This window comes from Streptomyces sp. NBRC 109706, assembly GCF_000974485.1.
Lineage (GTDB): Bacteria > Actinomycetota > Actinomycetes > Streptomycetales > Streptomycetaceae > Streptomyces.
On record NZ_BBOM01000004.1, the window covers coordinates 967,937 to 1,025,607 of the forward strand.

48 protein-coding genes and 1 riboswitch (2 of these 49 running past the window's edge) are annotated in these 57,671 nt (G+C 71.4%); of the genes, 34 read left to right on the forward strand and 14 right to left on the reverse strand.

Annotated features, from left to right (window positions below):
• From fxsT to alaS, 7 genes are all read left to right on the forward strand, one after another.
• On the forward strand, positions 1-4,181 hold the 3' portion of the coding sequence (gene fxsT / locus AOM46_RS04010; RefSeq protein WP_062205604.1) for an FxSxx-COOH system tetratricopeptide repeat protein. 1,663 nt of this gene lie to the left of the window's left edge; only the last 4,181 of its 5,844 coding nucleotides appear in the window; the start codon falls outside the window, past its left edge; its stop codon occupies positions 4,179-4,181.
• A 4-nt stretch (positions 4,182-4,185) separates the two neighbouring features.
• Positions 4,186-5,472 (forward strand): hypothetical protein, encoded by a 1,287-nt coding sequence (locus tag AOM46_RS04015; protein ID WP_062205608.1) that lies wholly within the window; start codon positions 4,186-4,188, stop codon positions 5,470-5,472.
• On the forward strand, positions 5,469-6,485 hold the full coding sequence (locus AOM46_RS04020; protein ID WP_062205611.1) for a hypothetical protein: 1,017 nt from the start codon (positions 5,469-5,471) through the stop codon (positions 6,483-6,485). Before AOM46_RS04015 ends, AOM46_RS04020 begins: the two co-directional genes overlap by 4 nt.
• A 403-nt stretch (positions 6,486-6,888) precedes the next feature.
• The gene (locus AOM46_RS04025; protein WP_078856438.1) at positions 6,889-8,739 is read left to right on the forward strand and encodes an ABC transporter ATP-binding protein; all 1,851 of its coding nucleotides are present in this window, start codon (positions 6,889-6,891) and stop codon (positions 8,737-8,739) included.
• Positions 8,736-10,553: an ABC transporter ATP-binding protein gene (locus AOM46_RS04030; protein ID WP_067225873.1), complete on the forward strand. Its 1,818-nt coding sequence runs from the start codon at positions 8,736-8,738 to the stop codon at positions 10,551-10,553. The genes AOM46_RS04025 and AOM46_RS04030 overlap by 4 nt, the downstream gene beginning before the upstream one ends.
• Positions 10,550-12,238, forward strand: a complete 1,689-nt coding sequence (locus AOM46_RS04035) for a condensation domain-containing protein (RefSeq protein WP_062205620.1) — start codon at positions 10,550-10,552, stop codon at positions 12,236-12,238. The genes AOM46_RS04030 and AOM46_RS04035 overlap by 4 nt, the downstream gene beginning before the upstream one ends.
• Before the next feature lie 198 nt (positions 12,239-12,436).
• Positions 12,437-15,106 (forward strand): alanine--tRNA ligase, encoded by a 2,670-nt coding sequence (gene alaS / locus AOM46_RS04040; RefSeq protein ID WP_062206414.1) that lies wholly within the window; start codon positions 12,437-12,439, stop codon positions 15,104-15,106.
• Between the two features lie 83 nt (positions 15,107-15,189).
• Here the strand turns inward: alaS and AOM46_RS04045 are convergent, their stop codons facing one another.
• From AOM46_RS04045 to AOM46_RS04080, 8 genes are all read right to left on the reverse strand, one after another.
• Positions 15,190-16,494 carry an amidohydrolase family protein gene (locus AOM46_RS04045; protein WP_062205623.1) on the reverse strand — a complete coding sequence of 435 codons (1,305 nt, stop codon included), beginning with the start codon at positions 16,492-16,494 and terminating at the stop codon, positions 15,190-15,192.
• Between the two features lie 245 nt (positions 16,495-16,739).
• A complete protein-coding gene (locus tag AOM46_RS04050; protein ID WP_067225875.1) occupies positions 16,740-17,744 on the reverse strand; it encodes a ParB/RepB/Spo0J family partition protein in 1,005 nt (334 codons plus the stop codon).
• Between the two features lie 173 nt (positions 17,745-17,917).
• Complete coding sequence (locus AOM46_RS04055; protein WP_062205626.1) at positions 17,918-18,484, reverse strand: hypothetical protein; 567 nt, start codon at positions 18,482-18,484, stop codon at positions 17,918-17,920.
• Positions 18,481-19,470 carry a hypothetical protein gene (locus tag AOM46_RS33830; protein ID WP_062205629.1) on the reverse strand — a complete coding sequence of 330 codons (990 nt, stop codon included), beginning with the start codon at positions 19,468-19,470 and terminating at the stop codon, positions 18,481-18,483. Before AOM46_RS33830 ends, AOM46_RS04055 begins: the two co-directional genes overlap by 4 nt.
• A gap of 34 nt (positions 19,471-19,504) precedes the next feature.
• A complete protein-coding gene (locus AOM46_RS04065; protein ID WP_158920233.1) occupies positions 19,505-21,229 on the reverse strand; it encodes an AMP-binding protein in 1,725 nt (574 codons plus the stop codon).
• Positions 21,230-21,319: 90 nt separating this feature from the next.
• Positions 21,320-21,547: an acyl carrier protein gene (locus tag AOM46_RS04070; protein ID WP_078856440.1), complete on the reverse strand. Its 228-nt coding sequence runs from the start codon at positions 21,545-21,547 to the stop codon at positions 21,320-21,322.
• A gap of 369 nt (positions 21,548-21,916) precedes the next feature.
• Positions 21,917-22,744, reverse strand: coding sequence for an isochorismatase family protein (locus AOM46_RS04075; protein ID WP_078856441.1), 828 nt, complete (start codon positions 22,742-22,744; stop codon positions 21,917-21,919).
• On the reverse strand, positions 22,741-24,375 hold the full coding sequence (locus AOM46_RS04080) for a dihydroorotase family protein (protein WP_062205638.1): 1,635 nt from the start codon (positions 24,373-24,375) through the stop codon (positions 22,741-22,743). Before AOM46_RS04080 ends, AOM46_RS04075 begins: the two co-directional genes overlap by 4 nt.
• Positions 24,376-24,907: 532 nt before the next feature.
• Here AOM46_RS04080 and AOM46_RS04085 point away from each other — a divergent pair.
• The 9 genes from AOM46_RS04085 to AOM46_RS04125 all read left to right on the forward strand — a co-directional run bounded on the left by AOM46_RS04085 (position 24,908) and on the right by AOM46_RS04125 (position 33,269).
• Positions 24,908-25,507, forward strand: a complete 600-nt coding sequence (locus tag AOM46_RS04085; protein ID WP_234313618.1) for a 6-carboxytetrahydropterin synthase — start codon at positions 24,908-24,910, stop codon at positions 25,505-25,507.
• Complete coding sequence (locus AOM46_RS04090) at positions 25,504-26,253, forward strand: 7-carboxy-7-deazaguanine synthase QueE (protein ID WP_234313619.1); 750 nt, start codon at positions 25,504-25,506, stop codon at positions 26,251-26,253. Before AOM46_RS04085 ends, AOM46_RS04090 begins: the two co-directional genes overlap by 4 nt.
• Positions 26,254-26,826, forward strand: a complete 573-nt coding sequence (folE, locus tag AOM46_RS04095; protein WP_062205641.1) for a GTP cyclohydrolase I — start codon at positions 26,254-26,256, stop codon at positions 26,824-26,826. It abuts the gene before it with no gap.
• 284 nt (positions 26,827-27,110) lie between these two features.
• Positions 27,111-27,953: a RimK family alpha-L-glutamate ligase gene (locus tag AOM46_RS04100; protein WP_158920235.1), complete on the forward strand. Its 843-nt coding sequence runs from the start codon at positions 27,111-27,113 to the stop codon at positions 27,951-27,953.
• On the forward strand, positions 27,950-29,008 hold the full coding sequence (locus AOM46_RS04105; RefSeq protein ID WP_158920237.1) for a 3-oxoacyl-ACP synthase III family protein: 1,059 nt from the start codon (positions 27,950-27,952) through the stop codon (positions 29,006-29,008). The genes AOM46_RS04100 and AOM46_RS04105 overlap by 4 nt, the downstream gene beginning before the upstream one ends.
• The gene (locus AOM46_RS04110) at positions 29,005-30,198 is read left to right on the forward strand and encodes an acyl-CoA dehydrogenase family protein (RefSeq protein WP_062205650.1); all 1,194 of its coding nucleotides are present in this window, start codon (positions 29,005-29,007) and stop codon (positions 30,196-30,198) included. The genes AOM46_RS04105 and AOM46_RS04110 overlap by 4 nt, the downstream gene beginning before the upstream one ends.
• The gene (locus AOM46_RS04115; protein WP_062205655.1) at positions 30,198-31,463 is read left to right on the forward strand and encodes an aspartate aminotransferase family protein; all 1,266 of its coding nucleotides are present in this window, start codon (positions 30,198-30,200) and stop codon (positions 31,461-31,463) included. Before AOM46_RS04110 ends, AOM46_RS04115 begins: the two co-directional genes overlap by 1 nt.
• 2 nt (positions 31,464-31,465) lie before the next feature.
• Positions 31,466-32,794 (forward strand): peptide ligase PGM1-related protein, encoded by a 1,329-nt coding sequence (locus tag AOM46_RS04120; RefSeq protein WP_062205657.1) that lies wholly within the window; start codon positions 31,466-31,468, stop codon positions 32,792-32,794.
• 91 nt (positions 32,795-32,885) lie between these two features.
• Complete coding sequence (locus AOM46_RS04125) at positions 32,886-33,269, forward strand: thioesterase family protein (protein ID WP_067225878.1); 384 nt, start codon at positions 32,886-32,888, stop codon at positions 33,267-33,269.
• 96 nt (positions 33,270-33,365) lie between these two features.
• Here the strand turns inward: AOM46_RS04125 and AOM46_RS04130 are convergent, their stop codons facing one another.
• Complete coding sequence (locus AOM46_RS04130) at positions 33,366-34,376, reverse strand: phosphotransferase enzyme family protein (protein ID WP_078856445.1); 1,011 nt, start codon at positions 34,374-34,376, stop codon at positions 33,366-33,368.
• A gap of 113 nt (positions 34,377-34,489) precedes the next feature.
• Between AOM46_RS04130 and AOM46_RS04135 the strand changes: the two genes are divergently transcribed.
• The 3 genes from AOM46_RS04135 (at position 34,490) to AOM46_RS04145 (ending at position 36,814) form a co-directional block, all read left to right on the forward strand.
• Positions 34,490-35,317 (forward strand): hypothetical protein, encoded by an 828-nt coding sequence (locus tag AOM46_RS04135; protein WP_158920239.1) that lies wholly within the window; start codon positions 34,490-34,492, stop codon positions 35,315-35,317.
• A gap of 91 nt (positions 35,318-35,408) precedes the next feature.
• Positions 35,409-36,149, forward strand: coding sequence for an AAA family ATPase (locus AOM46_RS04140; protein ID WP_078856446.1), 741 nt, complete (start codon positions 35,409-35,411; stop codon positions 36,147-36,149).
• Entirely contained in the window at positions 36,146-36,814 is a 669-nt protein-coding gene (locus tag AOM46_RS04145) for a hypothetical protein (protein WP_062205670.1), read from the forward strand. Before AOM46_RS04140 ends, AOM46_RS04145 begins: the two co-directional genes overlap by 4 nt.
• Before the next feature lie 54 nt (positions 36,815-36,868).
• On the opposite strand, the gene AOM46_RS04150 is transcribed toward AOM46_RS04145, so the two are convergent.
• From AOM46_RS04150 to gcvT, 3 genes are all read right to left on the reverse strand, one after another.
• Positions 36,869-38,251 (reverse strand): L-serine ammonia-lyase, encoded by a 1,383-nt coding sequence (locus AOM46_RS04150; protein WP_062205673.1) that lies wholly within the window; start codon positions 38,249-38,251, stop codon positions 36,869-36,871.
• A gap of 7 nt (positions 38,252-38,258) precedes the next feature.
• On the reverse strand, positions 38,259-38,639 hold the full coding sequence (gene gcvH, locus AOM46_RS04155; RefSeq protein ID WP_062205675.1) for a glycine cleavage system protein GcvH: 381 nt from the start codon (positions 38,637-38,639) through the stop codon (positions 38,259-38,261).
• Positions 38,640-38,713: 74 nt separating this feature from the next.
• A complete protein-coding gene (gcvT, locus tag AOM46_RS04160) occupies positions 38,714-39,832 on the reverse strand; it encodes a glycine cleavage system aminomethyltransferase GcvT (RefSeq protein ID WP_062205678.1) in 1,119 nt (372 codons plus the stop codon).
• Positions 39,833-39,996: 164 nt separating this feature from the next.
• Positions 39,997-40,092, reverse strand: a riboswitch (glycine riboswitch).
• A 214-nt stretch (positions 40,093-40,306) separates the two neighbouring features.
• On the opposite strand from gcvT, the gene AOM46_RS04165 reads away from it, so the two are divergent.
• From AOM46_RS04165 to AOM46_RS34525, 5 genes are all read left to right on the forward strand, one after another.
• Positions 40,307-41,074, forward strand: a complete 768-nt coding sequence (locus AOM46_RS04165; RefSeq protein ID WP_062205691.1) for an enhanced serine sensitivity protein SseB — start codon at positions 40,307-40,309, stop codon at positions 41,072-41,074.
• Positions 41,075-41,196: 122 nt separating this feature from the next.
• Positions 41,197-41,970 (forward strand): enhanced serine sensitivity protein SseB C-terminal domain-containing protein, encoded by a 774-nt coding sequence (locus AOM46_RS04170; protein ID WP_067225880.1) that lies wholly within the window; start codon positions 41,197-41,199, stop codon positions 41,968-41,970.
• 91 nt (positions 41,971-42,061) lie between these two features.
• Positions 42,062-42,535 (forward strand): Dps family protein, encoded by a 474-nt coding sequence (locus tag AOM46_RS04175; protein WP_062205695.1) that lies wholly within the window; start codon positions 42,062-42,064, stop codon positions 42,533-42,535.
• A 196-nt stretch (positions 42,536-42,731) separates the two neighbouring features.
• Complete coding sequence (locus AOM46_RS31585) at positions 42,732-43,823, forward strand: peptidoglycan recognition family protein (protein ID WP_078856447.1); 1,092 nt, start codon at positions 42,732-42,734, stop codon at positions 43,821-43,823.
• 62 nt (positions 43,824-43,885) lie between these two features.
• The gene (locus tag AOM46_RS34525) at positions 43,886-44,062 is read left to right on the forward strand and encodes a hypothetical protein (protein WP_199823913.1); all 177 of its coding nucleotides are present in this window, start codon (positions 43,886-43,888) and stop codon (positions 44,060-44,062) included.
• A gap of 46 nt (positions 44,063-44,108) precedes the next feature.
• On the opposite strand, the gene AOM46_RS04190 is transcribed toward AOM46_RS34525, so the two are convergent.
• Complete coding sequence (locus AOM46_RS04190; RefSeq protein WP_062205700.1) at positions 44,109-44,813, reverse strand: N-acetylmuramoyl-L-alanine amidase; 705 nt, start codon at positions 44,811-44,813, stop codon at positions 44,109-44,111.
• Positions 44,814-44,901: 88 nt separating this feature from the next.
• Between AOM46_RS04190 and AOM46_RS04195 the strand changes: the two genes are divergently transcribed.
• Together AOM46_RS04195 and mnmA are read left to right on the forward strand one after the other, a co-directional pair.
• The gene (locus tag AOM46_RS04195) at positions 44,902-46,071 is read left to right on the forward strand and encodes a cysteine desulfurase family protein (protein WP_062205703.1); all 1,170 of its coding nucleotides are present in this window, start codon (positions 44,902-44,904) and stop codon (positions 46,069-46,071) included.
• Between the two features lie 24 nt (positions 46,072-46,095).
• Complete coding sequence (gene mnmA / locus AOM46_RS04200) at positions 46,096-47,259, forward strand: tRNA 2-thiouridine(34) synthase MnmA (RefSeq protein WP_062205706.1); 1,164 nt, start codon at positions 46,096-46,098, stop codon at positions 47,257-47,259.
• A 21-nt stretch (positions 47,260-47,280) separates the two neighbouring features.
• Here mnmA and AOM46_RS04205 read toward each other — a convergent pair whose 3' ends face one another.
• A complete protein-coding gene (locus AOM46_RS04205; protein ID WP_062205709.1) occupies positions 47,281-48,081 on the reverse strand; it encodes a carbon-nitrogen hydrolase family protein in 801 nt (266 codons plus the stop codon).
• A 45-nt stretch (positions 48,082-48,126) separates the two neighbouring features.
• On the opposite strand from AOM46_RS04205, the gene AOM46_RS04210 reads away from it, so the two are divergent.
• The 8 genes from AOM46_RS04210 to gatB all read left to right on the forward strand — a co-directional run.
• Complete coding sequence (locus AOM46_RS04210) at positions 48,127-48,816, forward strand: SDR family oxidoreductase (RefSeq protein WP_062205712.1); 690 nt, start codon at positions 48,127-48,129, stop codon at positions 48,814-48,816.
• Between the two features lie 27 nt (positions 48,817-48,843).
• Complete coding sequence (locus AOM46_RS04215) at positions 48,844-49,866, forward strand: methionine synthase (protein ID WP_370592631.1); 1,023 nt, start codon at positions 48,844-48,846, stop codon at positions 49,864-49,866.
• Between the two features lie 14 nt (positions 49,867-49,880).
• Positions 49,881-52,106 (forward strand): NAD-dependent DNA ligase LigA, encoded by a 2,226-nt coding sequence (gene ligA, locus AOM46_RS04220; RefSeq protein WP_062205715.1) that lies wholly within the window; start codon positions 49,881-49,883, stop codon positions 52,104-52,106.
• 257 nt (positions 52,107-52,363) lie between these two features.
• Positions 52,364-54,475 carry a bifunctional diguanylate cyclase/phosphodiesterase gene (locus AOM46_RS04225; protein WP_062205718.1) on the forward strand — a complete coding sequence of 704 codons (2,112 nt, stop codon included), beginning with the start codon at positions 52,364-52,366 and terminating at the stop codon, positions 54,473-54,475.
• A gap of 120 nt (positions 54,476-54,595) precedes the next feature.
• A complete protein-coding gene (gene gatC / locus AOM46_RS04230; RefSeq protein ID WP_062205721.1) occupies positions 54,596-54,892 on the forward strand; it encodes an Asp-tRNA(Asn)/Glu-tRNA(Gln) amidotransferase subunit GatC in 297 nt (98 codons plus the stop codon).
• 5 nt (positions 54,893-54,897) lie between these two features.
• Positions 54,898-56,391, forward strand: a complete 1,494-nt coding sequence (gene gatA / locus AOM46_RS04235) for an Asp-tRNA(Asn)/Glu-tRNA(Gln) amidotransferase subunit GatA (protein ID WP_062205724.1) — start codon at positions 54,898-54,900, stop codon at positions 56,389-56,391.
• 20 nt (positions 56,392-56,411) lie between these two features.
• Positions 56,412-56,615: a hypothetical protein gene (locus AOM46_RS04240; protein ID WP_062206432.1), complete on the forward strand. Its 204-nt coding sequence runs from the start codon at positions 56,412-56,414 to the stop codon at positions 56,613-56,615.
• 34 nt (positions 56,616-56,649) lie between these two features.
• Positions 56,650-57,671 carry the 5' portion of an Asp-tRNA(Asn)/Glu-tRNA(Gln) amidotransferase subunit GatB gene (gene gatB / locus AOM46_RS04245; protein ID WP_062205727.1) on the forward strand. 487 nt of this gene lie beyond the right edge of the window, so 1,022 of the gene's 1,509 nt are visible here — the first part of the coding sequence; the start codon lies at positions 56,650-56,652; the stop codon falls past the right edge of the window.

Genomic DNA, 57,671 nt, shown 5'->3' on the forward strand with positions numbered 1-57,671 from the left:
ACGACCGCACCCGCGTCCTCGGCGCCGACCACCGCGACACCCTGGACAGCCGCGACGGCCTTGCCTACGCCCGGCAGCTGGCCGGCGAACACCGGCAGGCGGTGGCGGACTTCGAGGCGGTGGTCGCCGAGCGCACCGCACTGTTCGGCGCGGACGACGAGGCGACCCTCGCCAGCCGCAACAGCCTGGCCTACGCCTGCCGTTACGCCGGGGACTACGCCCGCTCCATCGCCCTGTACCGGGAGGCCGTCGCCGACCGCGCCCGGGTGCTGGGCCCCGACCACCCGGACACCCTGACCAGCCGTGGCTGGCTGGCCCACGCCCAACGCGTCGCCGGCGACCACCGCGCGGCCGTCACCGCCTTCGCCGCCATCGTCGGCTACCGGACCCGGGTCCAGGGCGCCGACCATCCCGAGACGCTGAGCAGCAGAACGGATCTGGCCTACGCCCGTCAGGGCGCCGGCGAACCCCGGCGCGCCATCCGGGAGATGGAGCAGCTGGTCGCCGACCGCGTCCGGGTGCAGGGCGCCGACCACCCCGCCACGCTCGACGAGCGGGAGAACCTGGCGAGCGCCTACCGCGCCGCCGGCCACCACACCCGCGCGGTCGAACTCTTCGAGCGGGCCGTGGCCGACCGGGCCCGCGTCCAGGGCCGCGACCATCCGGCCACCCTGGACGCCAGGGACGATCTGGCGCAGGCCCTGCTGGACGCCGGCGACCACCCCCGGGCCATCCGGCTCTTCCAGGCGCTGCTCTCCCAACGCACCCGCGTCCAGGGCACCGACCACTGGGCCACCCTGGACACCAGGGACAGCATCGCCAACGCCTACCGTTCCGCCGGCCACCACGCCCTGGCCATCAGCTGGTACCGGCGGGTGGTGGCCGACTCCGCCCGCGTCCTGGGCCCCGACCACCCCCATACGCTCGGCAGCCGCCGGTCCCTGGCCGCCACCCGACGGCTGGCGTTCCAGGACACGGCGGCCATCGCCGAGTACACGGCGCTGCTGGCCGACCGCGAACGGGCGCGCGGCCCGGAACACCCCGACACCCTGACCGCGCGCCACGATCTGGCCCGCGCCCGCCACGCCGCCCGCGACCACGCCGACGCGGTACGGCAGTTCGAGGAGCTGCTGGCCGACCGGATCCGGCTCCAGGGCCGGGACCACGACGAGACGCTCAACGAACGCTGGTGGCTGGCCCTGGCCTGTGACGGCGCGGGGCAGCACCGGCGGGCCATCACGCTGTACGAGGAGCTGCTGGCCGACCGCCTCCGGGTGCAGGGCCCGGAGCACGCCGAGACGTTGAACACCCGCTCCACCCGGGCCTTCGCCTACCGGCAGGCGGGGGAGCACCGGCGGGCCATCACGCTGTACGAGGAGCTGCTGGCCGACCGCCTCCGGCTCCAGGGCCGTGACCATCCCGAGGTGCTGCGCGCCCAGGAGATCCTGGCCAACGCCTGGTACGCGGCGGGCGACTTCCCGCACGCCGCCGAGCTGTTCGCCGCCGTGGTGACGCGGCGCGTCGAGGTCCAGGGCCCGGACCACGCCGATGTGCTGGACGCCCGGCTCTCCGTCGCCAACAGCTTCCGCAGCGCCGGCCGGTACCGGCCGGCGATCGAGGGGTACGAGGCGCTGCTGGCCGATCTCATGCGGGTCTACGGCGCGGACCACGGGGACACCCTGCTGTGCCGTAACGCCCTCGCCTACGCCCGGCAGTTGGCCGGTGAGCACGCGGCGGCCGTCGCCGAGATGGAGCAGCTGGTCGCCGACCGCACCCGGCTGCTGGGCGCCGACCATGTGCTGACCCTGGTCAGCCGGGCCAATCTGGCCAACGCCCACAACAGCGCGGACGACCACCCACGGGCGGTGGCCGGCTACGAACGGCTGGTCGCCGACGCCGAACGCGCCCTCGGCCCCGACCACCCCCGCACCCTCGGCTACCGCGACGGCCTGGCGGTGGCCTGCCGCGACGCCCGTCAACTCAACCGCGCCATCCGGCTCTACCAGGCGCTGCTGGAGGATCGCCGCCGGGTGCAGGGGCCCGAACACCACGAGACCCTGGACTGCCGGGACCTGCTCGCCGGGGTGCTGCTGCGCGCCGACCGACACCGCGAGGCCGTCGCGGCGTTCGACGCGTTGGTGGCCGACCGGGTCAGGATCCAGGGCCCGCACCACGCCGCGACGCTGATCAGCCGCGCCAACGTGGCCTACGCGTACCAGGAGTGGGGCGACCACCCGCGCGCCGTCGCCAGCTACGAGGCGCTGCTCGCCGACCACCTCGTCGTCCAGGGCCCCGACCACCCCCGGGTGCTGGTCATCCGCCGGTTCCTGGCCAACAGCACCCGGGAGGCGGGCGACTACCGGCGGGCGATCGAGGGGTACGAGGAGCTGCTGGCCGATCTGACGCGGGTCTACGGCGCGGACCACGACGACACCCTGCTGTGCCGTAACGCCCTCGCCTACACCCGGCAGTTGGCCGGCCAGTACGCGGTGGCGGTGGCCGAGATGGAGCGGCTGGTCGCCGACCGCGAACGCCTCCAGGGCCCCGGGCACACGGCGACCCTGGTGAGCCGCGCGAACCTGGCGCTGGCCTGCCGGGAGGCCGGCGACCATCCGCGGGCCCTGGCGCTCTACGAGCGGCTGGTCGCCGACCTGACCCTGACCCTCGGCCCCGACCACCCCACCACGCTGGACTACCGGCGCAGCCTCGCCTACGCCCACGGGGACGCCCGCGACCACCACCGGGCCCTCGCCCTGCGCGAGGAGCTGGCCGAGGACACCGAGCGGCTGCTCGGCCCGGAGCACCCCGACACGTTCGGCGCCCGCAACTGGGTGGCCTTCGAAACGCGCGAGACCGGCGACCTCGCCGGCGCCCTGGCCCTCTTCGAGGCGCTGCTGGCCGATACCACCCGGGTGCAGGGCGCCGACCATGTCGACACCCTCGCCTGCCGCAACCTGCTCGCCTTCACCCGGCAGGTGAACGGTGAGCACGCGGTGGCGGTGGCCGAGATGGAGCGGCTGGTCGCCGACCGCGAACGCGTCCAGGGCCGGGACCATCCGGCCACCCTGGTCGGCCGGGACAACCTGGCGCAGGCCTGCCGCGCCGCCGGCGACCACGCGCGGGCCGTGGCGCTCTACGAGGAGTTGGCCACCGACCGCGAACGCGTCCAGGGCCCCGACCACGAGGACACCCTGGACACCCGCAGCGCCGGAGCGCTGGCCGTCATCGCGCTGGGCCGCGCCCGGGAGGCGGTGGACCGCTGCGCGACGCTGGTCGCCGACCACGAACGGGCGTTGGGCGCCGACCACCCCGAGACCCTGGCCAGCCGCGAACGCCTGGCCTACGCCTGGCTGCGCGCCGGCGAGCCACGACGGGCGATCGCGCTCTTCGAGGCCGTCGTCGCCGACCGCGCCCGCATCGTCGGCCTCGGCCTCCCCGACACCGCCGACGAGGTCGCCGCCGTCCACCGCGGGGGCCGGGCCGCGCTGCCGACCATCGACTGCTATCTGCGGCCCTTCCAGGACCGCACCCACCCCACCGCGATCGACGCGCTGGCCGAGGCCCATGGCGCGGCCGGCGACCCGGAGCGCGCCGAGACGCTGCTCGCCGCCGTCGCCGACGGGCGCGGCCAACTGCTGGGCGCCCACAGCCTGCGCACCCTGGAGAGCCGCACCGGCGCCGTGCTGGCCCGCGCCGCCCGCGAGCCGCGCAGCGCCGCCCGGGCCGCGGCGCGGCTGCTCGCCGACTGGGAGCGGGCGTTCGGCCCCGGCCATCCCCGGGTGCGGGACGCCCGCCGGCGGCTGCTGGCGTCGCGCCCGTCCTGGACACCCCGGCTGACGCTGCTCGCCGACGAGGTGTGCCCGGGGGAGTCCGTCACCATCGAGCTGGGCCTGGAACGCGCCGGCCCGCCGGCGGACGGCGAGGCGCCGCTCCCACTGCTGCTGGTGGTGGCCGCTTCCCGCTCGGCGGCCTCCGTCGAACCACAGGTCGCCGAGTACACGGCCGGCGAGAAGCCGGCGGTCTTCACCTTCACCGCCCGGGAACCAGGGACCCACCGGCTGCGGTTCACCGTGTACGACCGGGAGTTCGGCGTCGTCCTCCAGGACCTGGAGACCAGCATCGACGTAGCGGCCGACGCCGCGTCCCCGGCCGCCGACCGGCCGGGCGCGGGGAGGAACTGATTAGGTGTCAAGAGAGCTGACCGTGGACATCGTCCACAATCCGTCGTCCGACTTCTCGCTGCTTCCGCCGCGCGCGAGTGACCCGGAGGGGCGCCTGCGGATGCGGGAGCCGCTGGACCTGGTGGTGATGCTCCGCCAACACAGCCCCGACCGGCTGCATATCGCGGCCTTCGCACACGGGCAGCGCACCCCGAGGAACGGCACCCCCAACGCGTATCTCACCGTGACGGCCGGCGAGATCCTGCGGTCGGCGGCGCGGCTGCGCTCCATCTGGCGCGACCAACTGGTCCGCCACCAGCCGCTGGACGCCGACGGCATGCCCCTGGGCGGCTATCCGTTCAGCGAGGCCGTCGACCTCTCCGCCCACGTCGACAGCGCCTGCCGGCTCACCGGGAACCTGGTCGAGGAGGGCCACTACTTCCTGGAGGAGAAGCTGCTCGCCGGCACCGACCGGCAGATCAGCGGGTTCCGCGCGTTCCTGCTCGACCTGCTGGCCGGCGAGGAACGGATGCGCGTCTCCTTCGACTCGGACCTCCATCTGCCGTGGCCGATGCTGGCCGTGCGGCTGCCCGACGGGCAGGATCCCCGGCACGGCTTCCTCGGCTACCGGCACCAGATCGAGCAGACCGGCGCCTCCGCCTACGCGCCGGCCCAGGTGGACGCCAACATCCGCGCGGTCCCCGTCACCAGCCTCAACACGGACTCCACGCTGGACGGGGTCGGCCGGGCCCGCGACGTCTACAAGCTGCTCAACAAACGGACCCGACTCACCGTGCGCACCCGCTCCGAGCCCCTGCTGGAGGCCCTGTCCGAGCCCGTCCTCGACGAGGACGTCATGTACTTCTGGTGCCACGGCGCCTTCGTCGACAACGGCTCCCCCCATCCGCACCTGGCCGTCCGGCTCTCCGACGGCCTGCCCATCGACGCCGATCTGGTGGAGCGCAAACGCAGCCTTCACCATGGCTCGACCGACGCGCACTTCCGCCCCTTCGTGTTGCTCAACGCCTGCCACACCGGCCAGACCTCGCCCGAGCCAGGGCTGAAACACCTCGGCGGCGCGCTGGTCAAACTCGGCGCCGACGGGGTCCTCGGGCCGCAGATCGAGATACCCCAACTCTTCGCCTCCGAGTACGCGTTGGCCTTTCTGGAGCACTATCTGTGCGGCTCGGACACCGCCGGCGAGATCGCCATGAGGCTGGTCCGCCGGTTTGTCGACGACCACCACAACCCGCTGGCCCTGACGTACTCCGTCTACTGCGGTATCGACAGCAGGCTGGAGACCACCGGTTGACGCCCACCGTGGTCCATCTCGACGAGCGGGGGCGGCTGCGCCCGGCCGGCGCCTCGGCGCCCGTGCCGCGGGACCGGATCGCCGAACATCTCGACCGCACGCTCCGGGTGCCGGAGCGCGCCACCGACCTCTATGTCTATGTCCACGGCTGGCAGACCCCGCCCCGCGCCGCCCTGCGCAGCGCCGGCCGACTGCTCGACTCCGCACGGGAGTTGGCCGCCGCCGCGCCCGGCGACTATCCGGGGCTCGCGGGCGGCTACCGCCCCTGGTGCGTCGTCGTCTGCTGGCCGTCGTCCAGCGCGCCGACGCCCGCCGGCTACCGCCGGGTCCGCGACCGGGCCCATGCGATGAGCGCGCCCGGGGTCGGCCAGGCCGCGCATGTGCTCGGCTATCTGCTGGGGTATCTGGACGCCCACCGGGTGAGCCCCGACGATCCGGCGGTGCTCACCAACCGTGCCGGGCAGTATCTCCATCTCGTCGGCCACTCCTTCGGCGGCCGGTTCCTGTGCGAGGCGGCCCAGTGGGCGGCCGATCCGGGGCGGGCGCCACGGGTGCTCGGCTGGAGCAACCCGGTCGACCCCCGGCGCCCGTTCACCGTGGACAGCTCGCTGATCTTCCAGATGGCCGCCCCCAGAAACAGCTTCACCACCCGCTTCCCCGCGCTCTTCGCCGGCGACGGGCGGTTGACGGCCCCGCTGCGCGGCCCGCTGGTCCTCACCTACTCCCGCTGGGACCGGGCCACCGGCTTCTGGCATCTGCGGGCCGAGGGCGCCGCCGGCATCGGGCACTCCGGCGTCGGTGCGGCCCCCGTCCCGCAGTTCACCACCCGGCTCAGGCCCCCGGGGGACCCGTACCCGCGCCGGCTGCTCGACCACCGGATCGTCAATGTCGACGCCAGCGGACGTTTCCGGGGCGGCCGGGTGAGCCGGCTGCTGCCCGCCGGGGCGCACTCCGACTTCCATCACCCGGACTCCGCCCATCTGCTGCTGAGCCTCGCCGCGCTCTCCCGTTGAGCCCGGTCCCGTGGTCGGTCGCCGTGCCGGCCCGACGCCGCCACGGGGTGGCCCGGTTCGGTCGCGGACGCGAATAACTCCGGCTGGTCGGCCTCGTCCGAGCCGTTCCGGTACCCGATCGGACCGCGCCCGGCGGTGAGCGCCCCCACCATGCCGCCGCTCCCTCCTCGCACTCCGCCGGGCCCGGACGCAAGCATTCCCCATTGTGAACACCGCCAACGGTCTTGTCCGACCAGTCCGTTCCCGGGCCCGCCGGGTCCAACCGCCGGCGGCGGCAGCCGGTGGACGCGCGCGCCGGTTGTCCCGTGTCGACATTGATTGACGTCCCGAGAGGCGAGGCGGCAGGGTCTGGGGATTCCGGCGAAGCGCTCTCTCCCGGATACCGACTGAGAGGTCCCACGTGATGCTCACAGGGATGGGCAACTGGCGGTTGCTCCGTCCGTTGGCGCAGGTCTCCCGACCGCGGTTGTTCCTGCTCACGGCGGTGATGCTCGTTCGCTCGACCGCACCGGTCGGCGCGAGCCTGGCCACCATGCTGGTCGTCTCGGACATCTCCGCCGCCGAGGACCGGAGCGGATGGGCGCTGCTGGTGCCGGTCGGCGCGCTGGCGGGCTGCCTGCTGATCGCGCAACTGTCACAACTCCTCATCGAGCCCGCTCAGTTCGCGGTGCGAAGGGAGATCGACGGTCGCCATCGCCGGGAGGTCGGCCGGGTCGCGCTGGCCGCCGGACTGTCCCGGCTGGAGGACCCGGCGGTCCGCGACGATCTCCAGCTGGCCGCCGCCGAACCCGCCAACTGGACCGAGCGCACCCCGGGCGCGGCGGCGTGCGCGCAACTGCTCTGGGTGACCAAGTGGGTGGGCGCGCTGTGCGCCGCCGGGGTGGTCGGTCGCCACAGCCTGCCGATCGCCGTGTGCCTGCTCGCCGTCCTGGCCGCGCAGAACACGCTGATGTCCCGTCAGTGGTACCGGATGGTCCAGGTCTGGGCCGGGGGCGCGCGCCATCTGCGCCGGGCCGCCTACCTCACCGGTGTGACGACCGACGCCCCCAGCGCCAAGGAGGTCCGGCTCCACGGGTTCGCGCCGTGGATGATCGGCCGGTACCGCGAGTCGGTCGGAGAGCATCTGGGCCCCTACCGGAAGGCGAAGTTCTCGCTGCTGCGCAAGCAGTGGTTCCCGTTCGCCGCGGTCTCGCTCACGATGGTTTGGACGCTCGACTCCCTGGCCGGCGAGGCGCAGTCGGGGCAGATGGACGCGGCGGCGCTGAGCGCGGCCGTGGTCGCCGCCTGGCTGCTGTTCAACATCGGTGCGAGTGGCCCCGAGATCCTCGACATCGAGGGCGGAAAGGTTCCCGCCGCCGCCCTCGCCCGGGTGCGCGCCTCGGTGCGGCCCGCCGTGACCTCCCCGAAGGCGGCGCCCGGCACGGCCGGGGCGCGGGCCGAGCCGCCGGAGATCCGGTTCGGGGACGTGCGGTTCACCTACCCGGGCCACACCCGGGAGGTGCTGCGGGGACTCGACCTGCGCCTGGCACCCGGCGAGACTGTGGCGATCGTCGGCCTCAACGGAGCGGGGAAGAGCACCCTGATCAAACTCCTGGCCGGGCTCTACGAGCCCACCTCGGGGACCATCCGCGTCGACGGCGCCCGGCGGGGCCAGGGGCCGGACGACGACTGGTACCGCGATGTGGCCGTGGTGTTCCAGGACTTCATCCACTACGGCATGTCGTTGAAGGACAACATCGCGATCGGAGCCTCCCGGCAGGGCGTGACCGGCGCCGCGCTGGACGCGGTCTGGCGCCGGGCGGCGGCCGACATGGGCCTGGACGATATCGCCGCCCGGCTGCCGGACGGCTGGGACACCCGGGTCTCGGCCTCGTTGCCCGGTGGCGTCGACCTCTCCGGAGGCCAGTGGCAGCGGGTCGCGCTCGCCCGCGCCCTGTGCGCGATGCACGCGGGCGCCCGGGTGCTGGTCCTCGACGAGCCGACCGCCCATCTCGACGTCCGCACGGAGTGGGACCTGTTCCACAGTCTGCTCAAGGTCACCGAGGGCATGTCGGTCGTGATCGTCTCGCACCGGCTGTCCACGGTCCGCAGCGCCGACCGCATCGTCCTGCTGGAGGGCGGGCGGATCGTGGAGAACGGCAGCCACACCGAACTCATGGCCCGGCGGGGCCGGTACCACGAACTGTTCCAGTTGCAGGCCGAGCGGTTCACCGACGGTGGCGAGCCCGCTCTCCGGAAAGGCGGCCGCCCATGACACCGCGACAACGCCGGCGCGGCGGAACCCCCCGGGTGTGGCTCGCGCTCCTGCTCCGCTCCTGGCGCCTCGACCGGTGGACGACCGCCGGCGTCCTGTTGCTGATGGTCGCCGACGCCGCCGCCCTGACGGTGAGCGGGCTGAGCCTGCGTGAGCTGGTCGACCGGGCACTGGGCGATGCCGAGCAGAACGTCACACCCCCCGCCGTCGCGGCCGGCGTCTCCTTCGCGGCGATCCTGGTGATCAGCCGGGTCCAGCAGGAACTGCGGCTCGACCTCGCCGACCGGGTCGGCATGCTGGAGGTCGACAGCGAGGTACAGCGGTTCGTCAGCGGCCTGGAGACCATCGAACACCTGGAACGCCCCGCATACCTGGACCGGATCAACCGGCTGCGGGGCCGGGGGCAGTTGATGGCGGAGAGCAGCTGGGGCGTGCTCGACGCGCTGTCCAGCACCGCCAGGGTCCTTGTCACCCTGGGACTGCTGGCCACCGTCCAGCCCGCGCTGCTCCTGCTCGTCCTGCTCGCGGTCCCGGCGCTGCTGCTCAACCGGGCCGGCCAGCGCACCGTACGGCAGGCCGCGGGCACCGCCTCCGGCGACGACCGGGTGGAGCGGGAGCTGTTCGACCTGACCGTCGGCTCCGGCCCCGGCAAGGAACTGCGGGTCTTCGGGTCGGGCGACTGGATCGCCGGTCTCGCCGACCGGGCATGGCAGCGCTCGTCCCGGATCGGCGCCGGGGCGCGCTGGAAGGCCGCCCTGCTGGGCGGCATCGGCTGGACCGTCTTCACCCTCGGCTTCGCCGGCGCCCTCGGCGTCGTGACCTGGCAGGTGTCCCGGGGCAGGGGCTCGGTGGGCGACGTGGTGCTGCTGGTCACCCTCGCCGGCACGCTGCGGGTGCAGTTCGAACGGCTCGCCTACAGCATGAGCAGGATCATGGCGGGGCTGGTCGCCGTGGAGGCGTACCTGTGGCTGCGCGACTACGCGCGGACGCGCGGCCGGGGGCCGGCCGATCCGGTCCCGGTGCCGCCGCGGCTGGACCGGGGCCTACGCCTGGACCGGGTCGGCTTCGCCTATCCGGGCACCACCCGCGACGTCCTGCGCGACATCACCGTGGACCTGCCGGCGGGGGCGATGGTGGCCCTGGTCGGTGAACACGGCTCCGGCAAGACCACCCTGGTCAAGCTCCTGTGCGGGCTCTACCCACCGGACTCGGGGGAGATCACCGTCGACGGCGTGCCGATGTCGGCGATGAGCGCGACCGAGTGGCGGGCGGCCTGCTCCGGCGCCTTCCAGGACTTCGGGCGCTACGAGCTGACGCTGGGTGAGGCCGTCGGAATCGGCGACCCCGACCGGATGGGCGACCGCGACCTGATCACGGCGTCCCTGGACGAGGCCGAGGGCGGCTCGCTGGTGCGGACCCTGCCCCTGGGCCTGGACTCCCCGCTCGGGCCGGGCGCGACCGAACTGTCCGAGGGCCAGTGGCAGCGGGTGGCGCTCGCCCGCGCGGCGATGCGCCACCACCCCCTGCTGCTCCTGCTCGACGAGCCCACCGCCTCGCTCGACCCGCCCACGGAGCACGCCGTCTTCACCCGCCACGCCCGGATCGCCCGCGACCTGGGTGCCGCGACCGGGGCGGTGACCCTGGTCGTCACCCATCGCTTCACCACGGTGCGGATGGCCGACCTGATCCTGGTGCTGCGCGACGGGGAGATCGTCGAGTCGGGCGACCACACCTCGCTGGTCGGCGCCGACGGCCTGTACGCGGAGCTGTACCGCCTCCAGGAGTCCGCCTACGCTACGGAAGGTCCCTCATGACGTATCCCACCGACTATCCGACCGTGACCGTCGCGGTGTCCGACCTCCGTAGCGGCACGGGGCCGCTGACCTGGGGGCAGCACGCCATCATGAGCCTCCTCGACCTGCTGGGGGAGGACGCCCACACCAGCAACGTCAGCGCCTGGGAACCCTGCGAACCGGGCACCGGGACGGCCGCCGCGCTGGCGGTCATCAAGGGGCTGCTGACCCGGTACGAAACGTTGCGCACGCGGTTCCCGCAGCTCGGGGAGGAGCGCGTGCAACTCCTCGACGGCGACGGATCCGTCGAGGTCGAGATCGTGCCCGCCGAGGGCGAGGAAGCGGCCGTCATCGCACGCCGCGAACGGTCCCGGCTCCGGGAGACCCGCTTCGACCTGGTCGAGGGCTGGCCGGTGCGGTTCGCCGTCGTCACCGAGGGCGACACGGCGCTGGCCGTGGTCTTCGCCTGCTCGCACGCGGTGGCCGACCTGTGGGGAGCCAGGGCCCTGCGGCCGGTGCTCGCCCGCCCGGACGCCGGAGCCGAGTCGACCCAACAGCCCCTGGACCGGGCGGCCTTCGAGAACTCCCCCGCCGGTGACCTCGTCAACCAGCGCTCCCTGGCCCACTGGCGGCAGCAGCTGACCAGGATGCCCCGCACGCTCTTCCCGAACGCCCCGCTGCCCCCGCACGAGGGCAAGCGCTTCTGGTACGGCTCGTTCGAGTCCCCGGCGATGGACGCCGCGCTGTCCGCGCTCGCCGCGCGCTACCGGGTCAGCAGCTCCACCGTCCTGTTCGCCGCCACCTCGGCGGTGCTGGCCAGGAACGCCGGGGTGGAGTCGTGCCCGCTCGGCGTGGTGTCCGCCAACCGGGCCGGGGCGCGGAACTCGGTCAGCACGCTCTCGCAACTGAGCCTGATCACCCTGCCGGTCGGCGAGCGGCCGCTGCCCGACCTGGTCAGGGCGGCGATGGCGGCCAACCTTGAGGCGTACCGACACGGCGCGTACGACCCGCGCAGCCGTGACGCCCTGTTGGCCGAGGTCTCCCACACCCGTGGCCTGCCCATCGACATGGCGCTGTGGCTCAACGACCTGCGCACCCCCGGTCCCGGCCAGGCCGGCAACGGACCGGGGCAGCTGGAGCTCGGCAGCATGCGCTGGAAGGACGCCAACGACGAGGGGGACTCCACGTTCTATGTGTTCGTCGAGGACTGGAGCGGCTGCCTGTCGCTCTACGTCATGCACGACACCTTCTATCTGCCGCCCAGGACCGGTGAGTTGCTCCTCGGCGACCTGGAGCGACTGCTCGTGGACGAGGCGGGGAACGAGCTGCCGTCCGGTCGACCCGTCCAGGTGCCGACCACCGCGTCCTGGCGGCCGCGCGGGACGGACTGGCAGCTGGTGGACTCCTCCTGGATACGGCTGCGGGACGTCCGGGCGCTGCTGCAGGGCATCGGGGACTGGTCCGCCGTCGGCGTCTTCCTGGAGACCTCGCAGGATGGCACCGACTCCCTTGTCGCCCGCCTGACGCCGAAGACGGAAGCCGTTTCGCCGGCCGACCTCCACACGGCCTGCATGGCGGCGCTGCCGGAGTACCGGTCGGCCATCGCGCCCCACCGCTATGTCGTCCATGCCACCGCCCCGGCGGACGAGGCGGACGAGGCGGACTGGCAACGCCAGCCGGTCCTCCACGAAGGGGACGGCCGCTAGTACTTCAGCCGCGGTTCGCCGTCTCCGTCGCACCGCCTCGCGCCGACCGGAGGGCCGACCCCGTTCGCAAGACCCCGCACGAGGCTCCGCGGCTAGACTGCACAACGGCACATGAGGACGTGTCACACACGACGGAAAGCCACGAGGAAGCCGGGCGAACTCCAGGGATCGTTCGGCGACATGGAAGGACGAATGCTGATGAGGTCGGCGGAGATCCGCAAACGCTGGCTCGGGTTTTTCGAGGAGCGCGGGCATACGGTCGTGCCTTCGGCATCGCTGATCGCGGACGATCCGACCCTGCTGCTGGTGCCCGCGGGCATGGTGCCTTTCAAGCCGTACTTCCTCGGCCAGGAACAGCCGTCCTTCCGGCGGGCCACCAGCATCCAGAAATGCGTGCGCACCCCGGATATCGACGAGGTCGGAAAGACCACGCGCCATGCCACGTTCTTCCAGATGTGCGGCAATTTCTCGTTCGGGGACTACTTCAAGAAGGAAGCGATCACCAGCGCCTGGGAGTTGCTGACCGCCCCGCAGGACGCGGGCGGCTACGGCATGGATCCCGAGCGGTTGTGGGTGACCGTCTTCCACGAGGACTCCGAGGCCGAGGCGATCTGGCGCGATGTCGTCGGGGTCCGGCCGGAGCGCATCCAACGCCTCGGCATGGGACCGAACTTCTGGTCCATGGACGTGCCGGGACCGTGTGGGCCCGCCTCCGAGATCTGCTACGACCGCGGCCCCGAGTACGGCCCCGAAGGCGGCCCGGCCGTCAACGAGGAGCGCTACATCGAACTGTGGAACCTCGTGTTCATGCAGTACGAACGAGGCGAGGGGACCGGAAAGGAGGACTTCGAGATCCTCGGGGAGTTGCCCGCGAAGAACATCGACACCGGTCTCGGCCTTGAGCGGCTGGCGATGATCCTGCAGGGCGTCAACAACATCTTCGAGATCGACACCTCGCGTGCCGTCATCGACAGGGCGACCGAGCTGACCGGAGTCGCCTACGGCACCGATCCGAAATCGGATGTCTCGCTCCGTATCGTTTCGGACCATATGCGGGCGTCCGTCATGCTCGTCGGCGACGGAGTCACGCCCGGCAACGAGGGCCGCGGCTATGTGCTGCGCCGCATTCTGCGCCGCGCCATCCGCAATATGCGACTGCTCGGCTCCACCGGGCCGGTGGCCAAATCGCTGATCGACACCGTCCTCGACGTCATGGGTGAGCAGTACCCCGAACTCCTCGAAGACCGCGCGCGTATCGAAATCGTGATTCTGGCGGAAGAGGAAGCTTTTCTGCGGACCCTGAGAACCGGCACCGCGATGCTGGACGAGGCGGTTGCCGAGACCCGTCGCGGCGGTTCCTCCGTCCTGGGCGGCAGCCAGGCCTTCATGCTGCACGACACCTACGGCTTCCCCATCGACCTGACCCTGGAAATGGCGGCCGAGCAGGGCCTGCGGGTCGACGAGGCGGGTTTCCGGCAGCTCATGAAGCAGCAGCGGGACCGGGCCAAGGCCGACGCCCGGGCCAAGAAGTCCGGCCACGCCGACCTCTCCGCCTACCGGGAGGTCGCGGACCGCGCCGGCGCCGTCGAGTTCACCGGATACGAGTTGATGGAGGACGAGGCATCCGTCGTCGGCCTGCTGGTCGGCGGCGTTCCCTCGCCCGCGGCGTCCGAGGGCGACGACGTCGAGATCGTCCTGAGCCGGACGCCCTTCTACGCCGAGGGCGGCGGCCAGTTGGCCGACCACGGCCGCATCCGGACCCAGGCGGGCGCGACCGTCACCGTTCACGACGTGCAACAGCCGGTTCCCGGCGTCCTGGTGCACTCGGGGACGGTGCTGGTCGGCGAGGTCACTCTCGGCTCGACGGCGCTCGCCACGGTCGACGTCGAACGCCGCCGTGCCGTGTCCCGCGCGCATTCGGCGACCCATCTGACGCACCAGGCCCTGCGCGTCGCGCTCGGCCCGTCGGCCGCGCAGGCCGGCTCGGAGAACTCCCCCGGGCGGTTCCGCTTCGACTTCGCCTCACCGTCCGCGGTGCCCCACTCCGTGCTGGCGGACGTCGAGCAGGAGATCAACGAGGTGCTGTCCCGCGAGCTGGAGGTGACCGCCGCGGTGATGACCATGGACGAGGCCCGCAAGCAGGGCGCCGTCGCGATGTTCGGCGAGAAGTACGGCGACCAGGTGCGCGTCGTCACCATCGGCGACTACTCCAAGGAGCTGTGCGGCGGCACGCACGTCCGCAACACCGCACAGCTCGGCCTGGTGAAGCTGATGAGCGAATCGTCCATCGGCGCCGGCGTGCGGCGGGTCGAGGCACTGGTCGGCGTGGACGCGTACCGCTTCCTGGCCCGCGAGCACACGCTGGTGAGGCAGTTGACCGACCTGGTCAAGGGCAAGCCGGAGGAACTGCCGGAGAAGATCGCCGGCATGATCACCCGGATCCGGGACGCGGAAAAGGAGATCGACCGCTTCCGGCTGGACAACCTCATGCAGTCGAGCCCGTCGCTGGCGGGCTCCGCCGAGCAGGTGGGCGGCGTCGCACTGGTCGCCGCGAAGGTGGGCGACGGCATCGCGATGGACGATCTGCGACGGCTGGCACGGGATGTGTGCGGGCGGCTCCCGTCCCCGGAGGCCGTGGTCGCCCTGTTCTCCGTCAAGGACGACCGCCCGCTGTGTGTGGTCGCGGTGAACGAGAAGGCTCAGGCCGGCGGGTTGAAGGCCGGCGAGCTGATCCGTACCGGGATGGCGGTCCTCGGGGGGCGCGGAGGCGGCAAGGACAGCGTGGCGCAGGGAGCGGGCACCGACGCGGCCGCCGTGGACCGGGCCATCGCCGCGGTGCGCGGGGCCGTTGCCGCGCACGGTTCGTAGCGGGGGCTGGAGAACGCACCTCCCGGAGTCGACATGCGGGCCGCGGACCCCAGGGTCACGGCCCGCACGTCGACCCCGGCTTCTCAGTCCGGTGCCGCGAGCAACGACAGTTCCCCCAGGCCGGCTTCCCGAGCCAGGCAGCGGGCCAGCTCGCGCGATTCGCCGACCAGGGCGGGCACGTCGACGCCCAGCAGCTCCCCGTCGCCGACCCGCCGCCGTCCACCCACCCAGACGTCCTTCACCTCGCGGGGGCCCGCGCAGTAGACGATCGCCTGGAACGGGTCGTGGACATTGGCGAGGGCCGGCGAGTCGCCGTCGAAGACGACCAGGTCGGCGGCCTTTCCGGGTTCGAGCGAGCCGACCAGGGGGTCGAGACGCAGCGCGGCGGCGCCCTCGACGGTCGCCATGCGGAGAGCCGCGCGCGCGGTCAACGCGGCCGGATCGAGCTGATCCAGTCGCTGCAGCAGAACGCCGGTCTTGATCGCTTCCAGCATGTCCTGGCGGTCGTTGCTGGCCGGGCCGTCGACGCCGAGCCCGACCTTGATCCCACTGCCGCGCAGCCGTGGGACCGGACACACCCCGGACGCGAGGATCATGTTCGACACCGGGTTGTACGCCACGCCGACGCCGTGCGACGCCAGGAGACGGATGTCGTCGTCCGAGAGCCAGACGCAGTGCGCGGCCAGTGTCGGCGCTTCGAACAGCCCGTGCCGCGCGCAGTACGCGATCGGGCTCATCTGCCGGGACTCCCGGATGTGTTCGATCTCCTCCCGCGACTCGTGCAGGTGGATGTGGACCCCGTCCCCGTGCGATGACGCGAGATCGACCGACCGCGCGAACAGGGACGGCGCCTGCGCGGCCACCGTCGCGATACCGACGCGGAACCGGCACAGCGAACTGCCGGCCGCGGCCTCACGCAGCGCGGCATGCTCGGCGAGGACATCCTCAACGGCGGTCCCCGACCGTCGATCACTCGCGCCGTAGGAGACGACGCCCCTCAGCCCCAGCTCCTCCAGACCCTGGACGACCCCCGGTGTGACGGGAGTTGCCCTCGGGTCGCAGACGAACATGTCGTTCGTCAGCGTGATCCCGGTCCTGAGCATCTGAACACCGCCGAGCAGTGTGCCGATATAGGCGCTTTCCCGGTCGAGACGGGGAGCGACGGCGTCGATCAGGGTACGCAGCCAGTCACCGAGCGCGTACTCCTCCGCGATTCCCGTCACCAGGGCCTCGGAGAAGTGCCCGTGCGTGTTGACGAATCCGGGGGTGACGATATCGGCGGGCCCGCCGAGCACGGCGCAGCCGGGAAACCTGCCGGAGAGATCGGCGAACGTCCCGACGTCCGTGATCGTGTCGCCCACCACGCGCACGGCGCCGTCCGGGATCATCTCGGGTTCGGACGAGGTGAGGACGTATCCGCCACGGACCAGGAAACCGGCATCCGGTTGACGGAAAGGGGCATCGATTTCCGAAGCCCCCTCCGAAGTCCTTTCCGAGATTCCCTTCGAAATCCCCCTCGGATAAGGGCTGCCGGACCGTTCGGTCATCGGATTCGCTCCTGTTCCCCGCGCCATGCCGGAGTTGGTCCGGAATTCCACCGGCCGATGCGGGACGTCGGCCGTCCCTACCTTCCTCACTCCGTTCTCGGGCACGAGACGGGCGGCCCCTCCAACTCCTGGGCGAATTCGTCCCACAGCTTCGCGTAGGCCCGGGCGAGTTGGGCCAGGAGGGGCACACTGTGCGAAGGAACCGCCGAGGCGAGAGAGGCCGATTCCGGCAGGCTCGACGCGTTCGCCTGCAACAGACGCAGCAGCTGGCGTCCGGCCTGCTTGTGGCGCATGGAGGGATCGCGGGCGAGCTTGGTGACGATGCTGACCGGATCCGCCGCGGCCAGCAGCGGACGCGACTCCGAACGCCGACGGGTCGACGACACGCGGCCGTCCGGCCGGCGGCTCCCGTCGGACGCGTGCGCCTCCGGCACCGGAGCCTCGCCCCGTGCCAGGCGGCGGCGCACATCGGCCACCGTGTTCGGCGATATCCCCGAGCTTTTCGCCACCTCCCGCAGCGACGACTGCGGTTGGTCCTCCAGCATCCTGGCGGCCTTGAGCCGGCCCTCCACCGTGCTCAGCGGCCGGGCCCTGCCGTCCCGCCCCACCCGGGTCGTGGGCAGCGACGACACGTCCTGGGTCATGTGCCGCAGCTCCGCGACGATCTTGGCCGCCATGCCGACGACCTCGGCTATCGCCCGGTCGGACATCTCGGGATGCGACACGATGATCCGTGCCGCGGCGGCGCGCCGGTCGGCACGCGACAGCGGGAGGCCATGCTTCGTGTTCGCCTCGACGGCGCACAGAAAGGCGTTCTCGGCGGTGCCGTCGAAGAACTCGACGCTGATGGACTCTTCCCCGTTGAGCACGGCCGCCAGGAGTCGATGGGTGCCGTCGATCACTTCCATCGTCCGCCGGTCGACGAGTATCGGCGGAAGTTCGCCGTCGGCCTCCGCGAGGCGCGCGATATGCTCCTCGTCCGTTCCGCCCAGGCGCGGGGACCGCCCGAGCGAGAGACTGGTCAGTGGGACGGTCCAGGGTCCCCGCCCCGTGAAGAGGTTGTCGATCGCGTCACCGCCGGACGCGGGCATCGGGTCTTCGTAGAGAGCTGATATCGGTATTGCATCCGCCTGACTCATGGCTGCAATCCCCTCGTTAATTGATCTCCGCAAGGCGGCTTCGCAGCCCTCCGCCTAACGACATGTGCAGGTGCCATTTCCGTTTGAGAACCCGAGGGTTCCCGGTCCTCTGTTCACGCGGTGCTTCAGGAGTACAGCTCGGCGATCTCAAGAACTTCCTCGTACCAGCCCCGCTGCTCGTCGAGTTCCGTGTCGTGGAGGTACCAGCCGTCGTCCTGGGCCAGTCCGATCGCTCCCGCCATCTCCCGCAGCACCCTGATGCCCTCCGCCCAACTCGCGATGGCGGCCCCGCAGGACGCGGCCGCCGGCACGGACAACTCCTTCTCCAGGAACGCGCGGACCACGTCCACCTGTTCGCGCAGCGCCTCGATCGACGCCGGCGCCGCCGTGCGCAGCAGCTCCCAGACCCGGGAGGCCAGCGGGGGGTTGCAGCGGGCGAGCAGGTCCAACATCGCGCAGGTGTGCTCGATCTGGTCCCGCTGTGGCTGAAGCGGGAGGCCGCACGCGAGGAGGTACAGCTCCGTGCCCGCCAGCAGCAGCCCCTCGCGGCCCCGCCAGACCAGCTCCTGCTGTTCGGCGTCGAGGGCCCCGTCGATGTCGAACTGCCAGGCGACCAGGTCGAACACGATCTCGTTGCTCCGACGTGTCCGGCGCAGCCACGGAACGATCGGGTCGATTTCCGAGAGCGTCACTTGGGCTCCTCCGTCTCGTCGGTCCGGAGCAGCCCGGAGCTGCGCAATCCGGCGGTGTGGAACCATGCGGCCGTCATCAGTTCGTGGTGGGGCACCCCGGCCGCCTCGGCCGTTCCCCGGGTCGCCTCGGCCCAGTCGGCGCCCTCGGCGAGACGGGCGCAGACCGCTGCCACCACCCCCTTGACGATCGCGACGGCCCGGCCCCGGAGGGCCAGGTGTCCGGGCGCCGAGGGACCGGCGGGTGGCAGGAACGCCACGCCGTCGCTCAGGCCGCAGCTCCGGGCCGTGATCAGCGCGGCCGGTTCGTCGGGGAGCCGGAGGCGCGAGCGCAACCGTTCGAGACGGGAGTCGAGATCCCCCTCGGGGCGCAGGCTGTCGTCGAGGAGATCGTCGAACTCGGCGGTTCCCCGCCCATGGAGACGTGCGGCCTTCTCCCCGGTCCACTTGATGGCCGGATACCCTTCGCCGCCGGCGGCGAGCCTGCTGTTCGCGTGCCACAGGACGCCTTCCCGCAGCAGGACGTCGGCCTGGTCCTCGGCGCCGAACGCCAGAGCCGTGCTCGCCCGGGCCAGGTGCTCGTAGGCGCGCAGCAGGGACCACCGCTCGAAGACCGTGCAGGCCCTGCCGCGGTCGAAGCTCTGCAGGGTCTTCTCCAGGCCGTCCGACAGGACCACCGGGATACCGATCGAAATCCGGTAGTACCGGTTGATGTCGAAGATCGGCTGATCGAGCATCGCGCCCCAGGACAGGTTCTCCACGCGGGAGAGCAGATCGGTGACCGACGCACGGGTCATATATTCGCAGTCCACATAGCGGGATTTGCGTATGCCAATCGATATGCTTTGCTTTGGCGTGCCCTCGTCATGGATGACATAGAGGTCGATGTCGGAGCTGGAGTTCCCGAAACCCTCGATGATCGATCCGGTGGCCACGCAGGACACGTCGGCCGGCAGGCGGCTCACGATCGCGTCGATCTCCCTGCGCATCTCTTGGCTGACCAATTCTTCCCCCACGCCGTACTCAACTTCCCTTCAGGCGTTCATCGTGTTCGGACGGAGCGGGAAGCGGACCGGAGCCCTGGTCCTCGAACCAGGTCCGGCAGGCTTCCCGCTGCAGCTTTCCGCTGGTCGTCACCGGGAGGGTGCCTGCGGGCAACAGCAGGATGCGGCCGGGAGACAGGGAGTGGACCGAGCTCAGCAGGCGGGTGATCTTCCTGGTGAGTTCGGCACGGCCCGCCGCGTCCACGTTCTCGTGGCCCTGCCGGAGTTCTGCTAGCACGACGAGCAGCGAGCCGCCGGGCTCGGTCCCGTGCGAGAGGAAGACCGCGGTGCGGCCGAGGCGGAGCCGCTCGTCGGACTGGCTGACGGCGGCCTCGATCTCGCCGCTGTAGTAGTTCTCGCCCCTGACCTGGAAACGTTCCCGACTGCGTCCCAGCAGGGCGAGTTGGCCGCCGGAGAGGAACCCGATGTCGCCGGTGCCCCGGCCCCGGGCCCCGGAGAGGTGGTCCCCACCGGCGCCCGCGTCATCCGCCTCGGCGACCTGGGGGCCGGAGATCCAGACCTCGCCGATCCGGCCCTCGCCTTCCAGCGGCGTCCCGTCCGGGGCCGCGATCCACACCGAGGTGTCCCGCACCGGCGGTCCGCAGGCGACCAACTCCATGGTGTCCCCTGCGTCGTTCGGCCTGTCGACCGACCCCGCGCGAAGGCCGGAACGGGAGACGGTGAGGACGGTGGGCGCCTCGTCCAGCGGGCAGGTGGTGACCGTGAGGGTGGCCTCGGCGAGTCCGTAGGACGGCTTGAAGGCGGAACGCCGGAAACCCGCGGGCCCGAAGGCGTCGGAGAAGAGCGAGAGGGTTTCCGGACGGACGACCTCGCCGGCGGTCCTGGCGACCCGCAGCGACCCGAGGTCGTAGCGTCCGGGATCCGCGGTCCGTTGGGCGCACAGGGCGTAGCCGAAGTCGGGTGCCGAGGTGTGCGTCGCGTGCCAGGCCGACATGGCCTCGGGCCACAGCGACGGGTTCCGGACGAAGTCGAAGGGATCGAGGATGACCGAGCTGTAGCCCGACCACAGCGGTCGGAGCACGCTCGTGACCAGGCCCATGTCGTGGTAGAGCGGCACCCAGTTCACCGACACGCTGTCCGCGGTCTCGCCGAAAGCGTGCGCGGCCTGCCGTAGTTGGGCAAGGACATGGTCGTGGCGGAGGGCGATGGGCTTGGGGTCCGCCATGGAACCGGAGGTGTACTGGACATAGGCGGTGGGGGAGGTGCGCGCGAGTTCTCCCGGTGCACCCGAACCGTGACGCGGCAGCTCGTCCAGGGATATGACGGGTATGTCGCTGCCGTCGAGCGCGTCGGTGAGGCCCTTCACCTGGGGCTCGTCCGTGACCACCAGGCTCGGCCGCGATGCCTTGACGATGTTGAGAATTCGACTGCGGTGGCCGGGATGGACGAGGGCTCGCACCGGCGCCGGAACCGCGACACCACCCGCTGCGGCGATGGCGAAGAAGGTGGTGATGAAGGCGAACGGGTCGGCCAGGGCGATGACGACGTTCCCGATGTCGTCGGGGGAGCCGGGTGGCGGCGCAACCGCCCGCAGACCCGAGGCGAGTGCGGCCGATTCCTCGGCCACCTCGGCGAAGGAGAGCGACCGGGCCCCCGACGGGGAGTACGCCACGTAACGGCCGGGGGCGCCACGACGTGCCTCCAGCAGTTCGGTCAGGGTGGCGGGGCGGGGCCGTGGCGTCATCTCGAACTCATTCCTGTCCTGGTTCGGCACGCGGGCCTGGTCCGGCCCCCGGCCGTCGGGCCGCGGCGACACGCTCCGGGCCGGTCCATCTCAGGGGGCCTTCGGTGTCAACCTGCCGGCGAACTCGGCCAGGCTGTCGGCGCCGACGAGATCGGACACATCGACCTCCGAGCCGTGCCACGCCTCGATCGCCAGGGCGAGTTCGATGGCGGTCAGCGAGTCACCACCCAGATCGAAGAAGCTGTCGGCGGGGCTCACCGGCCGCTGGAAGAGTTCCGCCGCTGAGGCCACGACTCGTGCGACTACGTCCTGGGGCATTTTGGTTTCTCTTTCGGGCAGGCGATAAGCCGATTCGCAGAGGCACACGGTCGGTTGGACGAGAGAGCGCTCTCTTGGTGGGGAGAAGCTAGGCCGTGTGTCAGACCGTGTCAACACCGGTGCGAAGCAGCAAAGAACCTTTTCTTAAACCGTGGAAGTAGCGGACCGCAAGGGCAGTTGAGGGTGATGACCGAAACGCCCCGGCCCGCCCGCCTCCGCGACCCGAGCGGGCGGGCCGGGAGGAGGGACGGACTCCTCCGGTCACCGACTTCCGCTTGTCCGGGGGACGTCGCCCCGTGCCCGGACACCCCGCGAGTCGGGCGGCGGGGCGGTACCGGGAACGGGCGGCGTCTCCTCGCCGGCAGGCTCCTACTCGGAGCCGGAGCCGGAGCCGGAGCGGGCCCGGGCCGCAGCCGGCGGGTAGACCTCGTCGAACAACCCCTCCCTGAGCCCTTCGAGATGGCTGAGGACCTCGTCGAGCCCGGTGACATCGGCGTACTTCATATGGATGTCCATCAGGCTCACCTTGTGGGAGAGCACCGCCCGGTCGAAGACCGCCTCGTGCGGGACGGTGACACGGAGGTCGTAGGAGATGGCGTCCACCACCGAGGCCCGCACACAACCGCTCGTGGTCGTGCCCGTGATGATCAGCGAGTCGGCGCCGAGCATCGTCAGGTGACTCATCAGCGGCGTACCGAAGAAGGCCGAGGGCTTCCGCTTCTCGATGAGGATGTCATCGGCCTCAGGCGCGACCTCGGCGACGATCTGGTTGCCCAGGTGTCCGTTCACGTCCACCGTCTCGTCGCTGCGGGTGCTCTTCGCCGTCCAGACGCCGAGGTCGAATCCGTCCGGGCGCCGCGGGTTGGTCGTGTAGATCACCGGAAGCCGTTTGCGCCGGGCGACTTCCAGCAGCCGCACGATCGACGGTATCGCCGTGGTCCACGCGACCTCGCCGCAGGAGTACCGCCAGCGTTCGATCGACTCCAGGACCGGTTCGGGCCGGTCTCCGCAGAAGTTGTAGTTCACGTCGACGACCATCAGTGCCGGACGTCGGCCGAAGCCGGCCCTGCGTCCCCAGCCGGCGGCCTCGAAGACCGTCCGGTCGGTCTCGCCGAGGACGTCCGCCCAGACCCTGTCAATCTCTCCCCAGGCGGCGGTCTCCGCGCCGGTGTGCCCGTCCCGGGTGCGGTCCGTCATCGCCCGGCCCCCCCGGGACCGTCCGTGCGCACGGAGGTGTAGAGCTGTGTCTCCGCGCTGAAGCCGGGCCGGCTGAAGTCCGAACCGCCCCACCGGCGGTGCGACAGGTCGACGGCGGTCGGCTCGGCGATCGGGTAGGAGCGCGGTGCGCTCTGCGGGTACCGGGCCAGATACTCGCCCCTGGCCTCGGCCACCGGACGCATCCCCGGGGAGTCGTCGGCCCATTCGGCGGTCACCTTGCCGCGCATGACGGTCTTGACCGGCCAGCCGTGGAAGGTGTGTCCTTCCATGATCGACCATCCGGCCCGGGTGTTGATGTGTTCCTTGCCGACGGTGACCTCGCGTCCGGCGTCGACGATGACCATGTCCGCGTCGAAGCCGGGCAGCAGAGAGCCCTTGCGGCCCCACAGACCGCTGGTCTTGGCCGGGTTCTCGCAGCTCACCTGCACCAGGCGCTCCATGCTGATCCGGCCTTTGCGCACGCCCTCGGACAACAGGACGGGCAGGAAGAGTTCGACCCGGCTGAAGCCGGTGCGGCAGTCCCAGATGTTCGGGTTGTACATGTCGTCGAAGCTCGCCGGTTCCCAGCCGACCACATGATCGGACCCGACGACATCCACGGTGCCGTCGGCCAGCGCCTCCCACAGGGCGTCGATGTTCTCCCGGCGCCGCAGCGGGACGTTGATCCGCCAGCCGTTCTCCGGCTGCGCCCACAGCCACGCCGGGCCGGTCTGCGCGAACACCCGCGCGCCCTCGGCACGGGCCTTGGCGACCTCCTCGAAGCTGAGGCGCGTGGTGCAGTGTTGAAGGTACAGCGGAGGGTTACCGGGCGTCTGCTGCGCCAGATACGCGTAGGCCCGAATGTGCTGGGCCTCCAGGAAGTCGGGGGAACGGTCCGTCCAGGCGCCGAAGTCGGTGCGCTCGGCCGCGCGCAGCCGGTCCTCGAAGATCCGGCCGATCTCCCAGTTCTCCGGGTGGATGTGCACCATCCCCGGGTAGCCGAGATGGGCCACCTGCTCCATCACCTGGTAGACGGTTCCGTCGTCGATCCCCGTACCGAGACCCGCGCGCCGGGACGGCCAGTTGCTGTCGTCGCCGTCCCGCATGGCCTTGAGACCGCGCGTCTGCAGGTAGAGCTTGAACGACGTGACGCCGTGCGCCTCGGCATACTCTTGGATCTCGTGGGCCTGCTCGTCGGTCTCCAGCATGTAGGTGAGATAGGCGTCGACGTGCGAGACGGACTCGATCACCTTCCGGGCCGAGGGGAACGCCTGATGGAACGAGACCACGTCGGCCCGGTTGACGACCTCCTGGAACGGCTCGGTGCCCATGCGCGTCACGGGTGCCTGGATGCCCCAGGTCGTCACCCCGGCACACGCGGCGGTCCGCGACTCGGTACGCATGTCGTATTCGAAGGGCACATAGCAGCCGGGATGGGCCTCCGAGTCGACGATGCCCGGCAGGATGTAGTTTCCGCGCGCGTCGATGCGTTCCTTCGCGGGGGGCAGCAAAGCCTCGGGCGCGAGGGCGACCACTTTTCCGTCTTTGACGCCTACCGCCACGTCGTGGCGTCCGCCGCCGAGTACGACAGTCCCGTTTCCTACGACGAGATCAAGGATCTCACCAGCCACGATATGTCCTCCGGTGGGTGGGTGATACACAGCGAGCGCATGGAATGTGATGAAACCCGCGCATCGACAGGACGATGCGCCGATGGCAGGCAAAGCGCAATAGGGCAGGCAAGTGGCCTGAGGTAACGAAGGGTTGTTGCCCGGCCGGGCCCGCACGGCGAGGTTTTCCCACCCGGCCCGACGGGTTCTCCCGGTGAGAGTACGGCGGTTTCCCGTCACGCACCGCGTGTGTGCCGCGCGAGCCAACCCGCCCCCGGAAGGCGGGTGTTCGACTGCGGATTATCGGCAGTTGCACAGGGGCGCCGCCCTGGTCGCGGGCCGCCCGCGCGATCGGGGAAGGACCGAGGCCGACAATTGACGTGCCATCGCAATGACTTGTCCGATTCGGGCCCGGACGGTTTACCGTGCGATCGAACACCCCGTGCACAGCGTCGAATTGCCATGCCGGGTCGGCGATATCGATGACCAGTCACTTGTGACATCGCATGAGGCCGCGCCACGATGACGGAACGAGCGAGCATGCCAGCGTCATGTGACTGCCGACGGATCCTTCGCGGCGTCGTTGACGGCAGCCTACTGCGTACTGGAGGAAAGCTTGATGGCTGGAAAAACCGGTGAACTCGCAGGCGACGCGACACGGCGCGAGGAAGAAGAGGCCGGCCGCGGTGAGGAGCGGCAGCCGGCGGCGACCACCGCTATCACCGTTCGGCACAATTTCGAATCCGCGCACCGACTGCCGCAGCTGGGCGGAAAATGCCAGAATCTCCACGGTCACTCCTGGTGGGTGGAGGCAACCGTCGCGGGCGAGGCCGGAGCCGACGGGATAGTCGTGGAGTTCCACGACCTGAAGAGTTATCTACGGGAGTGGATCGACCGCAATCTCGACCACGGGGCCCTGCTGGGCAGCGAGGACGAGCTCGTGCTGGCGCTGAAGGCGGTGGACTCCAAGGTGTTCGTGTTCGGCGAAGCCGATCCCTCGGCGGGTCTCAGCTGGCCGACGGTGGAGAACGTCGCCCAGCTTCTGACCCGGGTCACGGCCGGCTACATCCGATCGCGGGGGCTGCGCGGCGTGCGGGTGTCCCGGGTCGTGGTGCGGGAGACCCATGTCAACGCCGCAGAGGTCTCCGGGTGAGGACGGACGAGGCCGCCCCGGACCTGGTCGAGTCCGGTGACGGCATGCCGTCACTGCCGGTGTCCGAGGTGTTCGGGCCGACCATCCAGGGCGAGGGCCCCCATGCCGGCCGGGGCGCCTGGTTCGTCCGGCTCGGCGGCTGCAACCTCTCGTGCTCCTGGTGCGACTCGCCGTACACCTGGGACGCGCAACGCTTCGACCTGCGGCGCGAGATCCCGATGACACCGGTGGACGAGGTGGTTGCCCGGATTCCCCCGTCGTCGCTCGTCGTCGTCACCGGTGGGGAGCCGCTGCTGCACCAGAACCGACCCGCCTGGCGCGCGCTGTGCACCGGGTTGAGAGCGCGCGGCTGCACGCTCCATGTCGAGACCAACGGAACGATCGTGCCGAACGCGACCACCCGTGGTTTCGTCCAGACATTCGTGGTGTCACCGAAACTTGCGAACGCGGGAGTCCATCGCGGCAATATCGACCCGGCACTGCGCACCGAATGGGCCGAGGTCGCGGAATCCGGCCATGCGCATCTGAAGGTGGTGTGCGCCTCGGCCGAGGATGTCGCGAGCGCCGTCGAGATCGCTCGCACCACCGGTTGGCCCCTCGGCCAGGTCTGGGTGATGCCGGAGGGGACGACCGCACAAGAGCTGAACGGCCGCTGGCGCGCGATCGCGGAGGCGGCCGCGCATGCCGGCGTCAACGCTACCCATCGGCTGCATATTCTCGCCTGGCAAGATGACAGAGGTCATTGAATGATTGACATCGAAAAGGTCGCGTCGAGTGTTTCCGACCTTCTGCTCGCGTTTGGTGTGGAGCGCGACTCGCATACACACGACACGCCCCGACGCGTCGCCGAAGCATGGGCCGAGTGCCTTGCCGGATACGAGAGCGATCCGAGTGTCCACCTGGACGCGACGTTCTCCGGGCCGTCGGATCCCGGCCTTGTCGTGCTCAGCGGTATCCGCCTGACCTCCACCTGCGCGCACCATCTGCTGCCGATCACCGGTACCGCGACCGTCGCGTACCGGCCGCGACCGGGAGCGCCCATTGTCGGCCTGTCCAAGCTCGCCCGCGTGCTCCACGGGTATGCGCGGCGACTGCAGGTCCAGGAGCACATCGGCTACCAGGTGGTGGACGCGATACGCCAGAAACTCGACCCGGTCGGCGCCGCGTGCGTCATCACGGCGGAGCACGGCTGCATCGGCACCCGGGGCGTCCTGGAACACGGTGTGCTGACGACGACTCAGGCGGCTGTCGGCGAATGGGTGCCGGGGCACGCGGATCTCCAGGCGATTCTCGCGGAACACACCGCCCGGAGCGTCTGAACTTCGAGCCGGCGCGACTCCGGCGGCCATGAATCCGAGAGCTTCCTATTCCTGGCCCGATTATCCGGGCTGTGCAAATGAAGAGAATCATCAGTTGCACGGATGGGATCGGTTCTACGATCGGAGTAAGTCATCTTCGAATGGAGAACATTGATGACCACTGTCACCGACGTCCCCGATCTCCGGTGGGCGCCGTGAAACTCGGAATTCTCGCTTGGGAGAAAGCAGAGCCGGAAGCCGTCGGAATGGCGGATATTGCCGGGGAACGGGGACACAGTGTGGAGGTGTTCGAGCTCGACGACGTGTCCTGTACTCCCGGCCCCGCAGGTGCGATGGCGACCGTCCGGGGGATCCCGTTGTCGGAGTTCGACGTCGTTCTCTGCCGGTGCGACCTCAGCACACCGCCCTGGACGGAGAAGATCCAGCAGCTTCTGCTGCTCAACGGCGAGCCGGGCGTGACCGTTCTCGATCCGCTGGACGTGCACATCAGGGCGGCGAGCAAGCGAGCCATGCTCCAGCAGCTCACGCTGGACGGCATCCCCGTCCCGCCGACCAGGGAGTGCCACAGCGCCGCCGACGTGCGCCTCGCCTTCGACGCATGGGGCCAGGTGGTGGTCAAGCCGGCTCTGGGCTACCGGGGGCTCGACGTCGAGCGCCTTCTCGACGGCCCGACCCCCTCGGCGCTGGAACTCGTCGACACCCTCGTCGAACGGCACGGCACGCTCCTGGCCCAGCCCTACCTGGCACACACGGGCGACTACCGGGTGCTCGTCATCGGGTCGAAGGTCTCCAGCTGCACGCGGTTCGACACCGCGGGCGAGGCATGGAAGCCGTTCTCGGGCGACCTCGCCGACGACCCGGTGAGCTCCGCCTTCGTCGACCCGCCGGACGAGCTCGCGTCCCTGGCGCTGCGGGCGGTGAAGGCGACGGGCCTGACGACCGCCGGCGTCGACATCATCATGAGCGAGGCCGGGCTGACGGTGATCGAGGTCAACCCGGTGCCCGGCTGGGCCGCGTGGACCCCGGAGATGGCACGGGTCCCCAACCTCCAGCTCGTGGAGTTCGCCGAATCCCGGGCCGGCGCCGAGAGCGGCGTCGGCGCGGCGTCGACACGGGGGTGGCGATGAGCGACAACGGGTTGAAGAGCCGGTCGCGGGGGCGCGGCGGCCACGCCGTGGCGGAGCCGCCGGTCGGGATCATCGGCACCGGCTCCTGTGTGCCGAGCACCGTCGTGACCTGCGACGAGATGGATCGGGCGCTCAACGCCAGGCCCGGCTGGACCCAGCGTGCGACCGGGATCAGCGAACGCCGCAGCGCCCCCGCCGAGACATCACTCACCGACCTGGCGGTCGAGGCGGGCCGGGAGGCCCTTCGTGCCGCCGGCGTCAGCCCCGACGAGGTCCGCACCGTCATCGTGGCCACGGTCAGCGCCGACCCGCCGGTACCGGCGGTCGCCGCCCGGGTCCAGGACCGGCTCGGCGCGACGCACGCCTTCGCGTTCGACCTCAACGCGGCGTGCGCGGGGTTCATCTTCGCGCTGGAGGTCGCACAGCCACTGGTCGGGGTGGATGCCGAGCGGCCGTTCGTCCTTGTCATCGGCGCCGACGTCTGGTCGCGGATGACGGACCCGCTCGACCGTCAGACCTGGCCGCTCTTCGGGGACGGAGCGGGCGCGGTGGTGCTCGGCCCGGTCGAGGAGGGCGGGTTCATGGCGGCGGAGCTCGCCACGAACGGCGCGCTGGGCGACTACGCCGTGGGTGGCTTCTCACCTCCGCTGCCGGGCCGCGCGCCCGGGAGCACCGACCATCTCTACCGGATGCGTGGCGCGGAGATATCCGAGCTGCTGTTCGAGACGCTGCCGAAGTTGGTGACCACGGTGACCCAGCGGGCGGGTGTCACGGTGGCGGACGTCGACTATCTGATCTGTCACCAGGCGAATCCCAAGCTCGTGGCGCGGTGCGCCGAGGAAGCGGGCTTCTCCGCTGACCGGAACGTGAGCACCGGCCAGGTGTACGGCAACACGGTCGGCGCGTCCGTGCCCCTCGGGATCGACATGGCGGTGCGGGACGGCCGGCTGCGACAGGGGTCACTGGTGCTGCTCGCGGCCTTCGGCGCCGGGATGTCGTGGGGAGGCACCCTGATCAGCTGGTCGAACCCGGGTGCCAGGTTGGAGGAGCGGTGAACATCACCTGGAACAAGCGTCAGTTGGAACTCCGGGAGCGGTTCCGCGAGGTCGCCACCGATCTGGTGGCGGTCGGGAGCGATGCCCGTGACCGGGACGCGTCCTTCGACCGGGAGCTCTGGAAGGAGCTGGCGGCCGCCGACTTCTGGCGGCTTCAGGTGCCGACCGGGGCCGGCGGTCTCGGCAAGGACGGCTGGGACTGGCTGGCGGCCATGGAGGGCCTGTCGCTCGGCGCGCGCGATCTCGGTTTCCTGATGTCGGTCGCGTCGCACAGCGGCCTGATCCGGCTGCTTCTGACGGCGGGTACCCCGGAGCAGCAGCACAGGTGGCTGCCGGGGCTGACCTCGGGAGAGGTCGCGGCCACGGGATCGACCGAGGAGTCCGGCGGCTCCGACATCCGGGGGCTCTCGACGCGGGCTGTCCCCACGGCCGACGGCGGTTTCGTCCTGAACGGCGCGAAGGCGCACATCACGAACGCGCCGGTCGCGGATGTGGTCATGCTGGCAGCCCGTACCGACACCGAACCCGGGGCCTTCGAACTCAGCCTGTTCGTGACCCGCACCGACGTCGACGGGGTCGGGAGCGGACCCGGTGAGGACCTGCTGGGTCTGCGGACGAGCCCCACCGGGCCCATCGCGTTCCGCGACGTGCGCGTCGATGCCGACGCGGTGATCGGCGGCGTCGGCGAGGGACTGACGCGCCTCTACAACACGTTGGCGTACGACAGGATCCTGTTCGGGATCATCGTCGGCAGCTCCCTGGAGGCACAGCTTGAGCCGCTGGTCCGGCAACTGGAGACCCGGCACGCGTTCGGCGCACCGCTGAGCGCGCAGCAGTACATGCAGGAGAAGGTCGTCTCGCTCACCATGGCCGTCGAGGGCTCCCGCGCGCTGGCCTACCGCTCGTTCGGGCAGTTGGAGGACCAACACGACGGATACAGCCTCAGCGCCTCGGTGACGAAGCTGTTCGCCTCCACGGGGCTCGTCGGCTCGGGTCTCGACCTCGTCCAGGCGTTCGGCCACTCCGGCTACGAGTCCGGCAGCGCGGTGGAGCGCAACCTGCGTGACTCGGTGGCCTTCAAGATCGCCGCCGGGACGGACGAGATGCAGAAGAAGAACATCTTCAACCACGTGCGGCGCGCGTACCGGTCCGGCGAGCTCGCTCCGGGTTCGAGGGGGTCGGGGACGTAATGACGGGACCATCCGCGCTGCCCACGGTGGATCGGGCCGAGGGGGTCATGATCGTCGACACCGACGGCCGGGAGTACGTCGACGGTTGCTCGGGCACGATCTGCGTGAACATCGGCCACGGCGTGCCCGAGGTGCTCGCGGCGATCTCACGACAGTCCCAGCTCGTGACGTTCGCCCACCGCAGCCAGTTCCGCAACCGGCCGGTCGAGGACCTGTCCGCCCTGGTCCTGTCGATCGCGGGACCCGGGTACAAGGAGGTCGTCTACACCAACTCCGGCTCGGAGGCGGTCGAGACCGCGCTCCGGCTCGCCATGCACCACCACGCCGGGACCGGGCGGGACATCATCGTCTCGCAGCGGCCGAGCTATCACGGCATGACCGCCGGCGCGCTCGCGGTGTCGGGACATCCGCCGCGCCGCCAGAACCTGGAGCCCCTGCTCGGCGGGGCGGCGAAGCTGGAGCTGGTGTCGTCCTCGCGGGACGCCGAGATCCTTCCCTCGCTGGAGGACTGGCTGTCCGTCCTCCAACGGGTGGATCCCGCACGCGTGGCCGCCGTCCTCCTCGAACCGGTCGGCGGGGCGGCCAGCGGAGGGGCGGAGACGGACGACCGGACGTTCCGCGGGCTCCGCGAGTTCTGTGACAGCGCCGGCGCGCTGCTGATCGTGGACGAGGTCATGACCGGGTTCGGCCGGACCGGCGAATGGTTCGGTGTCACGCGGTCCGGGGTCACGCCCGACCTGCTGGCCACCGGCAAGGGCCTCAGCGGCGGCTACCTTCCGATCGGCGCCTGCCTCGTCGGGGAACACGTCATGCCCGGTGGCTCGGCGGCGGAGGTGTCGATGGGGCACACGATGAGCGGCAACCCGCTGGCCGCCGCGGCGGCGCTCGCCGTCCTCACCTACACCCGCGACCACGGGCTCGTCTCCCGCGCGCGGGAGGTGGGCACCCGGCTGCGGCGGGAACTGGCACTGATCGCACGGTCGGTGCCCGCCCTCCGGCCACCGCGTGGACGAGGTCTGCACCTCGGCGTGGGGATCGAGCAGGACCCGGTCGGTTTCGCCACCACGCCGTTGAACCGCCGGATCGTCGACGCCGCGCTGCGCAACGGACTTCTGGTGTACCCGTCCGGCGTCGACGCGCGTACGCAGTCGGTCATGGTGTGCCCGCCACTGACCATCCGTGACCGGGAGATCGAGATGCTGATCGCACGCTTCACCCGCGCGGTGTCCGAGTCGTTGGCAGCAGAGCGCGTCCAAGGAGGGTGACGATGGCTACCCTGTACGTCGGGAACTCGTTCAACGAGACCCTGGTCGGCGACCTCAGTCAGTTCGACCCCCTGGAGCGCCGCATCGGCGGCAACCTGTCCTGCCGGCTGGTCTGGTTGATGGAGCCGGGGGACCTCCTCGTGAGTCCGCAGCCCATCAGCGACGCGTTCCTCGCCTACGCCTCCCGGCTGAGAGGCGTGCCGGTCACCTCGGCGGACATCATCGTTCCGCCGCCGGGCGACTTCGGCGAGGACGTGCTGACGGCGGACCGGCTCCGCAGGGCCAGGTTCACCGACGAGCTGCGCGTGGCGGTCGCCAGCCGGGGGCTCGATCACATCGTTCCCTACTGCTACGACCAGATCATCGCGTCGCTCGCCCGGGATCTCGGAATCGGGTCGCACGACGCGAGCGTCGCGTTCTGCGAGGCCGGCGGCGCCGACCTGCTCAACCGGAAGACGGTGTTCCGGGCGCTGTGCGGGGGAGCCGGCGTTCCCGTCGCCGAGGGGCTGGTGACCCGGTCGGTGGGCGAGGCCACCGACTTCGTCGCCTCGTTCGTCGACGCGGGACGGTCCGTGATCGTCAAACAGGACGCACACCAGGGCGGTCACGGCAACGAGATCCTCACGCCGTCGGCGGACACCGTCCAGTTGGGAGCCGCCGTGCTCACCGTCGTCGCGGACCGCCAGGCCGCCGAGAAGCGACTGGTCGAGCAGTGGCCGCGCTTCAGCTCGAACGGCCGCGATCCCGTCGTCATCGAGCACTACCTGCAGGACGCGATCTCCCTGGGGTGCGAGGTGGACCTGGCCGGGGAGGGCGCGGTCATGCGCCACACCGCCGAGATGCGGATGACGCCCGTCTTCGACGGACTCCTGATCCCCCCGAGCTCGATCTCCGCGGAATGCGACGCCGAGTTCTCCCGGTACGCGCTCGAACTCGCCGGCGTCGTGCACGCCATGGGCTATCGCGGGCTCATCAACATCGACGGGGTGGCGGCCGACGACAGAAGGACCGTCGTGCTCAACGAGTTCAACGGCCGCCTCGGCGGCTCCACCCATCTCCACCGGATCGGCCGGACGCTGCTGGGCGACGACTACCTGCGACGCCGGCACCTCATCAGCAACAACGACCTGAAGGTGGACTCGTTCCCCGGCGCCGTGGCGGCCCTGGAACGGGCCGGTCTGGCCTTCGACCCCGAGCGTGGCGAGGGCGTCATCCTCACCTGCGACCACACCGCCCAGTCCGGGGCCCTCGAATACTGCGCCGTCGGGGCCGACGCCGCCACAGTCGGTGACCAGGAGCGGCGGCTTCACCTGCTGCCGATGTCGCGCTGACGTTCGCTCGCGGTCGGCCACGCGGACGTCGGACAACGATCCATCGGTTCCCCCGGTCCGCCGTGACCGGCGGTGTGAGGGAACCTCCTACGTGTCAGGAGAAGCATCCGTGATCAGCAAGGAACGCCGTATCACCGTCGGCCCGGAGGACTCCGCCTCGCGCTGGGGGAACCCCGGTGTCGAGGTGCTGTCGACGCCGGCCATCCTGGGCCATGTGGAGCGTCTGTGTGCCGACCTCGTCCAACCGCGCCTGGCGCCCGGCGAGATGACGGTCGGTGTGCAGGTCGTCATGAACCACCGTGCCCCCGCCCGGGTCGGCGAGGTCGTCGTCATGGAGGCGACCGTCGCCGACGACGGCTCGCAGCCCCGGTTCGACTTCTCCGTCAGGAGCGTCGACGGCAGTGTGCTCTGCGACGGTGAGCACCGGCGCGCGGTGGTCGACGCCGACCGGTTCCGGGCCCGCATATCCGCCTGAGCCCTCCCGGGGCGCCGCGCTCCTCGGCCGCCCGTGGTCCGGCGGAGGCCGGGCCCGACGAGCGGCCGAGGAGCGGTTCCCGGCCGTGAGGCACGGTCAGCTCCGCGCCGCCGGCCGGGCCGGGGCCCGGCGGACCGGGAAGTACCGGAGCAGGGGCGACGTCCCGTCGACCGCGAGGGCGAGCACCTCGACGAGCCCGTCGCCGGGACAGGGGTGGTAGACCTTGGCCATGTCGATACGAAGTCGCCACAGCTCTGTCAGCGCGGTCATCACGTGGTCCCACAGGATCCGCTGCTCGGCCGTGTCGTCGCCGTCCAGCGGCGCGACGGTCCGGTAACCGGCCAGGGCGACGTCGACCATGTGCAGGGGGATCTGCGCGAAGTCGATCGCCGGATCGAACCAGCCGGCGTCGTCCCAGTCGATCAGCGCACCGAGCCGGCCGTCGCGCCGCAGGACGTTCCCCGGTTTGAGGTCGCCGTGCACGAAGCGTCGATACTGGTCCGCGCCGCCGACCGAGGGCTTCAGGGCGGTCAGCAGTTCGTCGAACCACTCGGCCAGATGCGAGGCCACCACGCCGGCCTCGACGAGTCCGGTCAGGATCGCGGCGTGGTCGAGCGGGCGGGCCCACTCCTCCAGCCAGCCCTTCGGATCGTCCACATGCTCCACGGTGTGGTGCAGCTTGGCGAGTTCGCGTCCGGTGTCGTGCCAGACGGCGGCCTCGGACGGAAGGGCCCGCGCCGACGGGGTCACCGAGTCGCCGGGCACATACTCGAAAACCGAGAACGGGACGCTGAATATCTCCAGGCTGTCGTCGAACGCGACAAGTGATCCGGTGCGGACGCCGGCGGAAGTGGCGGCCGGCACGGCGACCGACGCGGTAAGTGTTTCTCCGATTGCTCGCGGATGGTCTCGCGGTACTTTCAGGATATACTTCTCGCCGAGCTGGTACACCGAGTGCACATTGCCCGACGAATTGATCCGCCTTGTTTCCCGCGGATCAATGTCGAGCTGGTTCCGGTCGACAACCGCCATGGCCTGGACCGGTGTCACGGTCGGAAATGGTGCGCCATCGTAAGGCGGCCGGATCGGGCGTCGAATCGACGTCATGACGAAATACTCCTTGCGCTGACCATATCGATGGCCAGCTCTCTCAGGTGAGATTCGAATGCCTAAACTACCTCCCCCAGCACCGATACAGAACTACTTCCCAGGAGGATGCAATGGCTGAGTCCGAGACAGAGCGACCGGAGTCGATGGCGCGACTGGTGAGTGGGCAGTCGGTCGGTTCCGCGATAGGTCACCTACAGCAGGTGTTCGCCGGGATCACCGACCGCCTCCGGACGGCACCGACCGAACAAGTCGCCGCGCGGCTTCGGGGTTGGGACAACTACCAGCGTGCTTCCCTGGGGCGCGGCGAGACCCCGGCGCTGGTCGCCGGCGCCGTCAAATCGTCCTTCTCGCTGTCCGAGACCGGCTTCCAGCCCCGTGGGGAGGCGGGACTCGAACTCCCCGACGCGACCGAGGTGCCGGCGTTCGCGCACCTGGACGACATCGTCCGGCTCGCGGCGCGGCTGGCGATCCCGGAGGAATTCGACGAGCAGCGCGTCGTCGTGACACTGTTCCTCTACCGGGTGATCGCCCGCGCCGGGCAGGTCTACGAAGGGTTCCTCCACCGCGACATCGCCTCCCCGCAGGAGCCGGTGGGCAGCGTGATCTTCTATCCCACGGTGCGCACGCGGAACATCGAGGGGGCGGAATTCGGCGCTCACTTCTCCGGCCTTCCCACGGAGGAGCTACGGAACCGCGACCACGATGTCACGTTCGCACCCGAGGAGTACGAGGGTGCCGCGCTCGTCCTCGGCTACCCGCACAACCTGGCCCACGGCGTCCGGTTGGGGAAGAATCCCCATGCCGCCCCGGCGGACGGGACGGGGGCCGACGCCGGCGATGTGCGGGAGCTCCTCGAACCCGGCGAGACCACCTTCGTGAAGGACATGGCGGTGCTGACCTTCACCCAGGCGACGGCGATCGAGGTGAACATTCCCTGATCCGTTTCGACGGCGGGGCAGGATCGAAGAGTTCGGGCACGCCGGGTACGGAACAGTCCCTACCCGGCGCGCCGACGGAGGAGGACGTCGAATGAATCATCCCGTGAGCAGCCATGGTGACATCGATTTCCGCATCGATATGCGACCCCATGACTGGCCTGGGAAACTCATCGCCGTCTCAGGCATCGATGCCAGCGGAAAGACGACACTGATCCGGAGAATCGCGGCGGACGCAAAGCGCAGCTCGATCGTCACGCGCCGCTTCAAGTTCCCCTCTCGGAAACTGAAGGAAACGGCGCTTTTCCGCGAGTTCGACAGGGATCGCCAGGGAAGTCTGGACCGTGGTTACATCGACTCGTTCGGTCTGACTCTCGTCCTGATGGGAGACCGCCTGCTCACGCTGCACAACCAGGTGCGGAACCATCTCCAGGCGGGACATACGGTGATTATCGACCGCTATTTGTTCACGACGCTGGTGGAGTTCCTGCTGACGCCGCACTCGGCTGCCGAGCGGCGTACCGTCTGGGAGTGCGCCGGGCATTTTCCACGGCCGGACTGCTATCTTTTCACCGATGTTCCGCTGGACGTTGCCGCCGATCGGCTGCGGGACCGTGGGGGAGCCGAGGCGGATTCGATCGACCCGGAAGGTATGTCCATGAGAGCGAAGCTCTTCCGTGAATTCGCGGCGGTCAACGGCGGCGTATCGGTTCGCACGGACATCGGCCTCGCGCATTCCACGGAAGTCGTCAGGGAACATCTCGTCGCCATCGGCGCGCTACCTTCTCGGACAGGGGACACCGGGACGGTCGCGAGCGTCGGGGAGCAGCGATGACGGACACCGACCGAGGCGAGGACTGGGCCCCCGTCGTGCTGGACGGGCCGTCCCCCGACTTCCCCGGCCGGCTCCTGGCCATCGAAGGATCGGACGGATCCGGGAAGTCCTATTTCGTCTCGTGGCTCATCGCTGCCTTGCGGGACGAAATCCCGTGCACGCATGTGCTGATGCCGGGGGAGCACATGCGCGCCTACGATCTCTGGCGGGCATGGAGCGACGAATCCCTCGGCTTCGACCGCAGCCTCATCGACGATGTCGGCCTGAAGCTGATGGCGGTCGGCGACCGCCTGGTCCGGCTGCGGGCGATCATCGAACCCGCGCTCCGGCAGGGGCATCTCGTCATCTGCGAGCGATACGCCCTCACCCCGCTGGTGTTCAATCCCGAAGCGATGTTCTCGGAGCCGCTGCGGCGACTTTACCGACCGGACCTCGGGCTGTTGTTCGATGCGCCGAGCGATCTCCTCTTCGACCGTGTGCGGGGACGTGCCGACTCGCCCGTGCACCCGCAGACGCGGCACGACAAGGAGGTCGAGGTCGGTCGGTTCCGTGAACTGGCCGAGAAGAATCTCTACTCGGTCGTGGACACGAGTGAACCCAACGACTTCGCAGACGTCAGACCCCTCCTACGGGAGATGCTGCGCCCGAGGACGAGCGGGCTGTGACGAGCCCGGACTGGACGAACGCCTTTCGGGCGCGGGAGCATGGGGTGGTGCGCCTCAGCACTCCACGATGTTGACGGCGAGTCCGCCGCGCGCCGTCTCCTTGTACTTGACGGACATGTCGGCGCCGGTCTGCTTCATGGTGGCGATGGCCTTGTCCAGGGAGACATGGTGGCGGCCGTCGCCGCGCAGCGCCAGGCGGGCGGCGGTGATCGCCTTGACGGCGGCCATGCCGTTGCGTTCGATGCAGGGGATCTGCACCAGGCCGCCGATCGGGTCGCAGGTGAGGCCCAGATTGTGCTCGATGCCGATCTCGGCGGCGTTCTCCACCTGTTCGGGGGTGCCGCCCAGCACCTCGGCCAGTCCGCCGGCGGCCATGGAGCAGGCCGAGCCGACCTCGCCCTGGCAGCCGACCTCGGCGCCCGAGATGGACGCGTTCTCCTTGAACAGCATCCCCACCGCGCTCGCCGCCAGCAGAAACCTGACCACGCCGTCCTCGTCGGCGCCCGGCACAAAGTCCAGGTAGTAGTGGAGAACGGCGGGGATGATGCCGGCCGCGCCGTTGGTGGGTGCGGTCACCACCCGGCCGCCCGCCGCGTTCTCCTCGTTGACGGCCATCGCGTAGAGCGTGACCCACTCCAACTCGTGCGGGCTGCCGCCGGTCTCCGCGCGCAGGCGGCGTGCGGAGGCGGCGGCGCGGCGGCGCACCTTGAGGCCGCCGGGCAGGATGCCCTCCTGGGACAGCCCGCGCCGGACCGACTCCCGCATCACCGCCCAGATGTTCAGCAGCCCCTCGCGGACCTCCGCCTCGCCGCGCCACAGCGTCTCGTTGCGCAGCATCAGCGCCGAGACGGAGAGCCCGGTGGCGCGGGTCAGCGCCAGCAGTTCGGCGCCGGTGCGGAACGGATGGCGCGGCTGCCGGTCGTCGACCCGGATCCGGTCCTGGCCCTCGGCGTCCTCGTCGACCACGAAGCCGCCGCCCACCGAGTAGTACGTCCTGGTCAGCAGCGGATGCCCGGCGTCGTCCGAGGCGCGGAAGATCATGCCGTTGGCATGTGCCGGCAGCGAACGCCTGCGGTAGAGCACCAGATCGGTGTCCGGATCGAACGGGATGGGATGCGCGTCGCCCAACTCGGTGGCGAGCAGTCGCAGTCGACGGTCGGCGCGCACCCGTTCGACCTCGGCGTCGGCCGCCGCGACATCGACGGTCTCCGGGGCGTGGCCCTCAAGCCCGAGCAGCACCGCCTTGGGCGAGCCGTGCCCGTGCCCGGTCGCGCCCAGCGAGCCGTACAGCTCGACCCGCACGGCGGCGGTGGCGGCCAGCGCGCCCTCGTCCTTGAGCCGGCGCGCGAACATCAGCGCCGCGCGCATCGGCCCCACGGTATGCGAGCTGGACGGGCCGATGCCGACGCTGAACAGGTCGAAGGCGGAGAGGGCCACGACCGGCTCACTGCTCGGTGAAGGCGGTGTACTCGGCCGCCGACAGCAGCTCGGCGGCCGCGCCGTCGATGCGCACCCTGAAGAGCCAACCGTCCTCGAAAGGCGCGGAGTTGACCAACGAGGGGTCGTCGACGACGGCCTGGTTGACCTCGGTGATCTCGCCGTTGACGGGGGCGTAGAGGTCGCTGACGGACTTGGTGGACTCCAACTCGCCACAGGAGTCGCCGGCGGTGACCGTGTCGCCGACCTCGGGAAGCTGGACATAGACCACATCGCCGAGCGCGGTGGCCGCGTACTCCGTGATGCCCACCGTGGCGACGCCGTCGGGCGCCTCCGAAAGCCACTCGTGTTCCTTGCTGTAGCGCAGGTGCTGGGGGTTGTCGCTCATGGCAGCTGATTCTCCTGGATCGGGTGGGTCGTGGTGGATGCGTGACGGTACGGCGCGGCGGGCGACGGCGCGGGTCAGCGCTGCCGGGTGTAGAAGGGCAGCGCGACCACCTCGTGCGGTGCGGCCTTCCCCCGGATGTCGACGGCGACGCCCGCCGTCCCCGGCTCCGCGTGGGTGGCGTCGACATAGGCCATGGCGACGGGGCGGCCCAGCGTGGGCGACGGCGCGCCCGAGGTGACCTCGCCGATGACCGAGCCGGCCGCGTCCACCACCGGATACCCGGCGCGCGGGACCCGGCGTTCGGCGGCCACCAGGCCGACCAGCACCCGAGGCGGGGCGCTCGCGGCGCGCTCGGCGGCGCGTTCCAGCGCCGCGCGCCCCACGAAGTCGCCCGGCTTGTCGAACTTCACCACCCGGCCCAGGCCCGCGTCGAACGGCGTGGTCCGCTCGGTGAGTTCATGCCCGTAGAGCGGCATCCCGGCCTCAAGGCGCAGCGTGTCCCGGCAGGCCAGCCCGCACGGCACAAGACCCTCGGCGGCCCCGGCCTCCGTCAGCGCCGCCCAGAGCGGTGCGGCGTCGGCGGGCGCCACGAACAGCTCGAACCCGTCCTCGCCGGTGTACCCCGTCCGGGCGATCAGCGCCGGCCGGCCGGCGACCGTTCCCGGCAGTCCGGCGTAGTAGCGCAGGCCCGGCAGATCGGCGTCCGTCAGCCGGGCCAGCACGCCGGCGGCGGCCGGGCCCTGGACGGCCAGCAGCGCATAGGCGTCCCGGTCGTCGCGTACCTCGGCGGCGAAGCCGGCGGCGCGCTCCGTCAGCGCGGTCAGCACCCGCTCGGCGTTGCCGGCGTTGGCCACCACCAGGAACTCGGCCTCGGCCAGTCGGTAGACGATCAGATCGTCCAGGATGCCGCCGTTCTCGGCGCAGATCATGGTGTATCTGGCGCGGCCGACCTTCAGCGCGGAGAGCCGCCCGACCAGCGCGAAGTCCAACAGCGCGCCCGCGTCCTCGCCCAGCACCGTGATCTCGCCCATATGGGAGAGGTCGAAGAGGCCGGCCGCCGTGCGCACCGCCTCGTGCTCGGCGCGCTCGCTGCCGTAGCGCAGCGGCATCGACCAGCCGGCGAAGTCCGTCATGGTGGCGCCGAGCGCGCGGTGCACGGCGTCCAGGGCGGTGACGCGAAGGGTGTCGGGCATGGGGCTCGCTCCAGGGGAGTGCGGGCAACGGGCGACACGCGGACGCGCGCGCCTGGGGCCCTCCCCCTCTGTCATCGGCACCTGAGAGGTTCGCCGCCGCTCTGCCGGGCGTCGGCTTGCACCGTGGGTGGGGCCGGCGAAACCGGCCCGCTTTTCAGATCTGCCTCCCGCGCGCGGTAACGGGGCCTGAGAGATTCAAGGGAGGACTTGCTCCTTCGGCGCCCCGGAACGAAAACCGGGGACTCTCCCGCGCGTGGTCAAACGGCCGGTATGTACTTGTGGCGAAACGGTGTGGCTGAACTGCGTGGTTGAACAGTGTGGCGAAACCGGGTGGCCCAAGGCGCGGGCACACGGTCGCGGCCCGGCCATCATCGCACGGATGCCGAGGGGAGCAAGAGCCGAACACCGTTAGGGTTCGCTTCGACCCAGGGGCCCGCCGACGGGCCGGGAACGACGAGGGAGTGGACAGAGCGGATGAGCGAGCACAGGACGGGGCCCGGATTCGGCGGCGGCTGGCCGAGCAACGAGCTGGAGGAGACGTTGGCCGCCTCGCTCGGCGTGCCGGACGCGGCCCCCAAGCTCCTCAAGGTGCTCTCCCGCAGCGCCGTCTGGGTTCCGCTGCCCGAGGGCGGCGGCCCGGAGAACAAGACGCTCGACCTGCCCACCATCGACCTGGCCGGCGGGGTGTTCGTGCCCGTCTTCAGCTCCGCCGAGCAGCTGCACCTCGGCGGCGCCTCCCATCTGCCGTTCACCGTCGCCCCCGCCTGGGAGTTCGCCCGGGGGCTGCCGCCCCAGGTGGGGATAGCCGTCAACCCGGGCGGCACGGTCGGCATCCCGGTGCCGCCGCTCGCCGTCGCCGAGCTGTGCCGCGTCACCCCGGGGGAGCGCACGCCCGGCGTGCCGTCCGGCGCGCGGATGCGGCTGTTCCAGCCGGACTGGCAGGACGATCCGGTCGACTTCCTGACCGCGGCCGCCGAGGAACTGGCCGCGCTGCCCCCGGTGCGCACCGCGCGCCGGGGCCTGGCGAGCGCCGAGGGCGGCGCCCCCTCGCTCTTCGTCGGCGTGGAGCTGGACGGCCTGGACGACACCGTCCGGACCGCCGTCAACGAGGCGCTCGGCCGGGCCCTGGCCCGCCGCCCGGCCGCCTGGCCGGTCCAGCTGGTCCTGTTGGACGCGGCCCAGGACCCGGTGGTGGACTGGCTGCGCGAGTGTGTGGCCCCGTTCTACTCGCGTGGCGCCTGAGGCCGGGGCACCTTGTCAGCTGGCGGACTGGCTCGCAAGCTGCTTGCGGGACGGACACGCGGGGCGGGTCCCGTGAAGGCTTTCGACCGAGCTGTGCCGCAGCGCGAGGAGGACAGGCCCAGGTGAGTGCGGGACAGGGTGTCGAGGAGCTGCTGCCCCAGGTGACGGCGGACCGGTTGGACACCTACGAGGCACTGCTGGGCGCGCTGGCCGCCGGCGAGGTCTGGATGCTGCTGTGGCAGGGCGCGCCCGGTGCCCCCGACGCCCACTACGGCGGCGTCGAGGTCGACGGGTACGGCTACGCGCCCTGTGTCACCTCGGCCGAACAGCTGGCCGTCAGCGGCTGGAACCGGGAGCACGAGGTGGTGCCGGGGCGCGATATCGCCGCCGCGCTCTACCCGGAGCACTGGGGGCTGTGGCTCAACCCGCACGCGCCCGGCGGCGGTCTCGGCATCCCCTGGCTGGATCTGCGGCGGATCGCCGGCGGCCTGGACCGGCTGCCGGCCGGCCCGTTGCTGATCAGCGAGCCCAGCGTCGACGTGGACCGGTTCTACGCGCGCCTGGTCGCCCTCGCCCGGCGCACCCCCGTGCTCCGCGCCCTGTGGCGCGCCTGGGTACGCCCCGCGTTCGGGGTCTCCTATCTGGCCATCGGCCTGGATGTGGACGGGCGGCCGTCGGGTGACACGGACGCGGTGCGCGCCATGATGCGCGAGGCGGTGGCCGAGGTACCGGACGGGCTGACGGTCGGCACCGTCGCCATGGCGGACGGCTACGATCCGGTCGCCATGTGGCTGCGCGCCAACACCCGCCCGTTCTACGACCGGGACGCGCCCGGGGTGCCGCGCCCGACCGACCCCGCCGCGGGCGGCACGGGCTACGGCTACCCGGGGGCCTGAGGCCGGCGGCCGCGTAGGCCGGGGGTCGACGGGGTACTCGGGGCGGGCAGCCGGGGACCTGGCCGCACCGGGCCGAGAGGAGAGACGCCGCATGAGCACCGTCAAGAGCACCCTGCCGGACACCACGCTCAAGGTGGTCGGCGAGGCGCTGCAGGGCGCCCTGGTCGACCTGATCGACCTGTCGCTGGTCGCCAAGCAGACCCACTGGAACATCATCGGACCGCGCTTCCGCTCCGTCCATCTCCAGCTCGACGACGTGGTGACCACCGCCCGCGCCCACTCCGACACGGTCGCGGAACGCTCCGCCGCGCTCGGCGTCCCCCCGGACGGCCGCGCCGCGACGGTGGCCGCCGGCACCGGGATCGGCGACGCGCCCGAGGGCTGGCAGCGGGACGACGCCGCCGTCAGGTCCATGGTGGACGCCCTGGGCGCGGTGATCCTCCGGATGCGGGAGCGGCTGGACGAGGTCGGCCCGGTGGACTCGGTCAGCGAGGACGTGCTGATCCAGATCACCAAGGACCTGGAGAAGCACCACTGGATGTTCCAGGCGGAGAACGCCGGCTGACCAGCCGGCACGGCCGCCGGCCGGCCCGGGCACCCGGGCCGGCCGGCGGCTTCTGTCGTTTCGGCAGGCACCACCCCTGGGCGGAGGGCCTGTTGAACGCGCCGATCGGCGCGCCCGGGAATTCACGTCGCCGCGTATGTCGCCAACAAACGGGCATATCATCAACGACAGTTGACGAATTCCGGGGGGTTAACGCATGGCCACTCCGCTCTCCGCCGACAAGGTTGTGAAGGCGCTCAAGGACGAGGGCGTGAAAATCGTCGAACACAAGAATTGGCGGACACACAATCGAAATAGCGTCGGGGCCTGGGGTCCGGTGCACGGGGTGATGGTCCATCACACCGTCACCTCCGGCACCGCCGGCTCCGTGGATCTCTGTTACAACGGGCACTCCTCCCTGCCGGGGCCGCTCTGCCACGGCGTCATCGCCAAGGACGGCACGGTCTATCTGGTCGGGCACGGCCGGGCGAACCACGCCGGCAGCGGCGACCGGGCCGTGCTGGACGCGGTGATCGCCGAAAGCAAACTGCCGCCCGACCAGAAGGCCGACACCGACGGCAACAAGCACTTCTACGGATTCGAGTGCGTCAACCTCGGTGACAACAAGGACCCTTGGCCGGCCGTGCAGGTGGAGGCGATCGTCCGGGCCTCGGCGGCGCTGCTGCGCGCACACGGCTGGGGAAAGTCCGGGGACACCAGCGTGATCGGCCATCTGGAATGGCAGCCGGGGAAAGTCGACCCGCGTGGCCCCGGCGTCTCCATGGGCGATATCCGCAAGCGGGTCAGCGAACGCCTCAAGCACCCAGCCGACTGGAGCCCGGGCGGCTCCAACCCGCCCCACGAGGAGGACGACGTGCCCAAGCGGACCCTGTACGGCACCACGGGCGACTACACCCAGACCCTTCAGCCGGGCTCCTGGACCACCCTGAAGTTCGACCGCAAGTACGGCGGCAAGGGGTGGGAGACCAAGACGCCCGAGCCGTCGGTCGCCTTCGGCGCCTGCTTCTACTCCACCACGGTCGCGGTGCGCGCCACCGGCCTGAGCCGGGGGCAGGAGCTGCAGATCAGGGTGGCGCACTACGCGGAGAAGGACGGCGGCGGCTTCGAGCGCACGGGCGGCATGCCGATCAACTCCCCGGTGCACGACGGCGGCGACGCCCACTTCACCTACGCCTGGAACGGCCATCTCTCCGGCTCCCGGCGCCTGCGGGTCGAGGTGGCGCAGCACGGCGACGGGCCGATCACCATCGACTACGTCAGGGCCGAGACGCTCTACTGGTCCACCTGACGGCCCCCGGCGGGCCGGCCGGCCATGGCCGACTGTCAGCGGTGGGTACTACCGTGGTCACCATGCGCTACGAAGCTCGCCACAGCGAGGCCAGAGGCTGGTATGTGGTCTCCGACGAAGGCCACTTGGCCCATGTCCCCGATCCGGACACGCAGGCGTTGCGCGCCGCGCTCTTCGAGCGTGAGGCGGACGCCCTGCGCTGCGCCCTGGAGTTGACCCGCCTTGGCACGCTCAACTGACGCGCGGCGCCCGGGTGGTGCGTTCCTCCGGCTCCTGCTCCGCCGCTCAGGGCGCGCCCTCGGTCGGCGTCGGCTCCGGGGAGCGCCCGGCCTCGGCCACCAGATCGAGATAGCGGTCCCAGTCCCAGTGGGGCCCCGGGCAGATCCTGATCACCTCGGGCACCTCGTTGTGGCCCACGATGTGTTCGCGGTCGACGGGTATGTCGTGCCGCGCGCAGATCCCGGCGACCAGCCGGGCCGAGGAGGCGTAGAGCGCGTCCGTCAGATACTCGGGCCGGTCCGCCCAGCCCTCGTGCTCTATCCCGATGCTGCGCTCGTTGAAGCCCCGGTGGCCCGCGTGGTAGGCCACATCCAACTCCCGTGCCAGCTGGGCGACATGGCCGTCCTCGGAGCGCACCACATAGTGGGTGGCCGCGCCGTGCGCCGGATCCTGGAAGACGCGGAGCGTCACGTCATAGGTGGCCTCCGGCAGATGGATCACCACCCGGTCGATCGAGTAGTCCCGAGGGCGGTTGGCCCTGCGGTAGTTGGCCGAGGACGCCGGCACCCACTCCGCGCCCGGATGGTCCACCTCGCCCTCCACGCGCGGGGAGTCCGCTCCCGAATACCGCCACCACCAGGTGCTCAGCCGATCCCGCCCGGCGAAGCCCGCCACCCCGGCCGCGCCCACGAGCCCGCCCGTGAGCAGCGCCCGCCGGGGCAGGCCCCGCTGCCGGCCGCGCCCCGGCGCACCCCCCGCGTGTTCACCCATCGTGACCTCCGGCTGGGAGAACGGTCGGTGACCGCGAGGGGTTCCGCCGGGCGTCCGTCCCCGGCCGGCTCGTAGAATCGGCGGCATCATGCCCTACTTCGACCACGCGGCCACCACGCCCATGCTGCCCGAGGCCCAGGCGGTGATGGCCGCCCATCTCGGGCTCACCGGCAACGCCTCCGCGCTCCATGCCTCGGGGCGGCGGGCGCGGCGCATCGTGGAGGAGGGCAGGGAGGAGCTGGCCGGCGCGCTGGGCGCCCGCCCCAGCGAGGTCGTCTTCACCTCCGGCGGCACCGAGGCGGACAATCTCGCGGTCAAGGGGCTCTACTGGTCCCGCCGCGCGGCCGATCCGCGCCGGGTGCGGCTGCTGGCCAGCCCGGTGGAGCACCACGCGGTGCTGGATGTGGTGCGCTGGCTCGCCGAGCACGAGGGCGCCGAGGTGGAGTGGCTGCCCGTGGACGCGGTGGGCCGGGTCAGCCCCGAGACGCTGCGCGCCCGGATCGAGCGGGCCCCCGAGACGGTGGCGCTGATCACCGTCATGTGGGCCAACAACGAGATCGGCACCATCCAGCCCATCGCCGAACTCAGCGCGCTGGCCGCCGAGTTCGACATTCCCATGCATGCCGACGCGGTGCAGGCCGTGGGCCAGCTCCCGGTGCGTTTCGGGGAGTCGGGGCTGGCCGCGCTCACCGTCTCGGGGCACAAGATCGGCGGCCCGCTCGGCGTCGGCGCGCTGCTGCTCTCCCGCGACGCCACCCCGGTGCCGGTGCTGCACGGCGGCGGCCAGGAGCGCGATGTGCGCTCCGGCACGCTGGACGTGCCCGCCATCGCCGCCTTCGCCACCGCGGCCACCCATGCGGTGGCCCGTCAGCCGCGCTTCGCCGACGAGGTCGGCGCGCTGCGCGACCTGCTGGTCGCCGAGGTGGTCGAGGCGGTGCCCGACGCCCGGCTCAGCGGCGATCCGGACCCCGCGGGCCGGCTCCCCGGCAACGCGCACTTCGCGTTCCCCGGCTGCGAGGGCGACGCGCTGCTGCTGCTGCTGGACGCGCAGGGCATCGAATGCTCCACTGGCTCCGCCTGCACGGCCGGCGTCGCCCAGCCCAGCCATGTGCTGCTGGCCTCCGGCGCCGATCCGGAACTGGCGCGCGGCACCCTCAGGTTCAGTCTCGGCTTCACCACGACCGGGGCCGAGGTCGCCGCCCTCGCCGAGGCGATCGGCCCGGCCGTCGCCCGGGCCCGGGCCGCCGGGCTCAGCTGACGGAAGTCGTACCCTGGACGGGCTATGACTGACTTCCCCGGTGCCCCCACCGGCCCCCGTACCGGCCCCCGACTGCGCGTGCTGGCCGCGATGTCCGGCGGCGTCGACTCGGCGGTCGCCGCCGCCCGCGCCGCCGAGGCCGGGCACGAGGTGACCGGCGTCCATCTCGCGCTCTCCGCCAACCCGCAGTCCTTCCGCACCGGCGCCCGCGGCTGCTGCACCGTCGAGGACTCGCGGGACGCCCGCAGGGCCGCCGATGTGATCGGCATCCCGTTCTATGTGTGGGATCTCGCCGAGCGGTTCCGCGCCGAGGTCGTCGAGGACTTCATCGACGAGTACCGGGCCGGCCGCACGCCCAACCCGTGTCTGCGCTGCAACGAGAAGATCAAGTTCGCCGCCCTGTTGGACCGGGCGCTGGCGCTCGGCTTCGACGCCGTCTGCACCGGCCACTACGCCAGCGTCCGGCGCACCGCCGACGGCGGCCGGGAGCTGCACCGGGCCAGCGATATGAGCAAGGACCAGAGCTATGTGCTGGGGGTGCTCGACGACCGGCAGTTGGCGCACGCGATGTTCCCGCTGGGCGACACCCGTTCCACCAAGGACGAGATCAGGGCCGAGGCCGAGCGGCGCGGCCTGGCGGTGGCCAGGAAGCCGGACAGCCACGACATCTGCTTCATCGCCGACGGCGACACCCAGGGCTTTCTCGCGAAGCACCTGGGCTCCGTTGAGGGCGACATCGTGGACCAGGACGGCACCACGCTCGGCACCCACCAGGGCGCCCACGGCTTCACCATCGGCCAGCGGCGCGGACTGCGTCTCGGCCGTCCGGCGCCGGACGGCAAGCCGCGCTATGTGCTGGACATCTCGCCGGTGGAGAACACCGTCACGGTCGGCCCGGCCGAGGCGTTGGACGTCGCGGCGCTGACCGCCATCCGTCCCCGCTGGTGCGGCGGCGCCGCGCCGGCCGGGGTCGGCCGCTACACGGCGCAGCTGCGGGCGCACGGCGCCGAGACGCCGGTGAGCGCCGAGCTGGTCGACGGCGAGCTTCGGGTGGCGTTCGACGCGCCGGTGCGCGGCGTGGCGCCCGGCCAGGCCGTCGTGCTCTACGACGGCAGCCGGGTGGTCGGTTCGGCGACCATCGCGGCCACCACCGGCGCCGTCGCCCCCGCGGGCCGGGCCGCCGGCTGACGGCGGGCGCGGCGTCGGGCCTCAGCCCAGGTCGGTGCGCCGGTTGCGGAGCACCGGCAGGGTGGCCCTGGCCGAGTCCGTCGCCGCCTCGTCCAGATCGGCCACCAGCAGCCCGGGGGCGCCGTCGAGCCGCGCGACGACCTCGCCGAGCGGCGAAACCACCATGCTGTGCCCGATGCCGGTGGGCGCCGAGGTGGCGGGGGGATCGCCGACCGTCGCCGGATCGGCCTGGCCGACGGCCAGCACCCAGCTGGTGCTGTCCAACGCCCTGGCCCGCACCAGCACCTCCCACTGCTCGGCCTTCCCCGGGCCGGCGCCCCAGGAGGCGGGCAGCACCATGACCCGCGCGCCCCGGCGCGCGAGCCGGTCGAACAGCTCGGGGAAGCGCACGTCGTAGCAGGTGGCGAAGCCCAGCGTCAGACCGTCGAGGGACGCGGTCACCACCCGGTCGCCGGGGGCGACGGTGGCCGATTCGGCGAAGTCGAACGCGTCGAAGAGATGCAGCTTGTCGTAGTGGGTGTCGACGCCACGGCCGGTGATCAACAGGGTGTTGCGCACCCGTCCCCGGTCGCCCGGGGTGAACATCCCGGCCACCAGCAGCACCCCGGTGCGCCTGGCGATCTCCCGCACCGCGTTCGCCCAGGGTCCGTCGAGCGGCTCGGCCAGCGGCGCCAGGGGCACGCCGAACCTCGCCATCGTCGCCTCGGGGAAGACCACCAGATCGGCGCCCCGCGCGGCGGCCAGCTCGGTCTGTTCGGCGACCAGCCGCAGGTTCTCCGCCGGCTCGGTTCCACCGGCCAGTTGACTGAGCGCGATCCGCATGGGGGCACGTCCTTCCGCGTCGGAGGCAGGAGGGACCATGTTCCTATGGCGACACATGTGATCACAGGCGCGGGTTCCGGTATCGGCGCGGCTCTCGCCGAGCGGCTGCTGGCGCGCGGCGACGAGTTGTGGCTCTGGGCGAGGAACGCGGGGCGCGCGAAGGAGCTTCGGGAGCGTTTTCCCGGCGCGCACACCCTGGTGGGCGACCTCGCCGAGCCCGAGCGCCTGTCCTGGGCGCTGGGCCACCAGTCCCCGCCGGACCGGGTGGACTCGCTGACGCACAGCGCGGGCGTGGTCGAGCTGGGCGAGGTGGGCGAGTTGACGCCGAAGGTGTGGCAGTCCGTGCTCGCCGCCAACCTGCTGGCGCCGGCCGAGCTGACCCGGCTGCTGCTGCCCCAACTGCGGGCCGCCCGTGGCCATGTGGTCTTCGTCAACTCGGGCGCCGGGCTCCGCGCCAACCCGCACTGGGGCGCCTATGCGGCCAGCAAGCACGGGCTGCGCGCGCTCGCCGACTCGCTGCGCGGCGAGGAACGGGCGAACGGGCTGCGGGTCACCACCGTCTACCCGGGCCGCACGGCCACCCCCATGCAGAGCAAGGTGCACCAGCAGGAGGGCCGCGCCTACGATCCTGAGGTCTGGATGCCGCCCGAGGCGGTGGCCGAGACCGTGCTCACCGCGCTCGACCTGCCGCGCTCCACCGAGATCACCGATCTGCAGGTGCGCCCGACGCACTGACCCCGGGCGTTCCGTACGCTGCCTCGGGTGACGACGAACAAGAAGTTCCCGTGGGGCCCGGCGGCGGCCACCGGCGTCGGTTCGATGCCGGGCGAGGATGCCAGGGAGGCGGCCCGAACGGTCGCCGGCGAGCTGGACTCGCTGCTGTTCCTCCCGGAGTTGCCCGCCCGTGGCCCGGGCGCCGACATCGTGGGCCGCACCACGGGCCTGCTCGCCGAGCTGTACGCCCGCCTGGAGCCCAGCGGTTGGCGGATCGGGGACCGGCCGGGGCGGGACACCCGCAGGTCGTGGGCGTGGCTGCGGGAGGACCTGGACGCCTTCGAGGAGTTCACCCAGGGCTACCAGGGGGTGGTCAAGGTGTCGACGCTCGGCCCCTGGTCGCTGGCCGCCGCGTTGGAGCGCCGCAACGGCGAGGCGATGCTGGGCGATCAGGGCGCCACCAGGGATCTGGCCGATTCGCTGGCCGAGGGGCTGGCCGGGCATCTCGCCGAGGTGCGGCGCCGGGTGCCGGGCGCCACGGTGGCGATCCAGTTCGACGAGCCCTCGTTGCCGTTCGTGCTGGCCGGCCGGGTGCGCACCGCCAGTGGCTACCGCACCCACCGGGCCGTCGACCGGGGCGTGGTCCAGGAGACGCTGCGGCGGCTGGTCGCGGTGGCCGGGGAGGCGCCGACGGTGGTGCACTGCTGCGCGCCCGGGGTGCCGTTCGGGCTGCTGCGCGGGGCGGGTGTCGCGGCGGTCTCCTGCGATCTGGGGTTGTTGACCGAGCGTGACGATGAGGCGGTCGGGGAGGCGGTCGAGGGCGGCGTGGCGCTGTTCGCCGGGGTCCTGCCCGGCGCTGGCGTCGTCCCGGCGGAATTGTCAGACCCGGCCGGTACTGTCACCTCAGTCAGGTCGCTTTGGCGCAGGCTGGGGTTGTCGCCCGGGCTCCTCTCGGAGTCCGTGGTGGTCACCCCGTCCTGCGGGCTCGCGGGCGCCTCCCCGGCGTATGCGCGGGCCGCGTTGGCGCAGTGCGTCCGGGCGGCGAGATCCCTCGCGGACAACCCTGAGTGACGGGAGACAGGACTGTGGCTGGCGAACGACCCCTCGAAAACGAGTCGTCGGTGCCTCCCGAGGCGCGTGAGCGGCACGCCCGCCTGGCGGAGCAGGTGGAGGAGCACCGCTTCCGCTACTACGTACGCACGGCGGTGATCAGCGACGCCGCGTTCGACGCGCTGCTGCGGGAGCTGATCGCCCTGGAGGGCGAGCATCCGGCGCTGCGCACCCCGGACTCGCCCACCCAGGCGGTCGCGGGCCGGTACGAGACGGAGTTCACCTCGGTCGAGCACGCGGAGCGGATGCTCTCCCTGGACAACGCCTTCGACGACGAGGAGTTGGCCGCCTGGGAGCAGCGGGTCGGCGACGAGCTGTCCGGCATCCCGCACCACTTCCTCTGCGAGCTGAAGGTGGACGGCCTCGCGGTCAACCTCACCTACGAGTACGGCCGGTTGACCAGGGCGGCCACCCGGGGCGACGGGCGCACGGGCGAGGACATCACGCCCAACGTCCGCACCATCGACGAGATCCCCAACCGCCTGCTGGGGGAGCGGGTCCCGGAGCTGGTGGAGATCAGGGGCGAGGTGTTCTTCCCGATGGAGCGGTTCGAGGAGCTGAACGCCCGGCTGGTCGCCGCCGGCGAGAAGCCCTTCGCCAACCCGCGGAACGCGGCGGCCGGTTCGCTCCGGCAGAAGGATCCCAAGGTCACGGCGGGGCGCCCGCTGCAGATGGTGGTGCACGGCATCGGCGCCCGCCGGGGCTTCGAGATCGGCCGGCTCTCGGAGGCCTACGAGCTGCTGGCCGAGTGGGGCCTGCCGACGGCGCGGGCCAGCAAGGTGGTCACCTCGCTGCCCGAGGTGCGGGAGTTCATCGCCTACTACGGCGAGCACCGGCACGCCGTGGAGCACGAGATCGACGGCGTGGTGGTCAAGCTCGACGAGATCCCGCTCCAGGGGCGGCTCGGCCACACCTCCAGGGCGCCGCGCTGGGCGATCGCCTGGAAGTACCCACCGGAGGAGGTCAACACCAGGCTGGTGGACATCCGGGTGGGGGTGGGCCGCACGGGCCGGGTCACGCCCTACGCGGTGGTGGAGCCGGTCACGGTGGCCGGCTCCGAGGTGGAGTTCGCCACCCTCCACAACCAGCAGGTGGTCAAGGCCAAGGGGGTGCTGATCGGGGACACGGTCGCGCTGCGCAAGGCGGGGGATGTGATCCCGGAGATCCTGGGCCCGGTCGCCGATCTGCGGGACGGCAGCGAGCGGGAGTTCGTGATGCCGGCCGAGTGCCCCGAGTGCGGCACGGGCCTGATGCCGATGAAGGAGGGGGACATCGATCTGCGCTGCCCCAACGCCCGTTCCTGCCCGGCGCAGTTGCGGGAACGGATCTTCTATCTGGCGGGCCGCCGATGCCTGGACATCGACCACTTCGGCTATGTGGCGGCCACCGCGCTCACCCAGCCGTTGGAGCCGGCGGCGCCCCCGCTGCTGGACGAGGGCCGACTCTTCGAGTTGACGGTGGAGGAGCTGCTGCCGATCAGGTCCCATGTGCTGGACCAGGACACGGGGCTGCCCAAGACGGATCCGGAGACGGGCGAGCCCAAGGTCGTCACGTTCTTCGCCAACCAGCAGGGGGAGTTGAAGAAGAACGCCCGCGCTATGCTGGAGTCCATCGAGGCGGCCAAGCAGCGGCCGCTGGCGCGGATCATCGCCGGGCTCTCCATCCGCCATGTGGGGCCGGTCGCCGCCGAGGCGCTGGCCCGCGAGTTCCGCTCGCTGGACCGCATCGCCGAGGCCACGGAGGAGGAGCTGGCGGCCACCGAGGGGGTGGGGCCGACGATCGCCGCCTCGCTGAAGGACTGGTTCGCCGTCGACTGGCACCGGGACATCGTGGAGCGCTGGCGGGCGGCCGGGGTGCGGCTGGCCGAGTCCGGTGAGCGGGAGGACACGCCGCGTCCGCTCGCCGGCGTCACGGCGGTGGTCACCGGCACGCTCGGCAGCCACACCCGGGACGAGGCCCAGGACGCGCTGCGCTCCAGGGGAGCGAAAGTGACTGGATCTGTCTCCAAGAAGACGAGTTTCGTGGTGGTCGGCGAGAGCCCTGGATCAAAATTCGACAAAGCGATGCAGCTCAAGGTGCCGGTTCTGGACGAAGCCGGATTCGCCGTGCTGCTGGCACAGGGGCCGGACGCCGCCCGCGAGGTGGCGCTCGCCCCGCCCGAGGCCGAGGAGGAGCAGGAGGCCGACACCGCCTCCGCGTAACGCTGATGACCAGCGTCGTTCCCCGTCGGGCGCGGCCCGGGGCGCCCGTCCGGCGGGGGCGGCGCCGGCTTTCCGGTGCCCGCCGGAGGCGTACGCCCGACTCGCCAGCGGCATATACCAGGGGAACGCGATCCCTCGGGTCGCTTTCGGCAAGCCGTCAAGTTCCCTGCCCCAGGCGGTGGTTGGCCGCCTAGGGTGGACAGGGCGCGCGCGCCTTCCCGGCGTGTGGGTCGAGCCGGTCCGGAGAGGTTCCCGCCATGCAGTCAGCCCCCCTGGGGAGACCGTTCTCACGGCGTGACGATCCCAGGTCACGCCGGTTCCTCCGGATCGCCGTGCTCGTCACCGCCGGGCTGCTGGTGCTCGGCGGCGTCCGGCGCGTCGTGGAGGACGACCGATCGTTCTTCCCCTCGGACGGCCCCGGCTGGTGCCTCGGCATCCTCATCGGCCTGGTGGTGGCCTACTTCCTCGCCGTCGACCGGGGGCGCTGGCTCCGGGGCAGCAGCGCCGGATCCGCGCTGGCGCTGGCCACCCTGCTGCTCTACGGCTGGCTGCCCGCCGTCCTGGTCACGGTGGCCATGGCGGCGGTCGTCGGCCTGGTGCGCGGCGCGCCCTGGCGCGAGGCGCCGCACGACGGCGCGATCGAGGCGCTCGGGGTCGGCGCCGCCGCCCTGGTGCTGGCCGCCTTCGGCACCACGCCGACGGTGGAGCGGCCCTGGAGCCCGGCGGACTGGGGTCTGGACAGCCTCCCCCAACTGCTGGTCGGCGCCGGCGCCTATCTGCTGGTCGTCCACTCCCTGCACTGGCTCACCGGCGAACCGGCCGCCGGTGGGCGGGCGTTGGTCACCCCGGCCTGGCCGCGCGAGGCCCTGGTGGCGCTCGCGCTGCTCTGCACCACCCCGCTGATCGCCGTGGTGGCCGTCGCGACGCCCGGGCTGCTGCCGCTCTTCGCGGTGCCGCTGATCGTCCTGGACCACACCTTCTGGATGGCGCGGGTCCGCGTCGAGGAGCGGCTGCTCGATCCGCTCACCGGGCTGCCCAACCGCCGTTGGCTGCTGACCCGCACGGACGCGGTGCTCCGGGAGGCCGCTGGCGAGGGCCGCCGGGTCGGACTGATCCTGATCGACCTGGACAGCTTCCGTTCGGTCAATGACACATTGGGTCATCTCACCGGCGATCGGCTGCTGTTGCTGATCGCCGACCGGATCCGGGCCTGCCTGCCGGCCGGCGCGCGGGCCGCGCGGCTCGGCGGCGACGAGTTCGCCATCCTGCTGCCGCACGCCGGCTCGGCCACCGCCGCGCAGCGCACCGCGCGCGCCCTGATCACCGCCCTGGACGCGCCGCTCGAACTCGACGGCCTGAGCCTGCTGGTCGAGGCGAGCGCCGGGGTCGCCCTCTTCCCCGAGCACGCCCGCGAGGCCGAGGGCCTGCTGCGCCGCGCCGATGTCGCGATGTACCTCGCCAAACGGGACCGCAGCGAGGTCGAGGTCTACGAGGCCAGCCGGGACGGCAACACGCCCGACCGGCTTGCCCTGTTGGGCGATCTGCGCCGGGCGTTGGACGCCGACGAGGTGGAGCTGCACTACCAGCCCAAGGTGCGGTTCGACGGGGTGGTCGCCGGCCTTGAGGCGCTGGTCCGCTGGAACCACCCGGTGCGCGGAAAGGTTCCTCCTGACGAGTTCATCGCGATCGCCGAGGCGTCCGGGCTGATGCCCCGACTCACCGACCACGTCCTGGAGTCGGCGCTGCGCCAGGTCGCCCGCTGGCGTGCCGCCGGCCTCACCGTTCCCGTCGCGGTCAATGTCTCGCCCCGCGATGTGCACGCGCCCGGCTTCGCCGGCGCCGTCGCCGCGCGGCTGGCCCGCCACCGGGTGCCGCCGGACGCCCTCCAGCTGGAGATCACCGAACATGTGATGCTGGAGGACCCGCACCATGCCGCCGACACCCTCGCCGCACTGGCCGGACACGGCGTGCGGATGTCCCTGGACGACTTCGGCACCGGCTACTCCTCGCTGGTCCACCTGCGCAAACTCCCGGTCAGCGAGCTGAAGATCGACCGCTCGTTCGTGGCCAGACTGGTCCTGGACGCCCAGGACGCCGAGATCGTCCGCTGCACGGTGGACCTGGCGCACTCGCTCGGCCTGGTGGTGGTCGCCGAGGGCGTGGAGGACGACGAGACCTGGGAGCGGCTGCGCGATCTGGGCTGCGACGCGGTCCAGGGCTGGCTGGTCTCGGCCGCGATGCCCGTCGACGAGGCCACCTCCTGGCTCCGCGCCAGGGACACCGAGGCCCCCGAGGCGGAGCGCGCCACCCGCTCGCTGCCCGCCGGCCGGCCGCCCGGACTGCCGGCGGGCCGCGCCCCCACCCGCTGACCGGCCCACCGGCGGAGCCCCGAGGCATGCCCCGCCGCTCGACGCGTGCGCGGGCAGTCAGTGCCGCGGCCTAGGATTGGGCCCATCGAACCCGCCCGCGACGAGCAAGAGGATCGCCATATGCCCGGCATCACGCGCGAGGAGGTCGCCCACCTCGCCAAGCTGGCGCGTCTGGAGCTTACGGCCGAGGAGCTAGAGCACTTCGCCGGACAACTCGACGACATCATCGGCGCGGTCGCCCGCGTCTCCGACGTCGCCGCCCAGGACGTTCCGCCGACCTCCCACCCGCTGCCGCTCACCAACGTGATGCGCGCCGACGAGGTCCGCCCGGGGCTCACCCCGGCCCAGGCCCTCGCCGGAGCGCCGGCGCAGGAGCAGCAGCGATTCAAGGTGCCCCAGATCCTGGGGGAGGAGTGAGCGAGATGGCAGATCTGATCCGGCTCACCGCCGCCGAGTTGGCCACGGCCATCGCGGACGGCACGGCCAGCTCCGTCGAGGTCACCCAGGCCCATCTGGACCGCGTCGACGCCGTGGACGAGAAGGTGCACGCCTTCCTGCACGTCGACCGCGAGGGCGCCATCGCCCAGGCGAAGGCGGTCGACGAGCGCCGCGCCGCCGGGGAGCGGCTCGGCCCGCTGGCCGGCGTTCCGCTGGCGCTCAAGGACATCTTCACCACCGAGGGCGTGCCCACCACGGTCGGCTCCAAGATCCTGGAGGGGTGGATCCCGCCCTACGACGCCACGGTCACCAAGCGCCTCAAGGCGGCCGGCGTGGTGATCCTCGGCAAGACCAACATGGACGAGTTCGCCATGGGCTCGTCCACCGAGAACAGCGCCTACGGCCCCACCGGCAACCCCTGGGATCTCACCCGCATCCCCGGCGGTTCCGGCGGCGGTTCCGCGGCCTCCCTGGCGTCCTTCCAGGCGCCGTTGGCGATCGGCACCGACACCGGCGGCTCCATCCGGCAGCCCGCCGCCGTCACCGGCACGGTGGGCGTCAAGCCCACCTACGGCGGCGTCTCCCGCTACGGCATGGTGGCCTTCTCCTCCTCGCTCGACCAGGGCGGCCCCTGCGCCCGCACGGTCCTGGACGCGGCCCTGCTGCACCAGGTCATCGCCGGCCACGACCCGCTGGACTCGACGTCCGTCGACGCCCCGGTGCCCGATGTGGTCGAGGCCGCGCGCAGCGGTTCGGTGGCCGGGCTGCGGGTCGGCGTGGTCAAGGAGTTCCGCGGCGAGGGCTACCAGGCGGGGGTGCTCCAGCGCTTCGACGAGTCCGTCGAGCTGCTGCGCGAGTTGGGCGCCGAGGTCGTCGAGGTGTCCTGTCCGTCCTTCGATCTGGCGCTCGCCGCCTACTACCTGATCGCGCCCTCCGAGTGCTCGTCCAACCTCGCCAGGTTCGACGCGATGCGCTACGGCCTGCGGATCGGCGACGACGGCACCAGGTCCGCCGAGGAGGTCACCGCGCTCACCCGCGAGGCCGGCTTCGGGCCCGAGGTCAAGCGCCGCGTGATGCTGGGCACCTACGCGCTGTCCTCCGGCTACTACGACGCCTACTACGGCAGCGCCCAGAAGGTGCGGACGCTGGTCACCCGCGACTTCGAGCGGGCCTTCGCCGACGTGCACGTGCTGGTCTCGCCCACCACGCCGACCACGGCCTTCCCCATCGGCGAGCGCGCCGACGACCCGATGGCCATGTACCGGGCCGACCTCTGCACCATCCCGGTCAACCTGGCGGGCAACGCGGCCATGTCCCTGCCCTGTGGCCTCGCGCCGGAGGACGGGCTGCCCGTGGGGCTCCAGATCATCGCCCCGGCCATGGCCGACGACCGCCTCTACCGCGTCGGAGCCGCCGTCGAGGCGGGATTCCAGGCACGCTGGGGTCATCCGATTCTTGAGGAGGTACCGGCGCTGTGAGTAAGAAGCCGAAGTCCAAGATGGGCACCTATCTGTCCATCGGCAGCTCGCTGTTCGGGGTGGTCAGCGTCGTCAGGCAGCTGCGCGAGGCGCGTGCGGAGCAGGACGCGCTGCGGCTGACCGACGCCGTCGTCTCCGCCGCCGCCATCGCCACCGGCGTGGCGCTGCTCGCCCGTGAGCTGCGCCGTATGAACCGCGATGGGAACGACGTCCTCAGCGACTGAAGCGCTCCCGCACATCCCGAGAGGTAGTACCCCCGTGACCGTCACCGACCTGGTGTCGTACGAGGACGCGCTGGCGTCCTACGACCCCGTCATGGGCCTTGAGGTCCATGTCGAGCTGGGCACCAAGACCAAGATGTTCTGCGGCTGCGCCACCACCCTCGGCGCCGACCCCAACGCGCAGACCTGCCCCACCTGCCTCGGTCTGCCCGGGGCGCTGCCGGTGGTCAACGCCGTCGGCGTGGAGTCGGCCGTGCGGATCGGTCTCGCCCTCAACTGCGAGATCGCCGAATGGTGCCGCTTCGCCCGGAAGAACTACTTCTATCCGGACATGCCGAAGAACTTCCAGACCTCGCAGTACGACGAGCCGATCGCGTTCGACGGCTATCTGGACGTCCAGCTCGCCGACGGCGAGGTCTTCCGGGTGGGCATCGAACGGGCCCATATGGAGGAGGACACCGGCAAGTCCACCCATATCGGCGGTGCCACCGGCCGGATCCATGGCGCCTCGCACTCCCTGCTCGACTACAACCGGGCCGGCATCCCGCTGATCGAGATCGTCACCAAGCCGATCGAGGGCGCCGGCGAGCGGGCGCCGGAGGTGGCCCGCGCCTATGTCGCCGAGCTGCGCGAGCTGATCAGGGCGCTGGGCGTCTCCGAGGCGCGGATGGAGATGGGGCAGTTGCGCTGCGACGTCAACCTCTCGCTCCGCCCGCACGGGCGGGAGGCGTTCGGCACCCGCAGCGAGACCAAGAACGTCAACTCGCTGCGCAGCGTGGAGCGCGCGGTGCGGTTCGAGGCGCAGCGGCATGCCACCGTGCTCGACGGCGGCGGCATCATCATCCAGGAGACCAGGCACTTCCACGAGGAGAACGGCACCACCACCTCGGGCCGGGTCAAGGAGGAGGCGGAGGATTACCGCTACTTCCCCGAGCCCGATCTGGTGCCGGTGGCGCCCGACCGCGCCTGGGTCGAGGAGCTGCGGGCCGGACTGCCCGAGCTGCCGCTGGCGCGCCGCAACCGGCTGCGCGCCGAATGGGGCATCTCGGCGCACGAGAT

Coding starts and splice junctions, on each gene's coding strand:
- AOM46_RS04025 (WP_078856438.1), top strand. CDS start 6,889: ATGCTCACAGGGATGGGCAACTGGCGGTTGCTCCGTCCGTTGGCGCAG.
- AOM46_RS04030 (WP_067225873.1), top strand. CDS start 8,736: ATGACACCGCGACAACGCCGGCGCGGCGGAACCCCCCGGGTGTGGCTC.
- AOM46_RS04035 (WP_062205620.1), top strand. CDS start 10,550: ATGACGTATCCCACCGACTATCCGACCGTGACCGTCGCGGTGTCCGAC.
- alaS (WP_062206414.1), top strand. CDS start 12,437: ATGAGGTCGGCGGAGATCCGCAAACGCTGGCTCGGGTTTTTCGAGGAG.
- AOM46_RS04045 (WP_062205623.1), bottom strand. CDS start 16,494: ATGATCCCGGACGGCGCCGTGCGCGTGGTGGGCGACACGATCACGGAC.
- AOM46_RS04050 (WP_067225875.1), bottom strand. CDS start 17,744: ATGCCCGCGTCCGGCGGTGACGCGATCGACAACCTCTTCACGGGGCGG.
- AOM46_RS33830 (WP_062205629.1), bottom strand. CDS start 19,470: ATGCGCAGGGAGATCGACGCGATCGTGAGCCGCCTGCCGGCCGACGTG.
- AOM46_RS04065 (WP_158920233.1), bottom strand. CDS start 21,229: ATGACGCCACGGCCCCGCCCCGCCACCCTGACCGAACTGCTGGAGGCA.
- AOM46_RS04070 (WP_078856440.1), bottom strand. CDS start 21,547: ATGCCCCAGGACGTAGTCGCACGAGTCGTGGCCTCAGCGGCGGAACTC.
- AOM46_RS04075 (WP_078856441.1), bottom strand. CDS start 22,744: ATGACGGACCGCACCCGGGACGGGCACACCGGCGCGGAGACCGCCGCC.
- folE (WP_062205641.1), top strand. CDS start 26,254: ATGATTGACATCGAAAAGGTCGCGTCGAGTGTTTCCGACCTTCTGCTC.
- AOM46_RS04105 (WP_158920237.1), top strand. CDS start 27,950: ATGAGCGACAACGGGTTGAAGAGCCGGTCGCGGGGGCGCGGCGGCCAC.
- AOM46_RS04115 (WP_062205655.1), top strand. CDS start 30,198: ATGACGGGACCATCCGCGCTGCCCACGGTGGATCGGGCCGAGGGGGTC.
- AOM46_RS04120 (WP_062205657.1), top strand. CDS start 31,466: ATGGCTACCCTGTACGTCGGGAACTCGTTCAACGAGACCCTGGTCGGC.
- AOM46_RS04130 (WP_078856445.1), bottom strand. CDS start 34,376: ATGACGTCGATTCGACGCCCGATCCGGCCGCCTTACGATGGCGCACCA.
- AOM46_RS04135 (WP_158920239.1), top strand. CDS start 34,490: ATGGCTGAGTCCGAGACAGAGCGACCGGAGTCGATGGCGCGACTGGTG.
- AOM46_RS04140 (WP_078856446.1), top strand. CDS start 35,409: ATGAATCATCCCGTGAGCAGCCATGGTGACATCGATTTCCGCATCGAT.
- AOM46_RS04145 (WP_062205670.1), top strand. CDS start 36,146: ATGACGGACACCGACCGAGGCGAGGACTGGGCCCCCGTCGTGCTGGAC.
- gcvH (WP_062205675.1), bottom strand. CDS start 38,639: ATGAGCGACAACCCCCAGCACCTGCGCTACAGCAAGGAACACGAGTGG.
- gcvT (WP_062205678.1), bottom strand. CDS start 39,832: ATGCCCGACACCCTTCGCGTCACCGCCCTGGACGCCGTGCACCGCGCG.
- AOM46_RS04165 (WP_062205691.1), top strand. CDS start 40,307: ATGAGCGAGCACAGGACGGGGCCCGGATTCGGCGGCGGCTGGCCGAGC.
- AOM46_RS04175 (WP_062205695.1), top strand. CDS start 42,062: ATGAGCACCGTCAAGAGCACCCTGCCGGACACCACGCTCAAGGTGGTC.
- AOM46_RS31585 (WP_078856447.1), top strand. CDS start 42,732: ATGGCCACTCCGCTCTCCGCCGACAAGGTTGTGAAGGCGCTCAAGGAC.
- AOM46_RS34525 (WP_199823913.1), top strand. CDS start 43,886: ATGCGCTACGAAGCTCGCCACAGCGAGGCCAGAGGCTGGTATGTGGTC.
- AOM46_RS04190 (WP_062205700.1), bottom strand. CDS start 44,813: ATGGGTGAACACGCGGGGGGTGCGCCGGGGCGCGGCCGGCAGCGGGGC.
- AOM46_RS04195 (WP_062205703.1), top strand. CDS start 44,902: ATGCCCTACTTCGACCACGCGGCCACCACGCCCATGCTGCCCGAGGCC.
- mnmA (WP_062205706.1), top strand. CDS start 46,096: ATGACTGACTTCCCCGGTGCCCCCACCGGCCCCCGTACCGGCCCCCGA.
- AOM46_RS04205 (WP_062205709.1), bottom strand. CDS start 48,081: ATGCGGATCGCGCTCAGTCAACTGGCCGGTGGAACCGAGCCGGCGGAG.
- AOM46_RS04210 (WP_062205712.1), top strand. CDS start 48,127: ATGGCGACACATGTGATCACAGGCGCGGGTTCCGGTATCGGCGCGGCT.
- AOM46_RS04225 (WP_062205718.1), top strand. CDS start 52,364: ATGCAGTCAGCCCCCCTGGGGAGACCGTTCTCACGGCGTGACGATCCC.
- gatC (WP_062205721.1), top strand. CDS start 54,596: ATGCCCGGCATCACGCGCGAGGAGGTCGCCCACCTCGCCAAGCTGGCG.
- gatA (WP_062205724.1), top strand. CDS start 54,898: ATGGCAGATCTGATCCGGCTCACCGCCGCCGAGTTGGCCACGGCCATC.
- AOM46_RS04240 (WP_062206432.1), top strand. CDS start 56,412: ATGGGCACCTATCTGTCCATCGGCAGCTCGCTGTTCGGGGTGGTCAGC.